General features: G+C 39.2%; 46 protein-coding genes and 1 tRNA gene (1 of these 47 running past the window's edge). 23 read left to right on the forward strand and 24 right to left on the reverse strand.

The window, feature by feature from the left end; genetic code table 11:
- Positions 1-146: 146 nt before the first annotated feature.
- Positions 147-1,034, reverse strand: a complete 888-nt coding sequence (locus C7972_RS15455; RefSeq protein ID WP_110357088.1) for a hypothetical protein — start codon at positions 1,032-1,034, stop codon at positions 147-149.
- A gap of 172 nt (positions 1,035-1,206) precedes the next feature.
- Here C7972_RS15455 and C7972_RS15460 point away from each other — a divergent pair, with 172 nt between their 5' ends.
- Together C7972_RS15460 and C7972_RS15465 are read left to right on the forward strand one after the other, a co-directional pair.
- Positions 1,207-1,671: a GNAT family N-acetyltransferase gene (locus C7972_RS15460; protein ID WP_110357089.1), complete on the forward strand. Its 465-nt coding sequence runs from the start codon at positions 1,207-1,209 to the stop codon at positions 1,669-1,671.
- Between the two features lie 12 nt (positions 1,672-1,683).
- Entirely contained in the window at positions 1,684-2,484 is an 801-nt protein-coding gene (locus C7972_RS15465) for an MBL fold metallo-hydrolase (RefSeq protein ID WP_110357090.1), read from the forward strand.
- A 97-nt stretch (positions 2,485-2,581) separates the two neighbouring features.
- Here the strand turns inward: C7972_RS15465 and ettA are convergent, their stop codons facing one another.
- The 3 genes from ettA to C7972_RS15480 all read right to left on the reverse strand — a co-directional run bounded on the left by ettA (position 2,582) and on the right by C7972_RS15480 (position 5,647).
- Complete coding sequence (ettA, locus tag C7972_RS15470; RefSeq protein WP_110357091.1) at positions 2,582-4,273, reverse strand: energy-dependent translational throttle protein EttA; 1,692 nt, start codon at positions 4,271-4,273, stop codon at positions 2,582-2,584.
- Positions 4,274-4,408: 135 nt separating this feature from the next.
- Entirely contained in the window at positions 4,409-4,591 is a 183-nt protein-coding gene (locus C7972_RS15475; RefSeq protein ID WP_031443882.1) for a CAL67264 family membrane protein, read from the reverse strand.
- A gap of 72 nt (positions 4,592-4,663) precedes the next feature.
- Positions 4,664-5,647: a Gfo/Idh/MocA family protein gene (locus C7972_RS15480; RefSeq protein WP_110357092.1), complete on the reverse strand. Its 984-nt coding sequence runs from the start codon at positions 5,645-5,647 to the stop codon at positions 4,664-4,666.
- A gap of 73 nt (positions 5,648-5,720) precedes the next feature.
- Between C7972_RS15480 and C7972_RS15485 the strand changes: the two genes are divergently transcribed.
- Positions 5,721-7,349 (forward strand): acyl-CoA carboxylase subunit beta, encoded by a 1,629-nt coding sequence (locus C7972_RS15485; RefSeq protein ID WP_110357093.1) that lies wholly within the window; start codon positions 5,721-5,723, stop codon positions 7,347-7,349.
- A 210-nt stretch (positions 7,350-7,559) separates the two neighbouring features.
- On the opposite strand, the gene C7972_RS15490 is transcribed toward C7972_RS15485, so the two are convergent.
- From C7972_RS15490 to C7972_RS15500, 3 genes are read right to left on the reverse strand one after another with little or no spacing between them, the layout of a single operon-like run.
- Positions 7,560-8,636: an AMP-binding protein gene (locus C7972_RS15490; RefSeq protein WP_110357094.1), complete on the reverse strand. Its 1,077-nt coding sequence runs from the start codon at positions 8,634-8,636 to the stop codon at positions 7,560-7,562.
- The gene (locus C7972_RS15495; RefSeq protein WP_110357095.1) at positions 8,620-9,579 is read right to left on the reverse strand and encodes a CPBP family intramembrane glutamic endopeptidase; all 960 of its coding nucleotides are present in this window, start codon (positions 9,577-9,579) and stop codon (positions 8,620-8,622) included. Before C7972_RS15495 ends, C7972_RS15490 begins: the two co-directional genes overlap by 17 nt.
- Positions 9,570-10,622: an o-succinylbenzoate synthase gene (locus C7972_RS15500; RefSeq protein WP_110357096.1), complete on the reverse strand. Its 1,053-nt coding sequence runs from the start codon at positions 10,620-10,622 to the stop codon at positions 9,570-9,572. Before C7972_RS15500 ends, C7972_RS15495 begins: the two co-directional genes overlap by 10 nt.
- Positions 10,623-10,670: 48 nt before the next feature.
- Between C7972_RS15500 and C7972_RS15505 the strand changes: the two genes are divergently transcribed.
- Positions 10,671-11,465, forward strand: coding sequence for an SDR family oxidoreductase (locus C7972_RS15505; RefSeq protein ID WP_110357239.1), 795 nt, complete (start codon positions 10,671-10,673; stop codon positions 11,463-11,465).
- Here the strand turns inward: C7972_RS15505 and C7972_RS15510 are convergent, their stop codons facing one another.
- From C7972_RS15510 to C7972_RS15520, 3 genes are all read right to left on the reverse strand, one after another.
- Positions 11,466-12,146, reverse strand: coding sequence for a metal-dependent hydrolase (locus tag C7972_RS15510; protein ID WP_110357097.1), 681 nt, complete (start codon positions 12,144-12,146; stop codon positions 11,466-11,468). It lies immediately after the preceding gene.
- Positions 12,147-12,170: 24 nt separating this feature from the next.
- Complete coding sequence (locus C7972_RS15515; RefSeq protein ID WP_110357098.1) at positions 12,171-14,096, reverse strand: sensor histidine kinase; 1,926 nt, start codon at positions 14,094-14,096, stop codon at positions 12,171-12,173.
- 759 nt (positions 14,097-14,855) lie between these two features.
- Positions 14,856-15,623, reverse strand: coding sequence for a LexA family transcriptional regulator (locus tag C7972_RS15520; protein ID WP_110357099.1), 768 nt, complete (start codon positions 15,621-15,623; stop codon positions 14,856-14,858).
- Positions 15,624-15,804: 181 nt separating this feature from the next.
- Between C7972_RS15520 and C7972_RS23875 the strand changes: the two genes are divergently transcribed.
- Positions 15,805-15,978 (forward strand): hypothetical protein, encoded by a 174-nt coding sequence (locus tag C7972_RS23875; RefSeq protein ID WP_181422909.1) that lies wholly within the window; start codon positions 15,805-15,807, stop codon positions 15,976-15,978.
- 2 nt (positions 15,979-15,980) lie between these two features.
- Entirely contained in the window at positions 15,981-16,700 is a 720-nt protein-coding gene (locus C7972_RS15530) for a TIGR03915 family putative DNA repair protein (protein WP_110357101.1), read from the forward strand.
- Positions 16,701-16,821: 121 nt separating this feature from the next.
- Here the strand turns inward: C7972_RS15530 and C7972_RS15535 are convergent, their stop codons facing one another.
- Positions 16,822-17,349, reverse strand: a complete 528-nt coding sequence (locus C7972_RS15535; protein WP_110357102.1) for a hypothetical protein — start codon at positions 17,347-17,349, stop codon at positions 16,822-16,824.
- Between the two features lie 121 nt (positions 17,350-17,470).
- Here C7972_RS15535 and uvrA point away from each other — a divergent pair, with 121 nt between their 5' ends.
- The 5 genes from uvrA (at position 17,471) to C7972_RS15560 (ending at position 27,003) form a co-directional block, all read left to right on the forward strand.
- Positions 17,471-20,305: an excinuclease ABC subunit UvrA gene (gene uvrA / locus C7972_RS15540; RefSeq protein WP_110357240.1), complete on the forward strand. Its 2,835-nt coding sequence runs from the start codon at positions 17,471-17,473 to the stop codon at positions 20,303-20,305.
- Positions 20,306-20,398: 93 nt separating this feature from the next.
- Positions 20,399-21,085 (forward strand): TIGR00730 family Rossman fold protein, encoded by a 687-nt coding sequence (locus tag C7972_RS15545; protein WP_110357103.1) that lies wholly within the window; start codon positions 20,399-20,401, stop codon positions 21,083-21,085.
- Positions 21,086-21,096: 11 nt separating this feature from the next.
- A complete protein-coding gene (locus tag C7972_RS15550; RefSeq protein WP_258364879.1) occupies positions 21,097-23,943 on the forward strand; it encodes a metalloprotease in 2,847 nt (948 codons plus the stop codon).
- 162 nt (positions 23,944-24,105) lie between these two features.
- Positions 24,106-26,517, forward strand: coding sequence for a thiamine pyrophosphate-dependent enzyme (locus tag C7972_RS15555; RefSeq protein WP_110357104.1), 2,412 nt, complete (start codon positions 24,106-24,108; stop codon positions 26,515-26,517).
- Positions 26,518-26,640: 123 nt separating this feature from the next.
- Positions 26,641-27,003, forward strand: a complete 363-nt coding sequence (locus C7972_RS15560) for a DoxX family protein (RefSeq protein WP_110357105.1) — start codon at positions 26,641-26,643, stop codon at positions 27,001-27,003.
- A gap of 115 nt (positions 27,004-27,118) precedes the next feature.
- On the opposite strand, the gene holA is transcribed toward C7972_RS15560, so the two are convergent.
- A complete protein-coding gene (gene holA, locus C7972_RS15565) occupies positions 27,119-28,117 on the reverse strand; it encodes a DNA polymerase III subunit delta (protein ID WP_110357106.1) in 999 nt (332 codons plus the stop codon).
- 26 nt (positions 28,118-28,143) lie between these two features.
- Here holA and C7972_RS15570 point away from each other — a divergent pair, with 26 nt between their 5' ends.
- From C7972_RS15570 to C7972_RS15580, 3 genes are all read left to right on the forward strand, one after another.
- Positions 28,144-28,593 carry a type I restriction enzyme HsdR N-terminal domain-containing protein gene (locus tag C7972_RS15570; protein WP_110357107.1) on the forward strand — a complete coding sequence of 150 codons (450 nt, stop codon included), beginning with the start codon at positions 28,144-28,146 and terminating at the stop codon, positions 28,591-28,593.
- 123 nt (positions 28,594-28,716) lie between these two features.
- Positions 28,717-29,748 carry a glycosyltransferase family 2 protein gene (locus C7972_RS15575; RefSeq protein ID WP_375334789.1) on the forward strand — a complete coding sequence of 344 codons (1,032 nt, stop codon included), beginning with the start codon at positions 28,717-28,719 and terminating at the stop codon, positions 29,746-29,748.
- A 96-nt stretch (positions 29,749-29,844) separates the two neighbouring features.
- Complete coding sequence (locus tag C7972_RS15580) at positions 29,845-30,693, forward strand: OmpA family protein (RefSeq protein WP_031443860.1); 849 nt, start codon at positions 29,845-29,847, stop codon at positions 30,691-30,693.
- Positions 30,694-30,777: 84 nt separating this feature from the next.
- Here C7972_RS15580 and C7972_RS15585 read toward each other — a convergent pair whose 3' ends face one another.
- The gene (locus tag C7972_RS15585; RefSeq protein WP_110357108.1) at positions 30,778-31,398 is read right to left on the reverse strand and encodes an L-threonylcarbamoyladenylate synthase; all 621 of its coding nucleotides are present in this window, start codon (positions 31,396-31,398) and stop codon (positions 30,778-30,780) included.
- 47 nt (positions 31,399-31,445) lie between these two features.
- On the opposite strand from C7972_RS15585, the gene C7972_RS15590 reads away from it, so the two are divergent.
- Complete coding sequence (locus C7972_RS15590; protein ID WP_110357109.1) at positions 31,446-32,291, forward strand: alpha/beta hydrolase; 846 nt, start codon at positions 31,446-31,448, stop codon at positions 32,289-32,291.
- A gap of 22 nt (positions 32,292-32,313) precedes the next feature.
- On the opposite strand, the gene C7972_RS15595 is transcribed toward C7972_RS15590, so the two are convergent.
- Entirely contained in the window at positions 32,314-34,641 is a 2,328-nt protein-coding gene (locus tag C7972_RS15595) for an ATP-dependent helicase (RefSeq protein ID WP_110357110.1), read from the reverse strand.
- Positions 34,642-34,921: 280 nt separating this feature from the next.
- Between C7972_RS15595 and C7972_RS15600 the strand changes: the two genes are divergently transcribed.
- The 4 genes from C7972_RS15600 (at position 34,922) to C7972_RS15615 (ending at position 39,474) form a co-directional block, all read left to right on the forward strand.
- Positions 34,922-36,172 (forward strand): amidohydrolase, encoded by a 1,251-nt coding sequence (locus C7972_RS15600; RefSeq protein ID WP_258364881.1) that lies wholly within the window; start codon positions 34,922-34,924, stop codon positions 36,170-36,172.
- 130 nt (positions 36,173-36,302) lie between these two features.
- A complete protein-coding gene (locus tag C7972_RS15605) occupies positions 36,303-37,871 on the forward strand; it encodes an FMN-binding glutamate synthase family protein (RefSeq protein WP_110357112.1) in 1,569 nt (522 codons plus the stop codon).
- Between the two features lie 115 nt (positions 37,872-37,986).
- The gene (locus C7972_RS15610; protein ID WP_110357113.1) at positions 37,987-38,790 is read left to right on the forward strand and encodes an OmpA family protein; all 804 of its coding nucleotides are present in this window, start codon (positions 37,987-37,989) and stop codon (positions 38,788-38,790) included.
- Between the two features lie 165 nt (positions 38,791-38,955).
- Positions 38,956-39,474 carry a hypothetical protein gene (locus C7972_RS15615; protein ID WP_110357114.1) on the forward strand — a complete coding sequence of 173 codons (519 nt, stop codon included), beginning with the start codon at positions 38,956-38,958 and terminating at the stop codon, positions 39,472-39,474.
- On the opposite strand, the gene C7972_RS15620 is transcribed toward C7972_RS15615, so the two are convergent.
- Genes C7972_RS15620 through C7972_RS15635 form a run of 4 tightly spaced genes read right to left on the reverse strand, consistent with a single transcriptional unit; the run spans position 39,475 to position 43,682 of the window.
- Positions 39,475-40,377 (reverse strand): patatin family protein, encoded by a 903-nt coding sequence (locus C7972_RS15620; RefSeq protein WP_110357115.1) that lies wholly within the window; start codon positions 40,375-40,377, stop codon positions 39,475-39,477.
- Complete coding sequence (locus C7972_RS15625; protein ID WP_110357116.1) at positions 40,374-41,285, reverse strand: patatin family protein; 912 nt, start codon at positions 41,283-41,285, stop codon at positions 40,374-40,376. Before C7972_RS15625 ends, C7972_RS15620 begins: the two co-directional genes overlap by 4 nt.
- Positions 41,282-43,369 (reverse strand): M1 family metallopeptidase, encoded by a 2,088-nt coding sequence (locus tag C7972_RS15630; protein WP_110357117.1) that lies wholly within the window; start codon positions 43,367-43,369, stop codon positions 41,282-41,284. Before C7972_RS15630 ends, C7972_RS15625 begins: the two co-directional genes overlap by 4 nt.
- Positions 43,370-43,415: 46 nt before the next feature.
- The gene (locus tag C7972_RS15635; protein WP_110357118.1) at positions 43,416-43,682 is read right to left on the reverse strand and encodes a hypothetical protein; all 267 of its coding nucleotides are present in this window, start codon (positions 43,680-43,682) and stop codon (positions 43,416-43,418) included.
- A gap of 349 nt (positions 43,683-44,031) precedes the next feature.
- Between C7972_RS15635 and recG the strand changes: the two genes are divergently transcribed.
- A complete protein-coding gene (gene recG / locus C7972_RS15640; protein ID WP_110357119.1) occupies positions 44,032-46,131 on the forward strand; it encodes an ATP-dependent DNA helicase RecG in 2,100 nt (699 codons plus the stop codon).
- A 17-nt stretch (positions 46,132-46,148) separates the two neighbouring features.
- On the opposite strand, the gene C7972_RS15645 is transcribed toward recG, so the two are convergent.
- Positions 46,149-46,745 carry a hypothetical protein gene (locus tag C7972_RS15645; RefSeq protein WP_110357120.1) on the reverse strand — a complete coding sequence of 199 codons (597 nt, stop codon included), beginning with the start codon at positions 46,743-46,745 and terminating at the stop codon, positions 46,149-46,151.
- Between the two features lie 161 nt (positions 46,746-46,906).
- Positions 46,907-46,982: transfer RNA gene (locus C7972_RS15650), tRNA-His, on the reverse strand.
- Between the two features lie 237 nt (positions 46,983-47,219).
- Here C7972_RS15650 and C7972_RS15655 point away from each other — a divergent pair.
- A complete protein-coding gene (locus tag C7972_RS15655; RefSeq protein ID WP_110357121.1) occupies positions 47,220-49,304 on the forward strand; it encodes a tetratricopeptide repeat-containing sensor histidine kinase in 2,085 nt (694 codons plus the stop codon).
- On the opposite strand, the gene bshB1 is transcribed toward C7972_RS15655, so the two are convergent.
- The 4 genes from bshB1 to ccsA form a co-directional block, all read right to left on the reverse strand.
- The gene (gene bshB1, locus C7972_RS15660) at positions 49,301-50,023 is read right to left on the reverse strand and encodes a bacillithiol biosynthesis deacetylase BshB1 (protein WP_110357122.1); all 723 of its coding nucleotides are present in this window, start codon (positions 50,021-50,023) and stop codon (positions 49,301-49,303) included. The two genes, C7972_RS15655 and bshB1, sit on opposite strands and share 4 nt — an antisense overlap.
- 104 nt (positions 50,024-50,127) lie before the next feature.
- Positions 50,128-51,300, reverse strand: coding sequence for a PLP-dependent aspartate aminotransferase family protein (locus C7972_RS15665; RefSeq protein ID WP_110357123.1), 1,173 nt, complete (start codon positions 51,298-51,300; stop codon positions 50,128-50,130).
- 53 nt (positions 51,301-51,353) lie between these two features.
- On the reverse strand, positions 51,354-52,763 hold the full coding sequence (locus C7972_RS15670) for an MATE family efflux transporter (RefSeq protein ID WP_110357124.1): 1,410 nt from the start codon (positions 52,761-52,763) through the stop codon (positions 51,354-51,356).
- A gap of 157 nt (positions 52,764-52,920) precedes the next feature.
- On the reverse strand, positions 52,921-56,097 hold the full coding sequence (ccsA, locus tag C7972_RS15675) for a cytochrome c biogenesis protein CcsA (protein ID WP_110357243.1): 3,177 nt from the start codon (positions 56,095-56,097) through the stop codon (positions 52,921-52,923).
- Between the two features lie 485 nt (positions 56,098-56,582).
- On the opposite strand from ccsA, the gene C7972_RS15680 reads away from it, so the two are divergent.
- Positions 56,583-57,347 carry a Rossmann-like and DUF2520 domain-containing protein gene (locus C7972_RS15680; RefSeq protein ID WP_110357125.1) on the forward strand — a complete coding sequence of 255 codons (765 nt, stop codon included), beginning with the start codon at positions 56,583-56,585 and terminating at the stop codon, positions 57,345-57,347.
- Positions 57,331-57,671, forward strand: partial view of an HAD family hydrolase gene (locus C7972_RS15685; protein ID WP_110357126.1) — the 5' portion only. 187 nt of this gene lie beyond the right edge of the window; the window shows 341 of its 528 coding nt (coding positions 1-341); it begins with the start codon at positions 57,331-57,333; its stop codon lies beyond the right edge, outside the window. Before C7972_RS15680 ends, C7972_RS15685 begins: the two co-directional genes overlap by 17 nt.

Consider the following 57,671-nt stretch of genomic DNA (forward strand, 5'->3'; position numbering starts at 1 on the left):
ATTGCGTCTGATTATTGGTCTTCCAAACGACATTGCTTTTCATACCATTAAGATAAGAAAATCAATACTTTTTTTAAAATCATAAACAAAAAAAAAGAGACTGCCTTTTTAGACAGCCTCTTTTAAGTTAAATGGATAGTGTTCCTTTATTTTAATTGAAACTTGGAAGTTCCCAATAATTTTAGACTATTATCATAAACATTTACCATGTAGTTCCCTTTCTGGAAATCACTTGCTGGCTTGTTAATGAAATCACATACGTCCAAAGAGCGGTTCTCATAATAGAATTCCGTGCCTTTGCTGTAAGTAACGCTAGCTCCTGAGTCATTTGTTTTAGAGAAGCTTTCTCCCAAGACATTGCCTTGTGGATCCAAGACCTCAATAAAGAATTGTCTGTCCCCAGCCTGGGCAATTACGTTATCGGCTACAGTGAAACAAACTTTTAATTTATCGGTGGCCTTAGCTCTAGAAGTAGATACCAATTTACCACTGGACCTCTCTTTAACTGCGTCCACAGAGAATTTGGATAGATTTAAGGCAGACCCTTTTGAAACTACATCGGCCAATTGGGTATTTTGTACTACCAAGGAATCGTTGAAAACTGTTTGTTTCTCCAATTCTACATAGGTACTGTCCCTTTGCATGGCCAAGAAAGTATTGGACCTGGTCAAAGAATCAACTTTTCTGATCAATTGTTCCCTTTCTTTGGTCAAAATACCAACTTGTTTTCTGTAACGGTAAAGACTAGCAATATCCGCTTTCATAGTCTTAACGGAATCAATGTATTTTGCAATATTGTCCCTGGCAGAAACCAATTCTTCATTGGTTGCATTGCTTTCCAAGATAGCTTTGTCATACTCGGATTTTAAACTGGTCAAATCTTCAACAACCAATTCTTTTTCTTTTGTAAGTAATGCAGTATTCTTTTGTTTATCCTGATATAAACTTACAGTGTAAATGATTACCCCAAGTAAAATTACACCTAATAAACCTGCAATAACCTTCAATCCATTATTACTTTTTGTTTCAGTCATAATTGTAATTATTAATTATTTAATTCTTTTTTACCTTAAAATTTATTTGTTTGTAACACTCTATATACGATCTGGTTTGGATTTTAGATTTTTTTAGTTAAAATAAATAAATTTTCTCGATAAGAATACTAAATGATTAACTTAACTTTAGGAAAATAGTGATTGTACCAAGATGTCCCTAAGTATTATACCTTTTAAAGCGTGCTTTGCTACAAGGTTTAAGGACCTGAATGTAGCGTGGTTGGAAAAATATTTTTATGTGGAGCCAAAGGACAAAGTTCTTTTGGAAAACTGTGAAGCCAACATAATAGATAAGGGCGGATTTATATTTTTTGCCCAATACAATGATGAAATAGTAGGTTGCTTTGCATTAATAAAATTGAGGGACGGGGTTTTTGAATTGGGTAAAATGGCCGTAGACCCAGAATACCAAGGTTTAAAAATAGGCCAGGCTCTTTTGGCCTTCGCTATTGAATTTTCCAAACAAAATATGTGGAATAAAATAATTTTATATTCCAGTACCAAATTGGAAAACGCCCTATATATTTATAGGAAGTACGGTTTCAAAGAAATTGAAATGGAAGAAAATCTCCCCTATGCCAGGGGTGATATTAAAATGGAATTAATAATAATTTAAATCACTATAACTATGCACTGTTCAAAATACTTTTTAGCAACAGTTTTGTTTGTTGGTCTATTGACTATAGGATGTAAGGAAAAATCCACTTCCAATCAGGAAAAAGCGGAGGCAGTAAACCTAAAAACAGAGCAAAGTACTTCCAACATTGACATTGTGCCAATAGAACATGCCACGGCAGTTTTGGATTGGGATGGAACCATTATATATATAGATCCAGTTGGAGGCAAGGAGGCCTTCGCCAATGTTCGGGAACCCGACCTTATATTGATTACAGATATCCATGGCGATCACTTTAGCATGGAAACATTAAAGGCCCTGCATACCCAAAAGGCTAAAATAATTGTTCCCCAGGCGGTGGCCGACAAAATTCCGGCAGAATTTACACCACAACTGGATATTTTAAATAATGGGGAAACTAAAGAACGTTATGGTATTAACATTGAAGCAATTCCCATGTATAATCTTAGGGAGGAAGCCAAAGACTTTCATGTTAAGGGAAGAGGCAATGGGTATGTGCTAAGTAAAAATAGTGAACGGATCTATTTCTCAGGCGATACCGAGGATATTCCCGAAATGCGTGCTCTTCAAAATATAGATAAGGCCTTTGTCTGCATGAACCTACCCTATACCATGACTGTGGAAAGTGCTGCGGATGCCGTGTTGGAATTTAAACCTAAGCAGGTCTATCCCTATCATTATAGAGGAAAGCCCGATGTTGGGGATGTGGCCAAATTTAAAGCCTTGGTAAATGATAAGAATCCCAATATTGAGGTAGTACAATTGGATTGGTATCCCAAGGAAGATTATTAAGGGTCTTACAATACTAGGTGTCTATATTTGTTAAAAATAATACGCTGTTGTCACAATTTCTTGTGACAACAGCGTATTATTAAATAGGTCAGTTGGATTAGCGTACCAACTTTTTATATTTCAGTCGCTTAGGTATTAAATCTCCTCCAAGACGTTTCTTCTTATTTTCTTCGTATTCAGAGAACGATCCTTCAAAGAAATACACTTGGGAATCACCTTCAAACGATAGGATATGGGTACAAATCCTATCCAAGAACCACCTGTCGTGGGAAATGACCACGGCACAACCGGCAAAATTTTCCAAACCTTCCTCCAAGGCTCTTAGGGTGTTCACATCCAAATCGTTGGTAGGCTCATCCAAGAGAAGTACGTTGCCCTCTTCTTTAAGGGTCATGGCCAAATGTAGTCGGTTACGCTCCCCACCGGAAAGCATTTCCACCTTTTTGTTCTGCTCACTTCCAGAAAAATTGAATCGACTTAAATAGGCCCTGGAATTTACCTGTCTGCCTCCCATCATGATCAATTCCTGCTCATCACTAAAATTTTGCCAAATGGTCTTATTGGGATCTATATTGGAATGACTCTGGTCCACGTAGGCAATTTTTGCCGTTTCCCCCACTACAAACTCCCCTTTGTCAGGTTGTTCTTCCCCCATTATCATGCGGAAAATAGTGGTTTTACCAGCCCCGTTGGGACCAATAATACCTACAATGCCCGCCTGTGGTAATTTAAAATTAAGGTCCTCATAAAGCAATTTATCCCCGTAGGCCTTACTTACACCCTTGGCTTCTATTACATTGGTCCCCAAGCGAGGTCCGTTCGGGATATAGATCTCCAGTTTTTCATCCAATTGTTTTTGGTCCTGGCTCATCAATTTGTCATAGTTCTGTAAACGCGCCTTTTGTTTAGTCTGTCTACCTTTGGCCCCTTGTCTTACCCAATCCAACTCCCTTTCCAGTATTTTCTGTCTTTTGGAAGCTGTTTTACTTTCTTGGGCCATGCGCTTGGATTTTTGGTCCAGCCAGCTAGAGTAGTTTCCTTTCCATGGAATACCTTCCCCCCTATCCAATTCCAAGATCCATCCGGCTACATTATCCAAGAAATACCTATCGTGGGTAACTGCAATAACGGTTCCTTTGTACTCTGCCAAATGGTGCTCCAACCAATGAACAGATTCCGCATCCAAATGGTTTGTAGGCTCATCCAGCAATAGAATTTCCGGTTCTTGCAACAACAATCGGCACAGCGCTACACGTCTTCTTTCACCTCCTGAAAGTATACCAATCTTCTTGTCGGAATCCGGGGTGCGCAAGGCGTCCATGGCCACTTCCAATTTGTTGTCCAGTTCCCATGCATTGGTGGCATCTATCCTATCCTGTAGTTCCGCCTGCTTATCCATGAGTTTTTGCATTTTATCTGCATCCTCATAAACTTCGGGAAGACCAAACATATCATTGATCTTATTGTATTCATCCAGGATGGCCACAGTCTCAGCCACGCCTTCCTTGACCACCTCCAAAACGGTCTTGTTCTCGTCCAATTGTGGTTCCTGTTCCAAATAACCTACCTTATAACCAGGGGAAAAAACTACATCTCCCTGGAAGTTCTTGTCCACTCCTGCAATTATTTTGAGTAGGGTAGATTTACCGGAACCATTAAGACCCAAAATCCCGATCTTGGCTCCGTAAAAGAAACTTAAATAAATATTCTTTAATACTGGGGTATTGGCTGTTTTGTACGTTTTAGTAACCCCAGACATGGAGAAAATGACTTTCTTATCGTCCGACATATTATAAATGTATTATTAAGTATGACTAATTGAATTATAATTGGCACCGGTAACTTGCAATCTTTGGATAGCACTTTTTCCACACGAAGCTAAGATAGCCCCCAAATCTTGAAATACTAAATCCGCGGTGACCGCCTATACCCTACCCTTTAGTGCATTAAATACCCATGCAATTGCGAAGAAACCTATTCCAACCGAGGCAAATCCCCATCCGGCAACATCATCGTATCTAAAAGCACCCAACGCAATAAGCGAAAGACCTACAATAATCATTATAAAGGTTGCCCAAGCAAGCACTGTATTCTTATTCATTCCCATTTTTTAACTGGTTTGGTTTGTAGTGCCTCAAATATCGTAAATTTTACAAGAATTTATCAACTTATAAAAACTTTATTCCTCAAACGGAAATGCAATTCCATTTTGTTTTCTCACTGTATCCATTAAGGTTATCAAATCCAGACTGTTACTATGGCTCCACTGACTACTTTCCAGCTTGCCCTGTTCAAGACAGTCATGTACCTCCTTTATTTCGTAATAATATCCCCTACCGGTAGTCGGGATGCTAAAATCCTCCTTTTCTCCATTTCTTTCAACCGTATATCCCTGTGCTTCGTGCCATCTTGTTGGAATATATATGGTACCCCTCTCTCCCGATATTTCCGCTTTCATTTCGGAGTGGCTTGTGAACCCTGAATATAAAATGGCCTGTGCCTTGGGGTACTTAAAGATCATGGAAGTCTGTATCTCGGTACCATTGTCATGAAAGTTGGAGGATGACAATATTTGGTCCGGTTTACCAAGAAGCAAATAGGCAAGGAAAATGGGGTAAATGCCGATATCCAGTAAGGATCCGCCTGCTAGTTCAGGATTTAATACCCTTCCCTTGAGGTCCCTATCCAAGGCATAAAAGGCAAAATCCGCATGTATATAGGCCAATGGACCTATTTCACCATTGTCTATCAATTGTTTAGCCTTCTTAATGGAAGGGTTAAATCTACTCCATAGGGCTTCCATTAAAAATACCTTGTTTTGTTTGGCTGCCGCTAGCATTTTTTCGACTTCTGCCCTATTGATGCCCATTGGCTTTTCACATAGAACATGTTTACCATGTTCCATAGCCATAATTGATAATTCGCAATGTGAAGTGTGGGGTGTGGCAATATAAACCACATCAACTTCCTTGCATTCCAAAAGCTCCTTGTAGCTCCCGTACGCATTCGGAATTTTATATTCCTCGGCAAACCCCTTGGCCTTGTCCAAATTTCTAGAAGCTGCAGCATAAATTTGAGCGTCGTTCACTAGGGCAAGGTCCTTAACAAAATTTCGGGCAATGTTGCCCAATCCAATAATTCCCCATTTTACTTTTTTAGCCATTTAGAATATTATTTAGTTAAAGTTAATAAATATAACTCCTTATCTTTATTGCGCAAAAGAAAGGCGTTTGAACATGGATATCAACTTCAATAAAAACGAAGATCACAATAAATTGCTACTATCTGCCTTAAAGAACAAACTGGCCAAGGTGAAACTTGGAGGGGGCAAAAGTAAATTGGAAAAACAGCATTCCCAAGGTAAGTTAAGTGCCCGTGAACGCATTGACTACCTATTGGATAAGGATAAGGATGTTATTGAAATTGGAGCCTTTGTAGGCGATGGTATGTACGAGGCACATGGTGGGTGTCCGTCAGGAGGTGTTGTAGTAAAAATAGGCTATGTACAGGGCAAGCAATGCATTGTGGTGGCCAATGACGCTACGGTAAAGGCAGGTGCGTGGTTTCCTATCACTGCAAAAAAGAACTTAAGGGCCCAGGAAATTTCCATTGAAAATCGCTTGCCCATAATTTACCTGGTAGATAGCGCCGGGGTATACCTTCCCATGCAGGACGAAATATTTCCGGACAAGGAACATTTTGGTAGAATTTTTAGGAACAATGCTGTAATGAGCAGTATGGGAATTACCCAAATTTCTGCAGTTATGGGTAGTTGTGTTGCAGGTGGGGCCTATCTTCCTATTATGAGCGATGAAGCTTTGATAGTGGACAAAACCGGTAGTATTTTTTTGGCAGGAAGCTATTTGGTAAAAGCCGCTATTGGAGAGGTCATAGACAATGAAACCTTGGGAGGGGCAACTACACATTGTGAAATTAGCGGAGTTACGGATTATAAGGCCAAGGACGACAAGGACGCTTTGGATACCATAAAGAACATAATGGGTAAGATTGGTGATTACGATAAGGCAGGATACAATAGAATATCACCTATAAAACCCAAGGTAAAAGAAGATGATATTTATGGTTTAATTCCAAAATCGAGGGCCGAGCAATACGATATGTTGGAAATTATAAATCGACTGGTAGATAATTCCGAATTTGAACAATACAAGGAAGGTTATGGAAAAACGATACTTACGGGTTATGCCCGCATAGATGGATGGGCAGTGGGTATCGTTGCCAACCAGCGCAAGGTGGTAAAGACCAAAAATGGGGAAATGCAGTTTGGAGGGGTCATCTACTCCGATTCTGCCGACAAGGCTACCCGTTTTATAGCCAATTGCAACCAAAAGAAAATTCCCTTGGTATTTTTACAGGATGTTACCGGATTTATGGTGGGTAGTAAAAGTGAGCATGGGGGAATTATAAAGGATGGGGCAAAAATGGTGAATGCCGTAAGTAATTCCGTGGTGCCTAAATTTACCATTATTATAGGCAATAGTTACGGAGCGGGAAATTACGCCATGTGCGGAAAGGCGTACGATCCAAGATTGATTGTGGCTTGGCCCAGCGCCGAATTGGCGGTGATGAGTGGTAATTCGGCAGCCAAAGTGCTTCTTCAGATAGAAACCGCCTCCCTAAAAAAGAAGGGCGAGAAAATTACGGAGGCCCAAGAAAACGAACTTTTTAATAGAATAAAAGAGCGATATGACAATCAAATTTCGCCCTATTACGCAGCATCACGTTTATGGACGGACGCGGTGATAGACCCTTTGGATACTAGAAAATGGATATCCATGGGTATTGAGGCGGCAAACCACGCGCCTATTGAAAAGCCTTTTAATATGGGGGTGGTGCAGGTTTAGGATTTGATGATGTGGAAATGTACCAATGAGCAAATGTACTAATGTAACGATGTGTTTATTTGGGGATTTGAAGATTTGGAAATGAAAAAATTTGGGAATGTACCAATGTAACAATGTACCAATTTGTTAATTTGAAGATTTTTGAATTTGAAAATGAAACTCTTGGTTGATTCGGGATTTGGAAATTCTTAAATCCACCCTTCAAATAAACTATTCCAAATGGAGAAGCGCTATGGTTTTGGTTCTATTTACCTTTCCGTTCCCTGTCTCCACAAATTGTGGCACGACAAATATTTCTTTGGGAATTTCAAATTTAGAAATTGATTTTAAGGATTTGATTTTTTGGGACAATTGATTACCATCCATATTACCCTCTACCACCAATATCAATTTTTGACCCAAATCCGGATCAGGGATGCCTGCCACAAAAAAATTGGAACTGATCAATGTGGAAAATTTGGATTCCAGTTGCTCGGGAATCAATTTTACACCGCCCGAATTAATTACGTTGTCATACCTGCCCAACCATTGGAATTCGGTTGACGATATAAGGTTTACCAAATCATTGGTCACTATTATTTCGTCCGAAACCTTAGGTGCTTCAATCACAAGACAGCCCCTGTGGTCCGTGGATAGAGCAACGTCTGGAAGGGATTTGAAATTGAAGTCTTCTAAACCTTTCGCAAACTCCTTTATTGCAATATGGGTGATGGTCTCGGTCATTCCATAGGTTTCGAAAATCTTGGTGTTTACGCAGCTCAACCTCAATTTAAGTTCTGTTGAAATGGGGGCTCCCCCAATAATTATAGTTCCAATTTGGTTTAAGGAGGATAGGGAACCCTGGACCTGCATAGGTACCATGGCACAAAAATCGTAGGGCTTGGAATTCTGGCCCAACGGATGCGATGTAGGTTCAACAAAGTCTATCTCCCATCCGAGAACTATGGCCCGGACCAACATCATTTTGCCTGCAATAAAGTTGGTGGATAAACATTGAAGGGCTTTGGTCCCTACGCCCATTTTAAAGAACGATCCAGTGGCCAGCGCAGAGTTGACCATATGTTCCTTTTTCAGGGCAATTGTTTTGGGGGCACCAGTAGAGCCGGAAGTTTCAACTAGGATGGAATCGGCCTCATCCAGCCAGTCCATAAGAAATTTACCAATGGCCACTTCATACTCCTGACCTTCTTTTACAAGACTGTAGGCCAACTCTTTTAAAGCCTCTAAATCGTAGTGGATTCCGTTGAATTTGAATTTAGGATGGATATGTTTATAGCTTGGACTCACCTTCTTCAGCTAGTTGTACTGTTTCAATACTTTGCACATCACCTGCAAGACGTTCCTTCCAATTGGTCCAGCCATATTTTTTGGAGAATAGATATAATAGAATTGGATAGATTACCAAAACAGGGATAAAAACATCCCAACCCAATTCTGGTTCCGATATATCCCTATAGAGCGATTCGGTTTGAAAGGCAGTCCAATCAGCCGTCACCAAAAGGGCGGTAAATAAATTGTTGGCAGCATGAAAACCGATGGCCAATTCCAAGCCTTCATCCATTAAAGTCAGTATCCCTAAAAAAAATCCGGTACCGATATAATAAACCATTATTCCATAGCCCAATTTTTCAACCTCAGGATTAAAAAAATGCAATAAACCAAAAATCATTGAAGTGGTTACCAATGGCACCCATCTTTTACCCGACATCAATCCAATTCCCTGCATTAGATAACCTCGCATAAAATACTCCTCAAAACTGGTTTGGAGCGGGATCAAGAATATGGAAATGAGGCACAATATAGCAAAGGGCATTAATTTAAAATTAAAAACATAATCCTCTGGCGATAAATAGATGTCCACCCCGGTAATCAATACGGTTATTGTTCCCCAAAGAGCAAAAGCAAAAAACACTCTTTTCCAATCTATACGTTCTCGGCTAGTGGTAAGGGAGATTATGGTTTGTCGATGTACATATTTAACGGTAAGAAATGTGGCCAAAAGACCAAATACAAAAGAAATTAACATTAAGAACAGAAATAAATTGCTACCTACTATTTTGGACATCCCTGCAATATCCGAGGGAAAGGTTGCCCCTCCGATAGCCTTAACGGTTATTACCCCAAGTAGTGGAATGGATCCCAAAAGTTGCCAGCCAATAAAAATGATCAAGATCCCAATAAGGTATCGCCAAGATTCATAATTTCCTTTATATCCCTGCTCTATGTACATATATTCTCTATTAAATTATTTTCCCAACTCCCGGTTTTTTCATAGGATATTGTTCCATTATTTACTTTTAACGGGCATTTAAAATTATTGGTATATAAGCCACCCGTACCCAATCCCTGTGGTAAAGGGTTATCCAAGGTGTAAGTCCACTGGGCAATGGCGTTAAGGCCAATGTTGCTTTCCAGCGCACTCGTAACCCACCATTTTATATTTAACTTCTCCGCAACCCTGATCCATTCCATACTTCCCCTAAACCCTCCAATCAAACTTGGCTTTAGGATTATGTACTGCGGTCTTATAGTTTGTAGAAGTTTCTCCTTTTCCGTTACATTTGCAATTCCGATTAATTCTTCGTCCAAGGCTATGGGGATGGGAGGATTTAAGCACAATTTCTTCATTTTATTGGCGTTGCCTGCCTTTATGGGCTGCTCTATGGAGTGTAGGTTAAACGGGGATAGACATTCCAGTTTATGCATGGCCTCCGAAGGAAGAAAAGCACCATTGGCATCGACCCTTAGTTCAATTTCCTTTTCACTGTATTTATTTCGAATAGATTTTAAAAGTGTTATTTCCTTTTCAAAATCGATGGCCCCAATTTTTAATTTTATGCATTTGAATCCTTCCTCCAACTTTTGTTGGATTTGTTGGTGCATAAAATGTTCATCGCCCATCCAGATCAATCCATTTATGATAATTGGTATGTTGGAGTCCGTAAATTCTGATGGATAAAGTAAAAAAGGGGTTCTGGAATTTAGGGATAAAAAGGCCTGTTCCACTCCAAACTGAATACTTGGATAATCCATCAAAGTTTCCCAAAGCCTATCTTCGCCCAAATTGATGTTATCGCAGGTCCATTTTAGCCTATCCTCATAATCAGGCACATCATCAGCACTTAAACCTCTAAGAATACCACATTCCCCAATTCCAAATTTCTTATCCTTTTCCAAGATAATAAAGAAGGTTTCCTTCTGGGTCATTACACCCCTGGAAGTTCCACTGGGACGTTTAAAATCTAAAATGTATTTTTTGTAGGTCGCTTTCATGAAATATAACATCAAATTTAACTATCTTTTTTTCTAAATATGAAAAAAATGAATACAAAAGTCGGTAAGGTGGTTTGGATAACCGGAGCTTCATCCGGTATAGGGGAAGCACTGACCTATGAATTTAATAGCAAAGGCTATAAACTGATTATTTCTTCCAGAAAATTAATAGATATTCAAAATGTTAAAGCCCGTTGTCCAAAGGGGGATTTTATTTCCCTGCTCACCCTAGATCTAATGGATACCGATAGTATGTCCGGAAAAGTAACCGAAGCCTTGTCTTTCTATGGATCAATAGACATATTGATAAATAACGCGGGTATAAGCCAACGCTCCTTGATCCTGGAAACAGATATGAAAGTATATAAGAAATTAATGGTGGTAAATTATGTGGGTACCATAGCCCTTAGCAAAGCAATCCTACCCTATTTTGTGTCCCATAAAAAAGGCCATTTTGTTACGGTAACCAGCCTAATGGGAAAATTCGGATCGCCTTACCGCTCTGGATACTGTGGTGCCAAACACGCTCTTCATGGTTTTTTTGATGTCTTGCGTATGGAACATGAAAATGACCATATAAAGGTTACCCTGGTTTGCCCCGGATTTGTAAATACCAATGTGGCCATAAATGCCCTCACAGCGGATGGCACGCCCCAGGTTAAAAATGATGTGGCCACTAAAAATGGATTATCACCACAACTTTTTGCCATAAAAATGGTCAAGGCCATAGAAAAGGAAAAATTTGAAGTTTACATAGGCCGTAAAGAAGTAATGGGCATCTATTTGAAAAGATTTTTTCCTAAACTACTCCACAAAATGGTTTTGCGAAATAAGGTAAGGTAATTATACCTTTAAAGATTCACCGATTTCCAGCAAAATTAACTCTTTGCCATGCTTGGAAAATTTTTGAACGGACTCTTTATGATCAATTATAATATACCCGAAAGTATCGTAATGATAACCTAGTATCCTAGGACATTGAACAAAATCGGAAGCTATAAGTGCATCATCGACCCCCATCGTAAAATTATCGCCAATGGGCAATACAGCAAGATCCAATTGGAACGACATTGGAATAAGCTTCATATCCATCGTTAATGCCGTGTCCCCTGCAATATAAATACACTTTCCTTCTGAAGATAAAATAAATCCACCGGGTTGTCCGCCATTAGTCCCGTCCGGAAAGGAAGAGGTATGAATGGCATTGACATATTTAAGAGTGCCGAAATCGAATTTCCAGCTTCCACCGTGATTCATAGGGTGGGACTTTAGACCTTTGTTTTCATAGTAAGTGGCAATCTCAAAATTACTTACCACCGTTGCTTTGTTCTTTTTCCCAATTTCCTCGACATCCAATATATGGTCTTGATGGGCATGGGTGACCAAGATATAATCGGGTTTTAAATCTTCAATGTTGATTTTGCCTTTCACTTTATCATTTCCTGTAATGAAAGGATCTACCAGTAAGCTTTTTCCACCTGTTTCAATCAATAAAGAGGAATGGCCAAGAAAAGTAATTTGCATAGGTTGAACTGTTTTTGTTCAAATTTATTTAAAATTGAACCAAAAACGAACTCCTTCCGATGTTTTATCGATATTTAAAGTGGATTGAAGCTGATTTACCAGACGATTCATTAACCTGATCCCCATGGAAGAATTGGCCCTGTCATCCGTATCCTCCGGCAGTCCAACACCATTATCCGTGTATTCAAAATAGCCCTGCCCCCCATTTTTCCTCAAATGGATATAAATTTTCCCATTTTCGTCATCGTCAGGGAAGGCGTATTTAAATGAGTTGGATACCAATTCATTTAAAATAAGACCAAAGGGGATTGCCCTATCTATATCCAGCTCCACGTCTTCGGCATCGATGGTAATATTGATATTATGTCCTCCTTTTTTATAGACCGATTGTACACTGTTGATCAGACTCTCTATGTACCCCTGCATTTCTATCACGGAGAGATCATCGTTCTGATATAATTTTTGATGGATTAGTGCCATCGCCTTTACCCTACTCTTACCTTCTTCCAATGCCTCTATGGCCGCCTTACTGCGGGTGTTCTTCGTTTGTAGGCTAAGCAGGCTGGAAACCATCTGGAGGTTGTTTTTTACCCTATGGTGAATTTCCTTTAAAAGCGAATCCTTCTCTACCAATGATGCCTCGATTATACGCTTTTGATCGGCAATGAGCCGTTGGTTCTTAATACTTTTCAAATAGGCAAAAACCAGGCCTGCAAATCCTAAAAGTGTAAAAATCAAAGAAATAAAAACAACATGGATCCTATCCTCTTTCGCCTGTAAGTCGCTTCGAAATTGTTCTAAATCCTGTTTCTGCTGCTCCATCATTTTTTTGGAGTACTCTATCTCTTGTCCGGCCACGGCGGCCAATTGCTGCTTTTTCATGGAGGATTCATTTCTATTCAGGGAATCCCTAATGCGTACATTTCTTTTTAAATAGTCGACCGAATTTTTATAATCCCCTATCCGGTCATAATATGCCGCTAGCAGTCTATTCTTTCTAAGGATATTCTCTGTTTTTACTGGATCTTGCCCATTAAGGAGGTATTCCTTCGCCTTCTCGTAGTCTTCATTTTGCAAATGGCAATCTGCCAGTTCCAAGGTGTTTTCAACCATTTCCGAAGAGAATTTTCCCTTATTGTACTCGTTGAACAGATCGATGGAGTTTTCCAAAAAGGGAATGGCAATATCGTATTCCTTTAGTAAGGCATGGCATTTCCCGATATTACCTTCTATAATGGCCTTCAATAAATTACCTTTACTAATTTCCTGCTCTGTTTTTTCCCTGCTGATATCGTTTAGGTAGACATCTATAAATCCCTTTGCCTTTTTATAATAGGTCAAAGCTGTAGGAAAGGACATGTCCAAAAGAAGATAGTTCCCTACATTGCTCTGGTATTGTGCCTGTCCGTAGTAATCGTCCTCCCGTATGGTTTTAAGTTTGTCCTTGATATAGTCGTCCATTGCCTTTCTATGGAGTCCCAGGTTGGAATAAATATCATAGAAAATCACCTTGTCCGTAAGGCCTAAATTCTTTTTTTCATTTCTTATTTCAAATTGCCGATCGTATAGCCCTAATTTCGCGTAGTTATTGTCTATAAGATCCAAAAGGATTTTTTTGGATGGCAAATCCAAATTTTCAATTTTCTTATACAGTTGATTTGCTATGGCCACACTTTTGCTAAAGTCGCCAATATCATAATAAAGCTGGGATTGCATAAGCTCATATTTGGTGATGCTTATTGAATCCTTCAATTTTTGGGCATTGTTGTGATAGACATTTACCGCTGCTTGCCAGTCATAGGCAGAATCTTCGAGATAGCGATTGGGAGTGCCGAAGAAATAATCGAACCTTTCCTGTGCTCCTTTCTTATTTTGGAAGTCCTGAAAATAATCCGGTTTGTTTGAAGAGTCTTGGGCAGGTGAATACCAAAAACACAATGAACAAATCATTAATGAAAAAAATGTTTTATGAAAAGACTTCACCATTGTTCAATTGTTGTCTTAATATTCTAATTACTTCTTGGTTTTTTTAATAATTTAATGGGCCTTTGGTATATTGGATACAATAGTACAAACGCCAAAGCAAGGTTAATGTTGTACCTCGCATCTTCTCAATTACCACTATCATTGATCGTTTGGTGACATCACCAGCCAAATAAAGTGATTTGTTGGCAATTTAACCATTATTTTGTCCTTCAACCTCTAATGCCGGTCATAGGGTTTAAAATAAAAAAGGCAATACAAATTAATTGCACAGCCTTTTTATTTATGTTATGATAAGATTTGGGACTCTTTATCAGTTCAAAAATATGCAGTAGTATTGTGAAATTTAGAATTTTGTTGTGTAACGCCAATATCTTGTTGTGAAACCTATGAATTAAAGATAGTCTTGTAATTCATCGGATTTATTGTGCATGTCATCGAGTAAAAAGACTATGGGCAACCATCACTAGTAAGGAGCCATATTGTTATTGGCACACTAGGTGTCATTGGGTTGCTCGGGTAAGGTGGCCTGCCCGTTAGGGTCGGAAGGGCAACTAAATGTTAATGGTATTTTCTTTATGATGCCACATGGCTTCAACCTGAATATTCTTCACGAAAAATCGCTTATGCTTCCGGCTGGTCTCCATTACCTACTATAGGTATTTTTAATACGGAAAATAGCTGCCCTAAAAATATTGGCCATTTCCAGCCTACAATGGTGCTATATTAATTATTCACTTTTTTGAGTTGATTTTTAAGCTCATCCATAGATTCCTGCAGCTGTCTCAGCAAGCCCTTCTCGGAGGTGGCATCCACTCCAAAGGTTATTTTGCTGCTAACTTGCCAAAGTTCCTGTATGGCTTCCGTATTAACGCTGTAGGGAGGATAGTTTTCATTTAAGGATATTAGGGATATTACGGCCGGATTGGGCGATTTTTCAATTTTTTTAACCAGTACGGCATCCTGTAATACCACCACATAAATTTTGTTGGAACTTATATCTTTTAGACCTTCCACCGCCCTGGCCAATACCCATTCCCCCGGCTTTAGGTTGGGCAGCATACTATCCCCTTCAATTTGGAACCCCCTATAAGTGGCATTTCTGAATTCCGGTAAGGGAATATCAAAGGCAGGTAGCTGTTTGTACCAACTGGTGTCCTGGATATTTTGGGGGTATCCTGCTGCTGCTTTTGCGTTTACCAATACCATATTCTCATTTTCGGCAGAATTTACCGTAACCACCTTTGGAATAACACTGATATTAGTAATCGCTAAATGCTTTTGGGAACTTTCCCCAAATAACCAAAGTGGATTAATTTTAAATTGTTTGAGTAATTCCACCACTACTTTTCCAGATAATTTGGTACGGCCCCTTTCTATGTCAGCAGTGGTATTTGAAATACCGAGCAAGTTGGCAAAATCGGATTGGGTATATCCCAATTCGCGGCGTAAATCTGTAAATCGCTTTGTTACAATTTCCATATCCTCGTTCATAGTACAGGTTTTATATTGATACGGTTCACACGGACATGTCCCCGTGGGGTAAAATGGTCCGTATCTATTTGCTTCAAATATACGCAATTTGGATTATATCCAAAATATTTTATGGACTATTTCCATAATTGGGAAATAATCCATATATTTGGAATAATTACAACTTTTGAATAAAATGACTATGGACGATCTACATCAAAAATTAAGTGTTCTGGCCTGTTCCGGAATGGAGGATAATCATTATACCGCCAATACTTCCGGGAAGAATCGAACTGTGTCCATGGGGCATTTGGAAAAAATCCAAAGAAGGCGTCCAAAAAAAGAATTAAGTGTTCAACTCAGTTTATTTGATTAATTATGGAAAATCCCAAGGTTTTAATTTACGACGGCAGTTTTAATGGTTTTCTAACCACGGTTTACAAAATATTTGAGGAGAAGATCCCAGTGACCGATATCCAGAAAAATAGAGAGCTTCAAAAGGGGCTGTTTTCCGAAGCGATAACAGTTTTTACCCAGATGGACAAGGCAAGACGTGTTTGGAACAGCATACAAAATAAAAGTAATGCCGCCATTAAATCCATTTACTTTGCCTTTTTAAGTGAAACCAAAGGTATTGAACTTCTCCTATACCAATACATCCGCTCCATGTACGCCAACCCCGATGATCATCCCATAGAGGGTATTTCCGATATAATATTAAGAATACAGCAACATTCAAGAATGGTGGCGCGGGAAAAGCACAGGATAGAGGCCATTGCAAATTTTGAAATATCACAAGATCAGGTTTTCTTTTCCATAGTTTCACCAGCATTTGATGTGCTACCGCTCATATCCAAATACTTCAGATCAAAGTTTCAGGGACAGGAGTTTATAATATATGATCAAAAGAGAAAATATGCCATTTTTTACAATCTATATACTGTTGAAATTATTTCCATGGAATTATCAGTTCATGATTATCCCAGGAAGCTAAGTCAAACCCATATAAAACAATTTATAAATAATAAGTTGCACCCACATTCGCCTTATTCCAAAAGAGTTCAGTTGGAAGCTGAAGGAGAAAAGGCAGCGGTGTAATCATTATTTGAGTCATTCGTCCCTTTTTTTCATTATGGAATAGCCAATACTGTTTAAAGTAAAAATCCTGTTTATATACAGTACATTGGAATTAAATTAAAGTTTTAATTTCTAGGTAAGCTTACTTGGTTCTTTCCCCTACAAAATTATCGCTCTGATTTTTAAAAAGTACGTTAAACGTAGTTAAGCTGCCATAAATCCTTGTTATATATTGTTGCAGGTCCACCTTTTCCTGGTCATCCAAATTTTTACTGCTGTTTATTTTTTGCTCCATTACCCTAATTCGGTCCCTGACCATGACTATTTTGTGAAAAAAGGTATCCATTGGAATTTCTTTTTCAGACAAGTTGGAATCGCCGGGCTTTAAAACCAGGCTCCCCCCTTTCCATTTATCGGCAATCGGGGTAATGGAACTGGCATCGCTCCAACGTCTTAATATAGAAATCAACGATTGTTCCACTTCGGAAAAGCTAATGGTATCCACTTCGTCCTCCACTGCCTCCACAACTTCAAAATTCGAATCCAAATCTATGGTTTCCAATCCTTTGTCTATAAAAGTAACCCAATAATGCTTAGACGTTACATTGGTAACTACTCCTTTACCGTATTCACTGTGATTAATCCGGGAACCTATTCCTAAAAGTTGCATTAAAAAATATTTTAAGGTTAAAAATGCTAATTTATAGTTAAGCTTTTAATCTACAAAAAACTAAATAGCCCCTTCTTCATTTTTAGGTATCAAAGTCGTAACTTCGCACATTGCTATGAAAATGATCAATTACGAAGAGAATATTGAGGTTAAGGGCGCTCGAGTGCACAACCTTAAAAATATAGATGTTACCATACCCAGGGAAAAGCTTGTTGTTATAACCGGACTGTCCGGAAGCGGCAAATCCTCCTTGGCCTTTGACACCATATATGCTGAAGGACAGAGACGTTATATTGAAACTTTTTCGGCCTATGCCCGACAGTTTTTGGGGGGATTGGAGCGCCCGGATGTGGACAAGATAGATGGTCTATCACCGGTAATTGCCATTGAGCAAAAGACGACTTCAAAGTCCCCAAGGTCTACTGTAGGTACTATTACCGAAATATATGATTTTCTTAGACTTTTATTTGCCAGGGCCAGTGATGCCTATAGCTACAATACCGGGGAGAAGATGGTTAGCTATGATGATGAACAAATTAGGGATTTGATCATATCCTCTTACAAAGGCAAGAAAATAAATATATTGGCCCCGATCATCAAGTCCAGAAAGGGGCACTACAGGGAACTATTTGAACAGATTGCGAAACAAGGCTTTGTCAAGGTAAGGGTAGATGGGGAAATCAAGGATATCGCAAAGGGTATGAAAGTGGATCGTTATAAGACCCACGATATCGAGATTGTTATAGACCGACTCAAAATAGAGGAGAGTACAGAATTGGATAAGCGTATTTCAGAAACTATTAATACGGCCATGTACAGTGGTGAAAATGTATTGATGATTTTAGAGGAAGGAACCGAAGTACCGCGTTATTTTAGTAGGGATTTAATGTGCCCAACCACTGGAATATCATACCCTTCCCCGGAACCCAATACTTTTTCCTTTAATTCACCAAAAGGTATGTGTCCTGATTGCAATGGACTGGGTCACGTTTATGAAGTTAATGAAAATAAAATTTTTCCTAGTAAAAAATTGTCCATTAAGGCTGGTGGTATTGCCCCTTTGGGGGAATATAAAAATTCATGGGCCTTTAAGCAGATTGAGACTATAGCCCAAAGGTATAATTTTGAACTTACGGAACCGATATCGAAAATACCGTCCGAAGCTATTCAAATATTGCTCTACGGTGGTAAGGAGAGTTTTGAGGTGGACTCAAAAACCTTGGGTGTAAAACGCGTTTACAAAATAGATTACGAAGGGATATCGAATTTTATCAAGAGTCAATTCCATGAGGCCAACTCTACTTCCATTAAACGTTGGGCCAAGGAATATATGGATAAAATTAAGTGTCCCAGCTGTGAAGGCACTAGATTGAAGCAAGAGTCCTTATATTTTAAGATAGACAACAGAAATATTGCCGATCTCTCCAATTTGGACATTTCGGAATTGGCGGATTTCTTTAGCGGACTGGAAAAAAAAATGGAAGGCAACCAATTAAAAATTGCCGAGGAAATTATAAAGGAGATCAAAACAAGGGTTCAATTTCTATTGGATGTTGGCCTGGATTACCTCTCTTTGAACAGAAGTAGTAAATCCCTGTCCGGTGGGGAAGCACAGCGTATTAGATTGGCCACCCAAATTGGGTCGCAATTGGTTGGCGTTCTTTATATCTTGGACGAACCCAGTATTGGATTGCACCAAAGGGATAATGAGCGTTTAATAAAGTCTTTGGAATCGCTCAGAGACCTAGGCAATTCGGTAATTGTGGTTGAGCATGACCGCGATATGATAGAACGGGCAGACCATGTTATAGATATTGGCCCCAAGGCAGGAAAGCACGGTGGGGAAATAATTTCGGAAGGAAGTCCGGAGGCCCTTAAAGACCACCATACCCTAACGGCCGATTATATTACCGGAAAATTAAAAATAGAAGTTCCTAAAAAACGCAGGGAAGGGAATGGAAACAGTCTGGAATTATCCGGTTGTTCCGGAAATAATCTTAAAAACGTTTCGGTGCGTTTTCCTTTGGGAAAAATGATCGGGGTTACCGGTGTTTCCGGCAGTGGTAAATCTACCCTGATCAACGAAACCTTATATCCCATTTTAAATGCGTATTATTTTAATGGGGTAAAAATCCCGATGCCTTACAAAAAAATTAAAGGTTTGGATCATATAGACAAGGTTATAGACATTAACCAGTCTCCCATAGGAAGAACCCCAAGATCCAATCCTGCTACCTATACCGGTGTCTTTAGCGAAATAAGGTCCCTTTTTGCCAAGACCCAAGAAGCCTCCATTAGGGGGTATAAACCTGGTCGTTTTAGTTTTAATGTTACGGGCGGACGTTGTGAAACATGCCAAGGTGGAGGTCTCAGGGTAATTGAAATGAATTTTTTGCCAGATGTATATGTTGAATGCGAGACCTGTTATGGAAAGCGGTTCAACAGGGAAACCTTGGAGATACGGTATAAGGGTAAATCTATAGCCGATGTTCTGGAAATGACCATAAACGAATCTGTTGATTTTTTTGAGAATATCCCCAAGATCTATCGCAAATTAAAGACTATTCAAGATGTAGGGCTGGGATATATATCCCTTGGACAGCAATCTACCACCCTATCCGGTGGTGAAGCGCAGCGTATAAAGTTGGCTACGGAACTATCCAAAAGAGATACTGGAAATACCTTTTATATTCTGGACGAACCAACAACCGGTCTACATTTTGAAGATATTAGGGTATTGATGCACGTACTTAATAAGCTTGTAAACAAGGGAAATACCGTCTTGGTAATTGAACATAATATGGACGTTATAAAAATGGTAGACCATATTATCGATATTGGATACGAAGGTGGTCGCAATGGTGGTATGGTAGTTGCAGAAGGAACTCCAGAGGAGGTGGCCAAGGATAAAAAGAGTTACACCTCAAAATTTCTAAGAAAAGAATTAGGTTTGTGAAATTAACTGTCAACAAAAGATACTATTTTCATGAAAACAGGATTATAAGGTTATGAAAATAATAGTCTAAATTGATTAAGGATAAAATTTAACATGAGAAAAGAGCAGCATCACAAAGGATGGAATGAGATAAAAACCAACGATTCCTGGGCCCTATTCAAGATTATGGGCGAGTTTGTGAACGGATTTGAAAAAATGAGCGCTATAGGCCCATGTGTTTCCGTCTTTGGATCCGCACGTACCAAACCAGGTGACAAATACTATGAACTGGCGGTGAGTGTGGCCAAGAGTATTGCCGAAGCCGGTTATGGAATTATTACCGGAGGCGGTCCGGGAATAATGGAGGCCGGAAACAGGGGGGCACATTTGGCAGGTGGCACCTCCGTTGGCCTGAACATTGATTTACCTTTTGAACAACATGACAATCCCTATATTGACGGGGATAAAAGTTTGGATTTCGACTATTTCTTTGTCCGCAAGGTTATGTTTGTAAAATACTCACAGGGCTTTGTGGTTATGCCCGGTGGTTTTGGTACATTGGACGAACTTTTTGAAGCAATTACACTGATACAGACCAACAAAATAGAAAAATTCCCTATTATTTTGGTAGGCTCGGAGTTTTGGAATGGATTAATGGATTGGATTAAGGATTCTATGCTAAATATTGGAAATATTAGCCCAAATGATCTGGATTTAATTCAAATAGTGGATTCGGAGGAAGAAGTGGTGGATATAATAGATTCCTTTTACAAAGGAAATATATTGAGCCCTAATTTCTAAATGCAAGATTCTTGAGGAAATTGGTATACATTCGGAAACCTATTTTATTGTTGATAATCCTTTGTATCAATGGACTGTCCGTTGCCCAACATTCCAATAAACTTTCAGCCACCTTGGATGTCGAAAGTAAGACTTTCAATATTCAGCAAGAAATTGTCTATCTAAACAATTCCAAGGATACCTTACAGTTTATTTACTTTAATGATTGGGCCAATGCCTATGCCAATAAAAATACGGCCTTGGCCAAGAGATTTTCCGAAGAATTTAAGAAGGGACTACATCTTGCCAAGGAGGTTGAAAGGGGGAATACAAAAATTACTAGTACCGTTGATGATAATTACCAAGGTTTGGATTGGGAGTATGCCCCTGGCAGGGATATTATTAAGATTAATCTAAACCATCCCCTACCCCCTAACACATCTACCAAAATATTTATTACCTATAGGGTGAAATTGCCTTCGGATAAATTCACTACCTACGGCTACGATAACAGGGGAGGCTATTATTTAAAGGATTGGTACCTTACCCCTGCCGTTTATGACGGGGAATGGCATTTATATTCCAACAAGAATTTGGAAGATCTTTATACGGATATGGCCAATACATCCATAGAACTTATTATACCGCATAATTTATTTGCGGTCTCCAATTTTCATGAATTGGGCAAAAAGCAAGAAGGTGATGTGCAACATGTTTATTTTCAAGGAATTAATCAAAAAAGTGGGGAGATCATTATAAGGCCTTCCAATCAATTTGTAAAGCATGTAACCCCGGATATAACTATTTTGACCAATCTCCGGTCTCCGAAATATGACGAAATATCTTCGGGAATCTCCATCAATCGGATATCCAAATATATCTATGAAAATTTGGGCGATTTCCCACATAAACAATTGTTGGTCTCTGAATTGGATTATAATAAGGACCCCTTGTATGGCATCAACCAATTACCGAGCTTTATTCGGCCCTATGAGGAACAGTTTCAATTTGAAATGAAATTTCTCAAAACCGCCCTTAACAGCTTTATTAGGGAAACCATGTTCCTTGATCCAAGAAAGGAAAAATGGGTTACCGATGCTATTCTCAACTATTTGATGATCGGTTTTGTGGAGGAATTCTATCCTGATCAAAAACTGTTGGGCAAATTATCCAGTATTTGGGGGATACGAAATTTTCATCTGGCCAAAATGGATTTTAACGAACAGTATCCCCTGCTCCATATGTTGTCGGCCAGAAGAAACATTGATCAATCCCTTACTACTCCCAACGATTCGCTCGTAAAGTTCAATCAAAAAATAGCCAACAGATACAAGGCAGGATTGGGGTTGGCATATTTGGCCGATTATACGGGTAAGGAGCATGTAGATCGCAGTGTAAAGGAATTCTATATAAATTATAGATTAAAACCATGTACCGCCGCAGATTTTAAATTTATAGTTGTTGAAAACTCGGATAAGGATATCAATTGGTTTTTTGATGAATATGTATCCACCACCCAAAAAATCGACTTTAAAATTAAAAAAGTACAAAAAATGGAGGACTCGCTCGTGGTCATCCTAAAGAACAAGGAAGGCACCAATGTACCCATTTCCCTTTTTGGAATAAAAAATGATACCGTTGTTTCAAATTATTGGTTTACAAATATTAGCGATCAACAGGCCTTTACAATTCCCAAGAACGGGGAAGATCGTTTAGTTTTGAATTATGACCAGACCATTCCGGAATTTAATCAAAGGGATAATTGGAAATCCCTGAACGGATTCTTTTCCAGTAATAAAAAACTGAAATTTCAATTTTTCAAAGATGCCGAGGATCCGTATTACAATCAGGTTTTTTATGTCCCGGTCCTTGGATTCAACAAGTATGACGGACTTTCCCCAGGGATGAGATTACACAACAAAACGTTGTTGGAAAGGCCGTTTGTTTTTGATCTGGCCCCTTCCTATGCTCCCAATGAAAAGACTTTTGTAGGTTACGGCAAGTTTAATTTCCGTCAATACCACGGGAAAAGTGGTCTGTACGTTACCAACTATTCCCTTAGGGGCTCCACCTCACACTTTCGGGAGAATTCCCGTTACAGTACTGTGAGCCCTTCTATTGGTTTTGGCTGGAGGCCCAACAATCTTTTATTGAACCAGAGGGAAGCTTTGATAATTAGGTCCGTTAGTGTTTTTAGGGATATAGATCCAAGTTTACAGTCCTTGGGGTTGGAAACGGATCCGGATTATAATGTGTTCAACGCAAAATACTATAATACCACCAATAATATAATCAATTATCTATCCTGGTCGGTTGATGCGCAGTATTCCAATAAATTCACCAAGCTTGCGTATGAATTGGAATACCGAAAACTTTTCGAGAACAATAGGCAGTTTAATTTACGCTTTTTTGCCGGGAAGTTTCTCAGAAACGAAACGGCGGGAAGTACGGACTTTTTCAGTTTTGCCCTCGATAGGCCAACAGATTACCTGTTTGATTATGAATATTTGGGTAGATCGGAAGGCTCGGGAATCTATAGTCAACAGATTATAGTTGCCGAGGGCGGGTTTAAATCCAAATTGCAAAACCCCTTTGCCAATGATTGGATGGCAACCATAAATACCAGTGTAAATATATGGCGATGGATAGAAGTCTACGGTGATCTTGGTTTTGTGAAAAATAAAGGTTTAAAAGAACGCTTTGTCTACGATTCCGGTATTCGTTTAAACTTGTTGACAGATTATTTTGAACTTTATTTTCCGTTGTACTCCAACAATGGCTGGGAGATTTCACAACCACAATACGATCAAAAAATCAGATTTGTAATAACCTTTAGTCCAAGGACTTTAACCGGATTATTTACGAGAAAATGGTTTTAAAATATTAATATATTCTTAAATATTGCCACTATTTTTACGAAATTATCAATATTTAAAAATACTCTTCGATTTTCTTTAAAGAATTATTAATTATTATCCGCTGCTATTGGTTGCAAAAACCATATTGATTTGATATTTTTGCGAGAAACCATCAATAACGTAATGAATATAGATTCCGAAGCAAGCAACGATATTTCATTTGACGATTTTCAATTACAAATTTTGAAAGACTATGAAATTGCCGTTACTAGTAGGGAATGTAGTCTTTTGGGAAGAAGGGAAGTTCTCACCGGGAAGGCTAAATTTGGAATTTTCGGAGATGGTAAGGAGCTTCCACAATTGGCCATGGCCAGATCTTTTAGGGATGGGGATTTTAGAAGTGGATATTATAGGGATCAAACTTTTATGATGGCCTTGGGGCTGCTTACCCCAAAGGAATTTTTCCATGGGTTATATGCCACTACCGATATAACCAAAGAAACCATGAGTGCAGGAAGACAAATGGGAGGTCACTTCACCACCTATAGTCTAAATGAGGACGGCAGCTGGAGGGACCTCACCAAACAAAAGAACAGTAGTGCCGATATTTCTTGTACTGCAGGGCAAATGCCAAGATTGCTAGGCCTGGCCCAGGCATCCAAAATATATAGGAACGTTAAGGTTAGGCACAGTTCTAAATTTTCAGATAATGGAAATGAAGTGGCTTGGGGAACTATTGGGAATGCCAGTACCAGTGAAGGTGTTTTTTTCGAAACCATAAATGCGGCCGGGGTATTACAAGTGCCAATGGTAATCAGTATTTGGGATGACAATTACGGTATTTCCGTCCATGCCAAACACCAGACCACCAAGGAGGATATATCAAAGATTTTAGTCGGTTTCCAACGGGACAAGGACAATGCGGGTTACGAGATCTTAAAAGTTAAGGGTTGGGATTATACGGCCCTGATCCATGCCTATGAAAACGCCTCGGATATAGCGAGGGACGAACACGTTCCGGTAATTATCCATATAACCGAACTAACACAACCACAGGGACATTCTACCTCGGGTTCACATGAGCGTTATAAGAGTGAGGAACGTTTACAATGGGAAAGGGACAATGATTGCAACAAGCGATATAGGGAATGGATATTGGAAAATGGTATTTCCACTGAAGAAGATTTAAAAACCCTAGAAAAGAATATCAAGAGACAGGTTAGAAGCGCTCGTAAAGAAGCTTGGGAAGAGTTTTTGGCCCCCCATAAGGAACAGAAAAAAATATTGGTGAACTTATTGGAGAATGCAGCCAACTCCAGTGAAAACAAAATTTTTATCACCAAACTAAAGAACGATTTAATAGCTATTGAAGAGCCCATAAAAAAGGATATGGCTTCCAAGGCTAGAAAGGCAATGCGATATTTATTGGGTGAAAACAGTAAGGAAAAAGACCTTTTGGCCGCTTGGACCAGGATTTTTTTAGAGGAATCCCAAACCAAGTTCAGTTCCTATTTGTATAACGAACAAAGCAACAACGCCTTGAGTGTTCCTGAGGTACCCCCTACGTATGATGCGGACCCGGAGGAAGTGGATGGGAGAATAATTCTTAGGGACAATTTTGATTCTCTTTTTGAAAGATACTCCCAAGCATTGATATTTGGGGAAGATAGTGGAACCATAGGGGATGTTAATCAAGGATTGGAAGGATTACAAAAGAAATATGGAGAACTTCGGGTCGCCGATGTTGGCATTAGGGAGGCTAGTATAATTGGGCAAGGTATAGGGATGGCAATGAGAGGTTTACGCCCAATTGCCGAAATTCAATATTTGGATTACATTTTCTATGCACTTTTTACCTTGACCGATGATTTGGCCACTCTACTCTATAGGACGGTTGGTAAGCAAAGGGCACCATTAATAGTTAGGACCCGTGGACACCGATTGGAAGGGATATGGCATTCTGGTTCGCAAATGGGTGGTTTAATACACTTATTGCGGGGCATGTATATTTTAGTGCCGAGAAATATGACCAAGGCGGCAGGTTTTTATAACACACTTATGAAGGGAAATGAGCCGGCCTTGTTGATCGAGAGTTTAAACGGTTATCGATTGAAGGAGCCCAAACCCAATAACCTTGGGGATTTATGTACACCTATCGGAATTGTTGAAGTAGTTAGAACCGGAACGGATATTACTTTACTTTCCTATGGATCTACCCTAAGAATAGTGCTGCAAGCAGCTGAAGAACTTAAAGATGTGGGGATAGATGCCGAAGTTGTGGATGCACAAAGTTTATTGCCGTTCGATTTGCGACAAGACGTACTTAAGAGTGTTAAAAAAACCAGCAGGTTGTTGGTTATAGACGAAGATGTGCCTGGAGGTTGCTCAGCCTATTTAACTCATGAAATTATTGAGAAACAGGGAGCGTATAAGTATTTGGACAGTGCCCCCCAAACCCTTACGGCAAAGCCCCATAGGCCCGCCTACGCCACGGATGGCGACTATTTCTCCAAGCCTAACGCCGAGGATATCTTTGAAAAGGTTTATGACATAATGCACGAATCAAATCCTATGGATTTCCCCGAGTTGCGATAACCGTGGAATCCATATCGATATTTCTAAAAAAATTGATCAGCTATAATTCCTTTTGTTTTTAAAAAACAAATAATTACTTTTAGGCGCAATAACTATTAATTTATTCTAAAAGCTATTCCCCCAATGAGAGACCTAGGCCTACTATTTCTTCGTATTGCTTCCGCTATTTTAATGCTAACCCACGGACTACCTAAATTTCAAAAACTAATTGGTGGTAATTTTGAATTTGGAGATCCCATTGGAATTGGTGCCGCCCCTTCCCTATTTCTTGCGGTTATAGGAGAGTTTGTCTGTCCTATTTTAATTATTGTCGGTTTTAAAACACGTTGGGCAACAGTACCTACAATTATCACCATGTTGGTGGCTGTCTTGATAGTACATAGTGCGGACCCCTATAATGTTAAGGAAAAGGCCATTTTATTTTTGATTGCCTTTATTTCAATACTTTTATTGGGGCCTGGAAAATATAGCCTGGACAAGAAGTAAATCTAATCGATAGATCTATTGTCCAAGACCTTCTGGTTCCCGTAATTTTTATTTCCAAGATTTTTTCCTAACATTTCATGAAGGTAGTTTTAGGGAGATTCAAACATTAAAGGTTTTAGAATACTTTGATCAACAACTCTTTTAGTAAGTCGGCCTGCGAAATGTTGGACCCCACTCCTTTTCCCTTGACATCCAATTCCCTTAGGCCGGAAATAATCTCACTGACACGCCTCATGGGATAATTTCTTGCGGCCGTCTGAATTTCCGAAACAAAAAACGGCCGTATACCCAAGGCAGTGGAGACATTTTTTGGTGAGTGGTCCTTTAAGCCGTGATAAGAAAGTAGCTGTATAAAAAACGAATATAAAAGCGTTATTGTTAGCACAAAGGGATTGTCCTTTGGATTTTGGGCAAAATAATTGACAATTCTCGTGGCCTTTTCAACGTCCCTTTCCCCAATGGCTTTTTTTAGTTCAAAATTGTTGTAATCCTTACTTATTCCAATATTTGATTCTATGGCTTCGGGGTTAATTTCAACTCCTTTTGGTACCACCAAACACAATTTTTCAAGCTCCTTATCTATCTTGCCTAAATCGGTGCCAAGAAACTCGACCAATAAATTGGCCGCCTTGAAAGTAATACCATAACCTCTTGAATGTAGGGACTTTTTAATCCAATCCCCGACCTGATTTTCATATAATTTTTTACCTTCAAATATTACCCCCGATTTCTTTATGGATTTATACAATTTCTTGCGTTTATCCAGCTTGTTGTATTTGTAACATAATACAAGTACTGTGGAGGGTTGGGGTTGGTCGGCATAGGGAACAAGGTTTTCTATGGTACGGGATAAATGTTGTGCCTCTTTCACAATGACCACTTGGCGTTCGGACATCATGGGATATCTCTTGGCGTTGCCCACTATATCCTCTATCGTAATTTCCTTACCGTATAGCACCACCTGATTAAAACCACGTTCTTCCTCTGTCAGGACATTTTTTTCAATATACTCCGATATCTTATCTATATAATATGGTTCTTCGCCCGTTAGAAAATATATGGGTGCTATATTTCCTTTTTTTATATTGCCTACAATTTGTTTTACCTCGTCCATCTAAAAAAAATCATCAACTTTGCACAATGCAACCATTAAACTATCCGTCCTATCCCTTTCGATTCAAAAATAGGGAAAATAAAATCTATATTTTTGATGTCATACGTAAAAAATTTGTGGTGCTCCAACCCGAAGAATGGGTAAGGCAGCATGTAGTGCACAATCTAATTTCCGACAAAAATTACCCCAAGGCCCATATCAACGTTGAAAAGCAATTGCTTATTAATAATTTAAAAAAAAGATACGATGTAGTGGTCTTCAATCCGGACGGGAGTATCGAAATTCTGGTAGAATGTAAATCGCCCGACACTAAAATTGACCAAGTGGTCTTTGACCAAATTGCCCGTTATAACCTTTTGCTCAAAGCCAAATATCTAATGGTCACCAATGGTCTGGATCATTTTTTTTGTAGCATGGATTTCGATAGGGAACAATATAGTTTCCTTACGGATATTCCCGATTATAGACCTAGGTAAGGGACAAGTAACTATCCCACTATAGTTTATGGGCTTCGACCATGGGTTATCAAAATATCCATAGTCATTTATAAAATATTTCTTTACATTGCCATCTTAATCAGAACTTATTAATTTGAATAGATGCCTATTCTTTGGGCATGGTGGAATATGTTGAAAATAGCAGTAGTTATACTTAATTGGAACGGAGAGGCACTTTTGGAAAAGTTTCTTCCTTCCGTAACGGAATTCTCCAAGGAGGCCGATATTTATGTCGCTGACAATGCATCCACAGATGGCTCCATAGCCTTTTTAAAAAATAGATATCCACAGGTAGGTATCATTAGAAATTCGGGCAATGGCGGCTATGCCAAGGGGTATAATGATGCTTTGCCCAATATTGATGCCGATATATATTGCCTTTTGAACTCTGATGTGGAAGTAACCAAGGATTGGCTTATCCCAATAATTGGGGAATTTGAGAACAATCCGATGGCGGCTATTGTGCAACCAAAAATATTGGATTTTAAAAAAAAGGGACATTTTGAGTACGCGGGAGCCGCGGGCGGTTTTATTGATAAGTTTGGTTATCCCTTTTGCCGCGGACGCATCTTTAATGAATTGGAAGCGGACAATGGCCAATATAATGATGTAAAGGAAATATTTTGGGCCACTGGAGCGTGTTTGTTTCTTAAGAAAGAGGTATTCAACGAGCTAAATGGATTTGACGAGGATTATTTTGCCCATCAGGAAGAAGTAGACCTATGTTGGAGGGCTAAAAATAAGGGATATAAGGTTTTTTATGTGGGAGGTTCGGAGGTATATCATTTAGGTGGTTCAACCTTGGGTAGTATGGATCCTAAAAAGACTTTTTTAAACTTCAGAAATTCCCTCTATTCCCTTGTTAAGAACCTACCTTTGCGAAAGGTATTCCCAATAGTACTCACAAGAATGATTTTGGATGGTCTGGCCGGCCTCAATTTTATCCTTCAGGGTAGATTTAAGCATTTTTGGGCTATTTTAATGGCCCATTTTAGTTTTTACAAAAATTTTTGGGCCATTTACAAGAAGCGTGAAAAGTCCTATTTTACAGCTAATTACTATGTTGTAAAATCTATTGTTTGGGCTTATTATATAAATCATGTAAAAATATTTAACAATTTAGTAAAAGATTAACTAAATTGGTCTCGCATAATATTGCGTTTTATATAATTTTGCCAACATTAAAACGAACCTATTAAATTATAAATTATTAATTCTATTATCATAACTATGAGAAAAATCATTTTAGGCTGTTTAGGTATTACCCTTTTATTGTCTTCATGTGTATCGCAGAAGAAATATGCGGATATGGAGGCCAAGGCGAAAGAAGCACAGGATTTATTAAATTCCGCGACAGTTAAATTAAACACCTGTTTAGAAGATAAGGCTGCTGCAACTTCAAAAATGCAGACTTTGGAAGATCAGAATGCCTTCCTTAAAGCCAATAACCAAGATTTGATAAACAATATGGGCAACCTTACTACGCTTACTAGTAAAGGTGCCGATAACTTGGAGAAATCCTTGGAAAGTTTAAAGGAAAAGGATCTGACTATAAGAAAGCTCAACGATGCCATTACAAGAAGGGATTCCGTTAACTTGGCTTTGGTACAAAGTTTAAAAGGTGTTCTTGGAAACTTGGATGATGAGGACATTGAAATCAGTGTAGAAAAAGGAGTGGTATTTGTTTCTATTTCTGACAAACTTTTATTTAGAAGCGGTAGCTTTAACGTAACCCAGAGAGCTAAGGAAATTTTAGGTAAAGTTGCCCAAGTGGTTAACAATAAACCAGATTTCGAATTTATGGTGGAAGGTCATACCGATACCGATCCATACAACAGTGGAGTTTTATATGACAACTGGGATTTGAGTGTAAAGCGCGCAACTTCAGTAGTACGTATTTTGCAAAAAGATTACGGTGTTGATCCTAAGCGTATGACTGCTGCAGGAAGAGGAGAATATATTCCTGTTTCCCCAACAGACAAGGCTAAGAATAGAAGAACACGTATTGTTGTACTTCCAAAAATTGATCAATTCTATAGCATGATCGAAGAGGGAATGAAAGATCCTAAGATCAACTAAGAGCAATAGTTTGAATAACTTAAAAAGCGACCTTATGGGTCGCTTTTTTTTTGTTCTTTACGGTGTGGAAAACCTTCTTTGTTACTAAAATATATCCAAACTGCCTTTGCCTTCCCTTACAATAATGGGCTCATCTTCCGAAAGATCGATCACCGTAGAGGCAACATTGTCCCCGTATCCGCCATCTATTACCACATCTACAAGGTTCTCCCATTTTTCAAAAATAAGTTCCGGATCGGTAGTGTATTCCAACAGCTCATCTTCATCGTGAATGGAGGTTGAAACTATAGGATTTCCCAAGGTTTCGACCAAAGTCCTGGCAATGGAATTGTCGGGTATACGAATACCCACCGTTTTTTTCTTTTTAAATTCTTTGGGCAGGTTGTTATTGCCCGGAAGAATAAAAGTATAAGGTCCGGGTAGGGCCCGCTTGAGAATTTTAAAAGTAGAGGTATTTATTTGTCTTACGTAATCCGAAAGATTACTGAGATCCGCGCATATAAAGGACCAATTGGCCTTGGCCAATTTTACTCCTTTGATCCGTGCTATTTTTTCCAAGGCCTTGGTGTTGGTAATATCACATCCCAAGCCATACACGGTATCGGTTGGATAAATAATCAGTCCCCCTTTTCTAAGTACCTCCACTACCCTCTTTATCTCCTTGGGATTTGGGTTTTCTGGATATATTTTTATTAATTCTGCCATATTATTGGTTAAAAAAAGACGTTATCAATTTAATAAATAATATTATTATGTATAGGTTCGTCTTCATCATACTATTAAATTACCTTTTTTTGGTCACTAGCTCATGTTCAAAAGATTCTGTAGCCCCGGATCTTTCCTCCTTGGAGGCCAAAAGTATGATCAATTTGGAATACGGTTCCAATTTGCATCAAAAGTATGATATTTATCTTCCACAAAACAGGACCAAGGATACTAAAGTACTTATTTTGGTACATGGGGGAGGATGGGCAGCAGGGGATAAATCGGAAATGGATCCCTTTAAGGATCTTATCAGAAATCAATTACCGGAGATTGCTGTGGTAAACATGAATTATAGGTTGGCAGATGTCAACAATCCCCCATACCCCATGCAAATAGATGATATAAATTTGGTGGTAAGCCAGTTACGTAACAGGGCCCAAGAGTTTCAGATATCTTCGGAAATAGGGTTTATTGGTGCTAGTGCCGGCGCCCACCTTTCCTTATTATGGAGCTATTCCCAGGACTTCAAAAAACAGGTTAGGATGGTCTGTAGTATTGTTGGTCCTACCAATCTGTTGGACGAGGCATATCTAAATACTCCAAATCAGGACTTAAGGACAATCTTGGATCAATTTGGGAACAATCCCGAAGTTTTGGAAAAAGTAAGTCCCTTGTATCAGGTTACCTCCACTTCTCCAGCAACCATATTGTTTTATGGAGCTCAGGACCCATTGATCCCCAACTCCCAGGGGATTGCACTAAGGGACCGATTGAAGGTTTTAAAGGTGGAACACGAATTTACCCTTTATCCAACTGGAGGCCATGGTTGGGAAGGACTTGATCTTGTGGACACTTCAATTAAATTAAAGGCATTTATACGAGCACATTTATGAGCTATCATTACAAAGAAAAAAATTAGGAACCGATTACTTCCAACTTGGCAAACCTTAGCAATAGCTTTTTAATATCTCCCTTATCAAATTTAATTTCGGCTTTCCTGTCATTTCCCACCCCCTCAATTTTTAGTACTTTTCCCCTACCAAATCTGGTATGGTTTACTAGGGAGCCTTCTGATAGATTGGGGTCTACCGCATTGGTGTTTCCTACTGGAGTTCCAAGTTCGGGCTTTAGTTTCCGAAGTTTGCGCAACTGATTTTCATTGGGCTTCACACCTCTGGGCGGTGTTCCCTGTAAAGGCTTGTTCTGCCTTAATTTGCTTTTATCAACATCGCCAAAAATATCAACATCTATTAAAGGGGTGTATCTGGATCTCACTACTGGGGTGAGGTTTTCTATATATTTTTCATCTATCTCCTCAATAAATCTACTAGGTTCCGCGTCTACCAATTTGCCCCAGCGATATCTATTCTGGGTATAGGTTAAATAGGCCTGCTTTTCTGCCCTTGTCAGTGCTACATAAAACAAGCGTCTTTCCTCTTCCAGTTCACTTCTGGTATTCATACTCATTGCCGATGGGAAAAGATCTTCCTCCATCCCTACAATATAAACATGTGGGAATTCCAGTCCCTTTGCCAAGTGAATGGTCATTAGAGCCACTCGGTCATCATCTCCGGTATCCTTATCGAGATCTGTGGCCAGCGCCACATCCTCTAAAAACTCGCCTATATCCCCTTTAGCATCTGCCAATTCCTTTTGCCCTTCAACAAAGTCCTTAATACCGTTCAACAATTCCTCTATGTTCTCCATCTTGCCTATGCCTTCGGGAGTACCGTCCTTTTTAAATTCCAATAATACACCGGATTTTTTGGCGACATGTTCCGCAAGGGTAAAGGCATCTGCACTCTCGTTCATGATCTGGAAGCTCTTTATCATGGCGACAAAGTCTACCAATTTTCTTTTGGTACCGGCATTTATCTTTAAATCTATTCTTTCAAGATTGTCCATAACCTCAAAAATTGAGCGATTGTAGTGATTTGCGGCAACGGTAAGTTTATCCAAGGTACTTTGTCCAATGCCACGGGCCGGAAAATTGATAACACGTTTAAGTGCTTCTTCGTCCTTGGGATTGATCACCAATCTTAAATAGGAAAGCACGTCTTTGATCTCCTTTCGTTGATAAAAGGAAAGTCCGCCATAAATCCTATATGGTATATCCCTTTTTCTAAGGGCATCCTCAATGGCTCTTGATTGTGAGTTGGTTCTGTATAAAACGGCAAAATTACCATTGGGCAATTGACTTTGCATTTTATTTTCAAAAATGGAGCCAGCCACAAATCTTCCTTCCTCTGCATCCGTGGGGCTGCGGTGAACCTTTATCAATGGACCTTCATCATTGGAAGTCCATACGACTTTCTCCAATTGATTGGTGTTTTTGGAAATAATGGAGTTGGCGGCGTTCACGATATTTTTAGTGGACCTATAGTTTTGTTCCAAACGGTACATGCCCACATTGTCATAATCCTTTTGAAAATTTAGAATATTGCTAATGTTTGCACCCCTAAAGGAATATATACTCTGTGCATCATCCCCTACTACACAAATATTCTGAAACCTATCGGACAGGGCCTTGACGATCAAATATTGTGAATGGTTGGTATCCTGGTACTCGTCTACCAGAATATATCTAAACCTATCCTGATACTTGGCCAAAACTTCTGGAAATCTTGTCAACAACTCGTTGGTCCGCAACAGAAGATCATCAAAATCCATGGCACCAGCCTTAAAGCACCGATCCACATAATTCTGATATATCTCTCCCATTCTGGGACGCTTGGCCATGGCATCGGCCTCTACCAAATCCGGATTGTTATAATATGCCTTTACCGTTATGAGGCTGTTCTTATAGGAAGATATCCTATTTTGTACCTGCTTATATTTATAAATATCCTTATCCAAGCCCATTTCCTTTATGATAGCGGAAAGGAGACGCTGCGAATCTTGGGTATCATATATGGTGAAATTGGAAGGATACCCCAATTTATCCCCATCGAAGCGCAAGAGCTTCGCGAAAACGGAATGAAAAGTACCCATCCATAAGTTTTTGGCCTCCGAGGTACCAACAATATCGGCAATACGCTTCTTCATTTCCCGAGCGGCTTTATTGGTAAAGGTCAAAGCCAAAATATTAAAGGAATCCACTCCCTGGCTCATCAAATAAGCAATGCGGTAGGTCAATACCCTTGTCTTACCGGAACCGGCCCCTGCAATCACCATTAAGGGCCCGTCCTTATGCAGTACAGGAGCCTTTTGGGCTTCATTTAATTCATTAATATAGTTCTCCAAAACGTATGTAGATATTAAGCTCGTTACAATCGGTGAATTTAACCATAAATAGCCTTATCAAAAAATCAACTTTAATATTTGTGATAATCCAATTGAGTTAATAGTTCTAATTTCAATATATTTAGCCTATAATTCCAATTTTACGAAAAACAGTATTTTTTATGATGTTGCCAGTAGTAAAACTATTAAAAATTTAATTCAGTATTTAATACATTATGGCCTTAGGCATCCAAAATTTTAAATCCCATTTAATTGTATGAAGTTATATTTTATTGTCCCGATGCTTTTTTGTTGTTTAAATTCCTTGGCGCAGAAATACAATTTCGAAAAGGAATATAAGAGTATTGAACCAAAGGTAATTGATTGGAGACGGGATTTTCACCAAAATCCGGAATTGTCCAACAGGGAGTTCAATACTGCTGAGAAAATAGCATCCCATTTGAAATCCTTAGGGATAGAGGTACAAACAGGTATTGCCAAAACTGGGGTTGTAGGAATATTAAAAGGTAAAAAAAATGGAAAAGTTATAGCTTTGAGGGCCGATATTGATGCCTTACCGGTTACAGAAAGAAACGACCTTCCGTTTAAATCTACGGTGACGTCGGAATTTCTTGGGCAAGAGGTCGGAGTTATGCACGCCTGTGGACATGACACCCACACTGCCATTCTCATGGGGGTTGCGGAAATACTGTCCAACAACAGGGACAAAATTAAAGGCACCATTAAATTTATTTTTCAACCTGCCGAAGAGGGTCCTCCTCCCGGAGAGGAAGGCGGGGCGCTGTTAATGGTGAAGGAAGGGGTTCTTAAAAATCCGGATGTGGATGCTATTTTTGGACTGCATATCAACTCCGCTACCCCAGTTGGGGTTATAAGATACAAATCTGAAGGCCTAATGGCGGCCGTACAACGATTCGTTATTCAGGTAGAGGGAAAACAGACCCATGGCTCACAACCTTGGAAGGGTGTAGATCCCATTCTTATCAGTGCTAAGATTATAGACGGTCTACAAACCATTATAAGTAGGGAAGTAAACCTTACCAATGAAGCTGCAGTAATTAGTGTGGGCAAAATTACAAGTGGTGTCCGTTTCAATATAATCCCTGAAAGTGCCGAAATGATCGGCACCATTAGGACCTTGGACTATGACATGCAAAAACAGATTACCCAGAGGATGAAAGAAATGGTACCCGATATTGCCAAGGCGTATGGGGGTTCGGCCAGCATTGAGATAAAAAGTAATACGGACATCACTTTTAACAATCCGGAGCTTGTAGATAAAATGTTGCCTACCCTAAAAAGGGTTGCGGGCCAGGATAATGTGCAAATACAAAAAGCCGTTACCGGTGGTGAGGATTTCTCTTATTTTCAAAATGAGGTCCCTGGATTCTTTTTCTTCTTGGGTGGTATGACTCCAGGAAATACAGCGTCCTTTCCACATCATACCCCCGACTTCAGCATAGATGAAAATGGAATGATCCTTGGAGTAAAGGCACTAACGGAAATGAGTCTGGACTTCCTGAACCAATAAGATTTGTATGGAACCAATAAGTATACCCAATTAATTATAGTGGCACTTGTAGTGGGCACGAAAAGTTTATTTGTCATTACAATGACCCTGAAATAATTCAAAAAAATCATTAAGAAAATTTATTTAAAATATGGATTCAATGTTGGATACCTTTGCTAACCTACCTTGGTGGGCATGGGTAATCGTGTTTTTACTTTTAGTGGCGATCAGGGATATCTTTGTGCAGAAAGGGCACACTATTTCGCATAATTTCCCTATTGTAGGACATTTAAGGTATTGGTTGGAGAGTATTGGACCCGAAATGAGACAATATTTCGTTGCCAATAACAGGGAAGAACTTCCTTTTAATCGTATAGAAAGAGGATGGATATATGCCTCGGCGAAGAAGGAAAATAATTACGAAGGCTTTGGTACGGACCGTGACATTTATGCTCATCAACATATTTTTGTTAAGAACCAAATGATGGCCTATAAGCTACCGGGGAACCATCCTAATATTACCGATCCCTGCTTTTTGCCCTGTGCCAAAATCATTGGAGCTTACAATAAGCGTAAAAAACCATATAGACCGGCTTCTGTAATAAATGTCTCTGCCATGAGTTTTGGATCCTTATCCGCCGCAGCGGTCAATGCTATGAACATTGGTGTACGAAAGGCGGGGGCCTATCAGAATACCGGGGAAGGAGGACTCTCTCCATATCATAAACATGGTGGGGATGTTATATTCCATTTTGGAACCGGTTATTTTGGGGTACGAAGTGAAGATGGAAATTTCTCCATGGATAAAATGAAGCAATTGGTTTTGGATAACCCCTGCATCAAGGCTATTGAAATTAAAATCTCCCAGGGAGCAAAACCAGGTAAGGGCGGTGTACTGCCGGCTGCTAAAATCACCCATGAAATAAGTGAAATTAGAGGCGTTGTCATGGGCAAGGATGTATTGTCACCAGCTACCCATTCCGCTTTTAATTCCGTATCGGAACTAATGCAGTTAATAGAAGATATTGCGGAACAAACAGGCCTTCCTGTTGGTATAAAGGGTGCCATTGGCAAATTGGATCAATGGGAGGAACTGGCCAAGCTTATGAGCCAAACAGGAAAAGGCCCGGATTTTATCACTGTTGATGGTGGTGAAGGTGGTACGGGCGCTGCCCCGCCAAGCTTTGCGGACCATGTATCCCTACCATGGGTATACGGATTTGCCAGTCTGTATAAACTATTTAAAAAATACGATCTTACCGAAAGAATAGTGTTCATTGGTAGTGGGAAATTGGGTTTCCCTGCAAAAGCAGCAATGGCATTTGCCATGGGTGTAGATTGCATAAATGTAGCTAGGGAAGCCATGATGAGTATTGGTTGTATTCAGGCGCAAATTTGTCATACGAATCGATGTCCAACAGGGATAGCTACCCAAAGTAAATGGTTGCAGGGCGGAATAAATGTGCCGTTGAAATCGGACAGATTATCCCAATACTTTAAAACCTTTAGAAAGGAATTTCTGGAAATAACCCATGCCTCCGGCTATGAACACCCCTGTCAGTATACCATGGATGATATTCAGATAAATGTGGATGACAATGAGCTTAACAGGTCTTTCTCCTCAACTTATGGATATAATAAAGTTGTAGTGCCTTTTTCTGGTCTACAAGATCTTTATAATTGTCCTTATTTAGGAGGTAAAGAGTATATGCAAAAATAAGATTGGCCCTTATTTAAATATAATCTTAATTTTGCAAGTAAAATCAAATTGTATATCCTTGAAGGAAATCAACTAATAGGAATTACCCAAACATTCAAATAATTAAATATTATCTATGAAAAGAATTTTTACCATTCTAGTTTTATTAATGTACATATCCGTTTCACAAGCACAAAGCAAAAAGGACCTTATCCTAGAAGTAGATGGCCTTAGATCCAAGCTAAGGGAGACCGAAACTGCTCTGGCAGAATCCAAACGCGAGGAAAGAATTGCATCGGCCAAAGTAGAGTCGTACGAAGCACAAGTGAACGAACTCAAGGAAACCAATGCCAATCTATTAAAAAATCTAAATAGTTTTACGGAAGCCTCCAATAAGAGATCCGATCACATAAATAGTACCTTGGAAAGTCTTGTCCAAAAGGAAGCGCAATTAAGGATCATCAATGATGCAATAAGCAGCCACGATTCCATAACACTAGCCGTTTTTACCCAATTTAAGCAGACATTGGGCAATGACCCCAAGATAACCGTTAGCAATGGTGCCGTAGCGGTGGTAATGGACAACAGTTATATTTTTGGAGAGAACTCCAAGAATTTCAAAGTACAGGAGAAGGCAGAGTCCATTATAGCTAAAATAGGTAATATTTTAAAAGCCAACCCTACAATGGATATTCAGATTGTAAGCAATAGCAACTTGGTGGAATCAAAGGATAATAAATTGAACAACTGGGAAATAGGAACGCAACAAGCTGCTGCTGTAGCCAGGCTCTTGGAAAACAAATATCAAATAGAGCCCAAGCGAATTATTGCTACGGGGAAATCGGAATTGGGACTATACAGTATTGAAACTGCTACTGAAATCATTGTACAACCAAGATTTTATGAATTCTTTAAATTGGTAAAGGAGAGCATGAAATAAGTCATTATAAATACAAACAAATTTAAAAGCGCTACTAGGCGCTTTTTTTTTGACCTCGCCGGAATGGCCGAAATATAGTTTTGACAGGTAAAAATTGAAACCCATCATAATTTTTAAGGGAATAAGCCGTTAATTAATCAACAAACCAAAAAACACCAATACAAAATGAGTGGAGAGGAAATTTTTCAACTATTTGCCTATTTGTTGCCCGCGGTAGTAACCGGAGTAGTAGCTTTTTATTTTTTTAGACTGCATACTAGAAACGAAGAAGGAAGACGACGGTATCTTCTGCACAAGGACACTCAAAAAAACACCCTGCCCATTAGGTTACAAGCCTATGAAAGAATGGCCCTGTTTCTGGAGCGAATTGCGATTCCCAGTTTGGTAGTTAGGGTTGGACCCAAAAACAGCAATAAAAACGATTATGAAAATTTGCTTATCAAAAGTATAGAAAATGAATTTGAGCATAATCTATCCCAGCAAATCTATATGACGGATGAATGTTGGAATATCATTAAAGCGGCAAAGAGTGCCACCATCCAAATGATCAGGAAGGCAGGTATGAGCGAATCCGATTCTGCAGACAAACTCCGTGAAGACATTCTTAATGAAACTATGGAAAAAAATTCTCCTTCGGCAACAGCATTGGCCTATGTGAAGAAGGAAATTGGGGAGTTGTGGTAATCAGGAATTACCCTCACCAAGACTGGAAAACTTTTCCTCGGCGTACTTATACCCTTGTTGCCACCATAGCGACATAAGTTTCTTATTAAAGACCAAGGAATTTTCTGTTAATTTAGTGGGGGTGTAATATAAATTTAGTTGCACTCCATTATGTTTTGCAGCTAGTACCCCTTCAGAAATGTCGTGGTATTCTATTTGGTCCAATACAAAACCATAAATGCTCAACATTAGTGAGAATGGGTTTTTTCCCAAAACCTTGTTGTGCTCCATATTCTCGGACTCCAAGATAATGGCATCAATCTCTGTGGCCCCCCGTCTTATGGCTTCCCTTATGGGAACCACACATCCCAATCCGCCATCGCCGTATTCAAAGCCATCTTTTTTAACCAAGGACATGAAAGGAATGTAGTTGCAGGAAATCCAAATCCAATCACAGAATTCATCATAGGAAAAATCCTTAATGGACTTATACTCGATCCTGCTTTTGGAAAGGTTGGAAACCGTCACGACCACATCTTTGTCACCATTTTTTATCTTCAGGAATTCCCCTTCACTAAAATTTCTTTTAATGGTCCTTCTTAAGGCCTTGCTCTCCCCAAAAGTACGTTTGCTCTTAAGAAATTGGAGAATGGTGGTTAAAAAATTTATGGAGACATATTCCCTATTATCCTTTTTTCTTACTACAAAGGGATTAAGGCTAAAAATGGAATGCTGGCTAACATTGGTATAAATATCGTATAACTTTCCAATCTGGTTTAAGGCCAATTGCGGAATTAGAAGACTACCTGTAGAGGTCCCAACCAAAATATCATATTCCCTTTTTTCTACTTCCATCAGGTATTGGGCCACTCCCCCTGCAAAAGCACCTTTACTCCCTCCCCCACTAATTACAAGTGCTTTCATACAATTCCAGTCTCAATTAGGTTGGTCTCAGCGTTTTTATGTTTGGCAAAATTAAATCCACTTTCCCACCACACTGTCATTTTTTCCTTTTCAAATATCAGCGAGTTGGTTGTGAGTACTGTGGGCGTATAATAGAAGTTGATAATTGCATCATTATGGTTGGCCACAAATTTGCCTATCCTAATGTTCTGTTGTTCTATCCTATCCAGCATAAAGGCAAACATACTGGTAAGCAAGGAAAAGACATTCTTGGAGGGCATTCTATTTAATTGGGTTACCTCTGTTTGCAAAATTATGGCGTCTACCACCTTGGCACCCCTTCTAATAGCTTCTTCAATAGGAACCATACTCCCCAATCCGCCATCGGCATATTCACATCCATTCTTTTTCGCCAAGGACATAAATGGGGTGTAATTACAGGAAACCCATATCCATTCACAAAATTCCTCATAAGTACAATCATTGATGGATTTATACTCTACCTGGTTCAGTGATAAATTGGAGACTGTTACCACGATATCCAATGGACCATGCTTTAAACTCTCAAATTCCTCAATAGAAATTGTATTCTTTATCAATTGAAGTAAATTGTGGCTTTCGCCAAATGTCTTGCTCCCCCTGAAAAAATTTTTCATCACATTAATATGATGGATTCCGATAGTCTCAATGCCATATTTCTTTTTTATCACAAAGGGACAATTGCTAAAAATATTCTGTTGGCTCACGGAAGTATAGACCTGCCTAATTTTTTCAATTTTTTTTAAGGCTAGATGGGAGATCAAGAGACTACCTGTAGATGTGCCCAAAAACAAATCGTAATTATGGTTCAATTCCTGCATCAGGTATTGGGCCACGCCACCGGCGAATGCACCCTTACTACCACCACCAGAAATAACCATTGCTCTCATTCCGAAATCAGTTTGTTGCTAATATAACGCAATTCTTCCTTATTAAATTTTACCTTCAACTTATCGAGCCTATCCCTATAATCCTTTTTTTCCAAAAGTTGATCCAATAATGTACGGGCATATTTTTTAAACTGCCAAGAATGATGCTGGGTTGCATCCACAAGGTCCAGCAAATTGTTGTCCGAAAAACCGATCAATTGTTCCAAAAATTGAAATGCCCCTTGCCGAACTTCGTTGGAGTACACAGGGGACGTATATCCACTTAATTCCATATAATACTCATTGGTGTCGTTGGGCTCATAATCCTTGGTAAGCAAGGCTAAGGTAAGCCATAATAAGCGAACGTTCCTATTGGAAAAGCCTACAATGTCTTTGGTCCTGTTCAAATAATTGGCCCTATCGTTAGGATAATTTATCCATAGCTTGTAAAGCATCGCCTCTTTGGTAATATAGCTTTCATCCTCCAAAAGGGATTCATATTCCGATTTTAGTTCCAGGGGCAACTGCCCTACTGAGACTGCCAGTGCTTGCCGAACCATCACACTTTCACTCCGCAATACCTTCCTTATAAATTCTTGGGATAGGGATTTATAATAGGTCTTGATTATTCTAGCCTTTAATGCATCGGAATCTGTATTTTCCCAATACCGAGTAATAATGGTTTGGTTGTCCGTACGACTAATAGTCATATCTTTTTGAATTTCAAGAAAAGTCTTTACATCCTCCGATTCACTAATAAGGATTTTTTTGGCCTCATTAAAAGGAAAACCCTTATCAACCAACCATCTTTTTCTGAATACGGCCAAGTCATTGTGGGTTTCCCCCTCTATTTCCTCGATAAGGTTATCTATTGTTACATTCTTAAACCCGTACTTTTTTAAATACCGTTGAATTCCTTGCCTAAACCTTTTTTCCCCTATTTGCTCCCTTAGAACATGCAAGGCCCATGCTCCTTTTTCATAAAATGTTAAACTGCCCGCTTTGGGATCAACTAGGGCCTCTCCCATATTTTTATTGGTTAGATCCTTTAATTGGATCGCGGTATCGTACAATTTCCAATAGTAATATTCTTCACCGAAGAGCTCTTTCTCGGCCAATAAGGCATAATAAGTTGCAAAACCTTCATGTAACCAGTGACTACTGCCATCCACTTCGGTAACCAAATTTCCGAACCACTGATGTGCCATTTCATGGGCATTTACATTTACATAGTTCCTGTCCTTAAATGCAGTGGAATCAATAATATAGCTATCCGAAAAAATGGTGGTTCCGGTATTTTCCATACCCGCGTATAAAAAATCCCTGACAGGAACCAGCTTATAATTCTGCCAAGGATATGGCACTCCTATCTCCTTTTCCAAAAAGTTAAATATGTCCGTAGTATGCCTATAGGTAGGTTCCACTTTTGCACTATCACCTGGATAGAAATATAGGTTTATGGGTATCCCGGAATTGGATTCAACTTCTTTCTTATGGTAATCCCCTATGGCAAAAGCCAATAAATAGCTGCTCATCGGATTTTCCATATTAAAACTCCATTTTTTCAATCCGTCAAGTTCTTTGGTTGCAATCAAGGTACCATTGGCTATTACTTCGTATTTCTTATCAAAGCTGATATCCAGATCATATTCCACCTTTTCGGTCATATCATCAAAACTGGGAAGCCAGTGACTGGTATATTTACCTTGGCCTTGCGTCCAAACCTGTTCGTTGCCCGGCAAGTGGTCCTTCCATCCCAAAAAATAGACCGTTTGCCTGGGATGTGCAGAATATATAATGCTTAGACTATAGGTTTTATTAGCTTTAAGACGTTTATGGATTACTATTTTTTTGCCATTATTGGTGGACTTAACTTTTTTATTATTGAGTTTGACCTCTATTATATTTAGATTTTGGGCATCAAGAAAAACAGTATCCGCTTTTTGTAGGACGTTCATTAGGTAGGTTACAGATCCCGATATGTTTTCGTTAATGGGGTCTACTTTTATATCTACTTTTCCTTGTATAAAATCTACTTTCTCCTGATGCTGGGCAGAGATAATAAGGGATATCAGAAAAAGAAGAGCAAAAAAGGAATATTTCATACTGTAAATATAGGTTCTTGTTACGGGTATTTTCAATTAAACTCCTTCAACCATCGATGTTTACAAAATAGGAAAAAATAGTTGTTGAACCCAAAAGTCGATTGCAGTCTTTTGTGTATGGTTTGGATATAAATAGTAACCAAAACCTCTTGGACAATACAATGGGGAGCATCCCCGTTGCCACAATTCTTTTTTTGATATGCCCTACTGCCTTTGGTATAGAAGGGCTATAGATGTTTCTAATTACCAATGCACTATTGGTCAGTAAGCTCGTTATGAACTTCAGATCTGGATGGGTATAGGATCTTGGCATGAATCGAAAATTTTGCCTAAAATATAAAAACTATGGATTCTTTTTTTAAAACAAATTGTTTACACTTCCCAAGAAATAAAAATATAACATCTGGCCGATATAGAACATCGTGTGGAAAAATGTATGGGTATCATTTACAGTAATTGGTATTTGTTTGGATGAAAAAACACGATTGGACCAAGGATGGATTACTTTTGCTATGGTGGGCCTATAATAATAAACCCTTACTTGCAGTTGTTCAACGGAACTGCTATTTTAGTCTGGTCAAAAATAGCATCAAAAAATCCGGTCGTCCCTACTTGTTTATTAACCATTGTTAGTAGGGCTTCCAATAATCAGGTTTATTCCAATGAATTCCAATGTACTACAAACGCCCATTGTCTATCTAAAAGGCGTTGGTCCCAACCGCGCTGAGACTTTACGATCGGAACTTGGAATACAAACTTATCAGGATTTAATCAATCTTTTTCCAAATCGCTATATTGATAAAACACAATACTATAAAATTGGCCAATTACAGCGAACCAGTTCGGATGTTCAAATTATTGGGAAGATAGTCAACATTAAAACGGTTGAACAGAAAAAAGGAAAACGATTGGTGGCCAAATTTATGGATGAAACGGGGGAAATGGAACTCGTTTGGTTCCGGGGCCAAAAATGGATCAGGGAAAACCTCAAGTTAAACATCCCATATGTTATATTCGGAAAGGTAAATTGGTTCAATGGCACCTTCTCCATGCCCCATCCGGAAATGGAATTGTTGGAAGACCATGAGAAGGGTTTGAAAGTCTATATGCAACCCGTTTATCCTTCCACCGAAAAACTGACCAACAAGGGGGTAACCAATAGGGTGACCAATAAGCTTATTCAACAATTATTTTTGGAGACCAAGGGACGGTTTAAGGAAACCCTATCCCCTGGCCTAATCAATGAATTAAGCCTTATTTCCAAAGGGGAGGCACTTTTTAATATTCACTTTCCAAAGAGTCAGGAATTATTGGCCAAGGCACAATTTCGTTTGAAGTTTGAGGAATTATTTTATATACAATTACAACTAATTTCTAAAAACTTATTGCATAAACAGAAAATAAAAGGATTTAATTTTGACAAGGTCGGAACCCTATTCAAAACTTTTTATGAGCGTCATTTGCCATTTGAACTTACCAATGCGCAGAAGAGGGTAATTAAGGAGATTAGGGCAGATTTGGGCAGTAACGCCCAAATGAATAGATTACTTCAGGGAGATGTAGGGTCGGGCAAAACTATTGTGGCCCTTATGACTATGTTACTCGCCATAGATAACGGCTACCAAGCCTGTTTAATGGCCCCTACGGAAATTTTGGCCAACCAGCACTTTATGGGCATAAAGGACCTTTTAGGAGATATTGGCGTGAATATTGCCCTTCTAACCGGGTCGGTTAAAAAATCGGCACGTAGGGTAATTCATGAACAATTGGAAAATGGGGAGCTCCATATTCTAATCGGCACCCATGCCTTGTTGGAGGATAAGGTTGCCTATAAAAATTTAGGTCTGGCAATTGTGGATGAGCAGCATAGATTTGGTGTTGCCCAACGCGCCAAGCTATGGCACAAGAACGATATTCCTCCCCATATTTTGGTAATGACAGCCACTCCTATTCCCAGGACCCTGGCAATGAGTTTATATGGCGATTTGGATATTTCTACCATAGACGAACTACCTCCTGGCCGTAAACCTATAAAAACGGTACATAGGTACGATTCCAACCGCTTAAAAGTATTTCAATTTATAAGGGATGAAATTAAAAAGGGGCGTCAAGTATATGTGGTCTATCCCTTAATTCAGGAATCCGAGGCCTTGGACTATAAAGATCTTATGGATGGTTACGAGAGTATTGCAAGGGATTTTCCAATGCCCGATTTTCAAATTTCCATTGTACATGGCAAAATGAAACCGGCTGACAAGGATTATGAAATGGAACGATTTGTAAAGGGGGAAACACAGATTATGGTCGCCACAACGGTCATAGAGGTAGGTGTTAATGTTCCCAACGCTTCGGTAATGATCATTGAAAGCGCGGAGCGCTTCGGTTTGTCGCAACTACACCAATTACGGGGACGGGTTGGTCGAGGAGCCGACCAAAGTTTTTGTATTTTAATGACAGGACACAAACTATCTTCCGATTCAAAAACTAGATTAGAGACCATGGTCAGTACCAATGACGGATTTCAAATTGCCGAAGTGGATTTAAAGCTACGTGGCCCCGGGGATTTAATGGGAACACAACAAAGTGGTGTGCTAAACCTTAAGATAGCCGATATTATCAAGGACAACGATATTTTAAAAACGGCAAGATACCATGCATTAAAAGTATTAAAGGAAGATATTACCTTACAAAAGTTTCCCATTATACTTCATGCCTATACGGAATTGGTGAAGTATAAAAATATTTGGAATTATATTAGTTGAGATTGTAAAGGAATTGGTCAGTTGGTTTTGTTGCGCTTTTTTGGAGGTTTGCACTCCTTACAGAAATCTGATAATAGTACAAGTTCATTTTTTACAACTTCATGTTCTTTTTCCAATGTTTCTGCCTTGTTGCCAAAATCCGTTTCTAGATAGACCCTTGAACTGATCTTATTTCGTTCCGCAATCATTTTATCAAAATATGGCTGAAAAAAACTAGCATCGGAAAAGGTTTTTTTATTTTCGAATAGTTCCTTTCTTATCTTTCTGGCATATAGTTCCGAAAGATCAAAATCGAACTGCACAAGAGCTATCAACCTTTCCGCCGCCAAACTATCCGGAGCCATTATCACGGCTGCATCCCTCTGAAATGTACAACTCACTTTGGAATTGAAGTTCCTGGTAAACATAAATTCAACATTGGACATTTGAAACGAAAAATCAAGCATAACCCCTGACTGAACAAAAACCTTGTCTATTTCTGCGCTAATTTTGGTTTTTGAACCCTTGAAATCTTCAATTTCAAATTTGTGATAAGGAGCCCAATCAATCTTGTTTTCCTGGGAAAACAGACCATTAACAAGAATAAAAAGAAGTAGTGATAATCTAAATGCCATATTACTGATTACAATTGTCCGCAGACCAAATACTATAAGGACCGATACTGTTTAATAAGGAGGTAAATATAGTAAATCTCCTATTTTTATTAGGTGTTTCCATATAAATGAAATTTTGTACCACAAAAAAACCCTGTCATTTCTGACAGGGTTGTATTTCTGGGTGGAAGACCGGGTTCGAACCGGCGACCTCTGGAACCACAATCCAGCGCTCTAACCAGCTGAGCTACAACCACCATTTGTAAGCGGTGGCAAAGATAAATCTTTAGTTCTATCACACAAAATAATTTTCAGCTTATTTTAGGCCATCTCGTAAAAAGCTCATACAGCGAATTATATGATATTTTAACTGTACAATTATCGACCAAATACTAATAATATTGGACGAAACACACAAAAAACCGCACTTTCACAACATAAATTAGCCTATTTTTTAGAGTAAAGATATTTTTATCAACAGATAAATTAGGATAAATGTCTTTAAGAGTATTACATATTAGGTCCCGGGAAATGAAATTAAAATTAACCGTGTTCTGGATTGTACTTTTCATTACCGGGGTGAGTTCTGCCCAAGAAACCTCGATTGGAGAATTGAGGCAAAAAATAAACACTTTACGAAGTCAGAAGAAACAGGTCAATAAAGACACCCTTTATATTGGATTATTATTGGACCTTGGTGAAAAGCTTAGATTTTTGAACCCCGATAGTCTTTTGTTGCTCTCAAGTGAAGCGCAAAAATTAAGTAGCAACATGGATTATAAAAAAGGTGTTGGAGAGGCTTTGTACCACATAGGGACTTATTATTCGGATATAGGTGAGCACAGCATTGCCATAGATAACTATGAAATGGCATTGGCGAATGCCAAAAAAGAGGACAATGAAGATTTATCTTTGCGAATCGGCAATGAATTGGCCAATGAAAATGTCTATAGTGGCAATTATTCAACGGCCTTGCTAGGTTATTTGGAGAATATTAAATTGGCACAGTCCAGTGGCAACAAAAAAATGGAATCCATCCTCTATGAAAATGTAGCTGATCTATACGGGGCACAAAGGGATTATGACCAGGCCCTTTATTTTTATAACAAGGTTGAAAAAATAAACACAAAAATAGGGAACGATATAAGCTCTGCCCAGACCATGAGCAATGTAGCTTCCATATATGCCGAAACCGGGGACTTCCAAAACGCCCTGTTTAAAATAAACCGGAGTATCAAAATTTTTGAAGAGGGTAAGGAATGGGATTGGTTGGCCTATGCCTATGAAGTGAAGGGTAAAGTATACTTGAAACAAAAGCAATATACCAGAGCCTTATATTGGTACGACAAAGGAGCGGAATTACATGACAATCTTCAGGACGATCGTGGGATTATAGATTTGTACAACGGAATGGCGGAAGCCAATTTTGGGCTTAAAAAAGACAGTATTTCACATAATTACGCCATGATGGCCTATGAAATATCCTCTACTATTAAATCTATGGAGGGTATTAAAAAATGTTCCAATACCCTATACAAATTGTATAAAAATCAGGGCAATTTCGCAGCGGCCCTAAAATATCATGAAATTTTCAGGCAAATGTCGGATACCTTATCCAGGGATGAGAACAAAATGAGTATGACGATGTTGAAAACCGAAATCAGTCATAAGAATCAGCAAGAGGCATTGGTGCTGCAAAATGAAAAAGCCTTGGCAAAGCAGCGCCTCTATATTTATATAGCGATATTATTTGTTATAGTTTTGGCCGCCATAGCATTTTTGGTAGTTAGGGGACAAAAATTCCTAAAAAAGCTGAACAAGGAACTCGAAATCCAAAAACAGGATCTAGAACTGAGAGAGGCCGAATTATGGGAGATCAATAACACCAAAAATAAACTCTTTTCCATTATTGCACATGATCTTCGTGGCCCTATTGGCGCTTTGGAGGGACTATTGAAGTTACTGAACAGCGGTGATATTAAAGAGTCTGAATTCAAGGAGTTTATTCCCAAACTAAAAAACGATGTCAATAGTATTTCCTTTACCTTGAACAACCTTCTTTCCTGGGGGCAATCCCAAATGCGGGAAGCTACCACCGACCCTGCCAATGTGGATTTAAAGGCCCTGGTAGAGAACAATATTAATTTACTAAGCGAATTGGCGTTTACCAAAATGATTACAATGGATAATTTGATAGTCAATAAGACCATAATCTGGTCCGATGAAAATCAAATGGATATTGTGATCAGGAACCTTTTGAGCAATGCCCTAAAATTTACTCCCAACAATGGCCATATTACCATTGGATATATTGATAGGCCAGATCATTTGGAAGTATTTGTAAAGGATAATGGGATTGGTATGGACGAGTATGTACAGGAACAAATCCTTGCAAAAAACACCAATATTACCACCTATGGGACCAATAATGAAAAGGGAACCGGACTAGGCCTTTCCCTTTGCAGTGAAATGGTTATTAAAAATGGTGGTTCCTTATGGGTCAAGAGTGAAATAAATGAAGGGTCTACCTTCTATTTTACCGTACCCAAGGGCAATAAACAATTCCAAAAATCGGCCTAAATTAGGCTGGAGAGGTTTTTAACGGCAACAAACCTTTCAGTGGTAAAACCTTCCCCATAGGATATGCCCACCATTCTACCCAGATCCCTTGACCTATAAACAACACTATCTATAAAGTTTTTGCTACTGATTGGCGTTTCCGGCTCCTTACTTTTGGGATCGTAAAATTGGGAACTATAGGCCATTATGGCATTCACCTTTACGTCTATAAAATCCGATACATCCACCACAAAATCCGGTTCAAGGTTTTTCCATTGAATATAATGGTGCACCAAACTGGGTCTCCACGCTTCCTGCCACTTTTCTTCCCCATCTATTTTAGTGTCTATCTTAATAAGTCCACTTAGAAAGCAGGCATCGCTTACCAGTTTGCTACCTTTTGCATGATCTATATGCCTGTCGTCTATAGCATTGCACAAAACGGTTTCAGGCCTATATTTACGGATCATTTTTATTACTTCCAATTGATGCTGCCTGTCGTTAGTGAAGAAACCATCGGCAAATCCCAGATTTTCACGGACAGCAATTCCTAAAATTGCAGCTGCTGCTGCAGCTTCCTTATCCCGGATTTCGGCAGAGCCACGGGTACCTAATTCCCCACGGGTCAAATCTACTATACCTACTTTTTTGCCACTGGCCACTTCTTTTGCTATAGTTGCCCCTGCCCCCAATTCGGCATCATCTGGATGCGCACCAAATACTAATATGTCTAATTTCATTTAATCTTTGTCTACTTTGTTCTTGAAAGCTTTCAAATTACCCCTCCTAAAATTCCACTTTTATTAAAAATATGTAATCTCCAAATTTTAGGACAAAAGAGAATCTAGATAGCCACTTCCTTTTCCTTTCTTACCTTTTCCAAAGCTTGTTCAATATCTGCAATTAAATCCTCTGTCTCCTCTATTCCCACGGAAAAGCGTATTAAGCCATCGGCAATTCCTTGTCGTTTTCTTTCTTCGGCACTCAATAGGGAATGAGAGGTTAAGGTAGGGGAAAGAACGGTACTTTCCACTCCTGCCAAACTCATAGCCGGTTTTATCAATTTTAAGGATTTTTGAAAGTAGGAAGCATCTAAGTCGGCATTTAACTCAAATGATAGCATACCTCCGAAGCCCTTCATCTGTTTTTCCGCAACGTCGTGGTTCGGATGTGAAGGCAGGCCAGGATAATATACTGCAGATATATCTTTATGTGCATAAAGGTATTCGGCCATGTGTTGGGCATTTGCATTTTGTGCCCTAACCCTAATTCCCATGGTCTTAATACTCCTTTCCAATAACCAAACGGTGTAATCGCTAAGACTACCTCCAAAATTTTTGGCCAAGCCTAATATCCTTTTTATATATGCTTCCGTTGAAGCTACTGCACCTGCACAAATATCCGAATGTCCGCCCATATACTTGGTGGCACTATGGATTACCACATCAATTCCAAAATCAATTGGATTTTGATTCACAGGACTGGCAAAAGTATTGTCGATCATGGAGACAAGGCCATGTTTTTTTGAAATACTTGCAATAGCTTCCAAATCGGTAATGTTCAATAATGGATTGGATGGGGTTTCAATGTAGATGGCTTTGGTGTTTTTTTGAATTTTTGCTTCAAAATCATCTGCACTAAAACCATCTGTAAAAGAATACGATATCCCAAACTTTTCGAATTCTTCCACCACTAAATTATAAGTGCCGCCATAAATTATCTTTTGTATAACAACATGGTCCCCAGCCCTTAAAAACGCAAGTAAAGAAGTGCTGATGGCGGCCATACCGCTACCAAATATCAATGCTGCCTCGGCATGTTCCAAGGCCGCTATCTTCTTGGCCAGGGCCACTTGGTTGGGGGTATTGAAATATCTCGGGTATCGCTTAACATCAATATCTTCAAAGGCATAGGCTGTTCCCATGTACAATGGGGAAACGGCCCCTTTAAATTCCTTGTCCTCCAGTTGCCCAAAATGGGTACAGATAGTATTAAGGCCCTTTATTTGGTTTTTCATTTTAAGAATTTAAATTGATTAAGAATAGTGGGGCATAAAGTTACAAAAATAGCCTATACCTTAATTTTTTTCCATTTCCCCTTTTTAAAAAGTAAGTAGCTTATAAGGGTAAGGAGAACCTCGGCAATCGAAATGGCCAAAAACACCCCAACCGCTCCATAATTAAAGGTGATGGCCAAAACATATGCAAAAGGAAGCTGAAATGCCCAAAATATTAAAAAGTTAATCTTGGTAGGTGTCCCTGTATCCCCAGCTCCATTAAATGCCTGTGTCAGCACCATGCCATAGGCGTAAAATACATATCCTGCCGCGATGATCTGTAAGCATAAGGTACCATATTCCACCACTTCCGGAGTGGTATTAAAGAACAAAATTATTTTTTCAGCAAAGCATAAATATATCAAGGAAATCGTAAACATAAAGATGGCATTGTACTTCCCGGTTTTCCATACGGATTCTTCTGCCCTATCCGGTTGATCGGCACCTAAATTCTGTCCCACCAGGGTAGCCGCAGCATTGCTCATTCCCCAAGAAGGCATTAAAGTAAACATCATTACCCTAATGGCAATGGTATACCCGGCAAGGACCTCACTTCCAAATTCGGACATAATTCTCATTAAAAAGATCCAACTGGACGTTCCAATCAAGAATTGTGCAATACCGCCAGCAGAAACTTTGAGGATGTTTGCCATCACTTTTAAACGGATTACGATATCGGAAATACAAATTTTAATCTTGCTCCATCCATAGAACAGAATTATCAGTTGAAACAGGACAGCGGTACCCCTACCAATGTTGGTAGCAATTGCAGCACCCATAACTCCATATTCAGGAATTGGTCCCCATCCAAAAATAAATATTGGGTCAAGGATTATATTAAGACCATTGGACAACACCAGTATCCACATTGCAACCGAGGCATCCCCAGCTCCCCTGAAAATGGCATTTATAAGAAACAGAAGTAAAATGGTAATATTACCTCCGAGCATCAACTGGGTATATCCTTGGCCTTCTTGGATAAGTTGGGGACTTCCCCCCATTAAACCTAGGATTTCCTTAGAGTACAGAGCCCCGAATATTCCGGTGACAATGGCCACAGTTATCCCCAAAAGGATTGCCTGTACTGCCGATTCCCTGGCTTCTTTTAATTTTTTTTCACCAACCCTTCTGGCCACAATGGCCGTGGCTGCCATGCTGAGGCCGATAGCCACGGCATAAATCAATGTAATCACCGACTCCGTAAGCCCTATTGTAGCTACGGCATTGACACTGACCCTGGAAACATAGGCAATATCCACCAGGGCAAAAATAGATTCCATCAACATTTCCAGTACCATAGGAATGGAAAGCATAAAAATGGCTTTTCTGATGCTCCCTGTAGTAAAATCGAAGTCCTTGCCCGATAAGGCTAAAATAAAATATTTGTATAAATTACTTGCAGTAAGTTTTTTTGTACCTGCCATATGTTTGGAATTATGTTAAAAGAAGAAAATGGACATCATGAATAATTGGAAGTTCACTAAATGAACCCTCAACATTCTTGCTTTGACATCTATAAAAAACATAATTCCTTTACTTCATAGTAAAGCAAAATTGCATTAAAATTAGAACATTACAAAATTACTTGGTATAGAATCTTTTATTTTTCCAATAACTTACGGCACCCAATAACAATACCCCAAATATGGTGTAATAAATAAAAGTGGGGGTTATAACCTGTGCCCCACTGGCATAACTATGTAGCCCTACCAAATAGAAATTTACTCCAAAATAAGTCATCATAATACTGCCAAAGGCCACTACACTTAGAAAATTGAACATCCATTTACCACGAAGACCGGGAATCAATCTTGTATGGATTACAAAGGCATAGATCATTATTGAAATCAGGGCCCAAGTTTCTTTGGGATCCCACCCCCAATATCGACCCCAACTTTCATTGGCCCATTGTCCGCCCAAGAAATTACCAATGGTCAACATAACCAAACCTACCGTTAGTGACAGTTCATTTATAATGGTAAGTTCCTTGATGTTCAGGTCCATTTTCTCCTTGTTCTTGTCGTTTGTCATGATGATCAACAACAAGCTCACCACCCCTAGGATCATACCCACGGTGAGGGGACCATAACTACCAACAATAACCGCCACGTGGATCATTAACCAATAACTGTCCAATACGGGCACGAGATTGGCTATTGAGGGGTCTACCCAACTCTGGTGGGCGATCCACAACAACATAGAAGTTACAAAAGTGGCCGCAGCTACCGTCATATCACTCTTTTTACTGAAGAGTAGTCCCATACCCAAAGTTGCCCAGGAAACGTATAGGATACTCTCATAGGCATCGCTCCAAGGTGCGTGTCCGGAGATGTACCAACGCATACCCAATCCTAGGGTATGCAAAACAAAAAACACATAAATCAGGATTTTGATTCCGGCAATGCTATACCGGAGCGCCTTTCTGTCCTTGATAATCTGGAATACCAGTAAAATAAACATTAACAGACCAACCAGGGCATAATACCTATATAGCTTATTGTAAATATCGGCCTTGTTGTAAAATACCTCCGCATTAATTTTGTTTTCCGAAGGCAATACTTCGCTACCGTGGTTTTCTTGGTTCTTTTTAAAGGCGGCCAACAATTTATCGGCCTCGGAATAGTCGCCCGTTTTTACTGCTTTCTCCAGGCTCATCAGGTAGAAGGGTACGGCATTTTTTATGAAATTGGCATAGAGGGAATCCGATACCTGATATTGACCTCCCCTATATTCCACAGCCGAGATCCATTTGTTATTGTCGTCATTCAACAATGGAAATATCTTGACGATTTCCCCTCCCAATGCTCTGTTTAAAAGTACCAAACGTTCGTCCAAACTCTTGAAATCCTTTTGGAATTGGTTGGGAGTGTTGGTTGCGTAAGCTTCCTTAAGATAAGTACTTAATTTGTACTGTCCTTTTTCATCAAAGAAATCCGTAGCCTTTGCGAACTCTTTACCATGCTCCAATCCAATGATCTTGCGAATACTGTCATTTTGCCCCTTTTTGTCCAAAGCAATAAATTCCGCATAGTACCAAACCCTTGGATTCAGCATCATGGATAGAAAAACCTGGTCGGAATTAAAGTCGGTATATTTGTCCGTTAGGCTTAGTTTTCTCAACAGTTCGGAAGAAAATGTATTTATGGGTTTCATACGCCCTCCGGCATCCTGAATTACCAACTTACCAAACGATGCAGCATGTTCCTTGGATGGGATCATAGCGTGCAACAAGGAATCTACCTGGGCTGCGGTAGGTGTATTTTCATGTGCATGTGAATCTGCCTCCACACTTTCCTGCGCCATCAAATTAAGACAGCTGCCAAGAATAAAAAGCACTGCCAACTTGGATCTTTTATTTTTCAATTTTTCCAAGGAATCGCCCAGACTTTTAAACCTGGTCTTGCCATAGAACATGATCCCCATAAGCCCTGCATACAATAGGAAATATCCGATATAAGTTATCCAAGTACCCCAAAAATCGTGATTTACCGATAGTACGGTACCCTTTTCATCTGGATGGAAACTGGCTTGAAAAAAACGATACCCTTTGTGGTCCAAAATATGGTTCATATATATATCATAATCAAAAGGACGCTCGTCCTCTATGGTAACCTTGCTCATAAATGAAGCATAGCTATTCTCTGTTCCCGGATGTTTTTCGGCAATAAAGTCGTTTAATTTAATTCCAAAAGGCAGGGTATACACCTTGGACCCGTATGAAAGGTTAAAATCCAAGCCTCCAACTTCAAATTCGCCTGAAAAATTGGACACGCCCTTTGCTCCCAGTAGTTTTTTGCGTACCGTTTCCCCATTACTGCTGATATCCACGATCAGGGCATCAAGATCATTTTCTGTTTTTTCGTTCTCAGGAATGGAAATTATATCATAAGCTCCCTTGATAATTGGCTCGGGAATAACGAATTGCATGCCTGCAGTAGTATATAAAGACCTTAACTGCAGTGTTTGAAGGCTATCCTTTAATAATTCTCCCTGTAATTGATCGGCCATTCTCATAAACTGTCCTTCGAAGGGCGATTTTATTTGATAATTACCGTTAGATTCAATAATGTTGATGGCTCCGTCCGTCATTTTGTTCAAGGAAAACAAAACGTTGTGTATACTGCTTACCTCACCACTTTCCAAATAATGTTCATGACGTTGACCGTCGCCCGCTTCCACAATTTTCAGGTATTCCTTCCCATTGGGATCTTCTACCAATCCCTCTTTTGCCCCATCCATAAAGCCCACATAGGATATGGTAAAGGGCTGTCCGTTGAAATCGGAATTCCATGGCAAATTGGATTTGATAGCTTCAGAGGTAACCAAGATATCGTCCTCCAAAATCTTCCGTTTGGGCTCGTTGTCTATTTCGCCATCCACATAAACCGTGAGATAAGTTTTGTCCGAATAAAAAACATTTTCCGTGTTTCCTTCCCTGATGGGCATCATCCCTTCAAAACTTATGTAGCGGGTAACAAAGGCTCCAAGAATAATTAAGATCCAAGAGAGATGTAATAAAAGTACGGCCCATTTTTCCTTCCTTAAAAGATTATAACGGGCAATATTCCCCACAAAATTGATGACAAACAATACCATAATGGCCTCGAACCAAGTAGTGTTGTATATCCAAATTCTAGCGGTTTCCGTACTGTACCAGCTTTCTATAAATGTTCCAAAGGCCATGGCTGTAGCAAAAACAATAAATAAAACCGCCATTAAACGGGTGGAAAAGAACGTTTTTTTAAGGAATTCGATCATTTTGGCAAGAAGGTTTGTTTTAAACATGCAAAAATACATTTTTATAAGAGTTTAATTATTAAATCTTTTGTTAATTGAGTATTTACTTTTTTTAAAACATGTTCAAATATTTGATAGATAAAAACAGATAAGCAGTCCCTTACTACTGTGGTTTTATAAAAGGGCCCATGCTTTTCAATGTATATCTAGGTTCCCTTATGTTTCGGGGTACAAATCTTCCAAGAGCTAAATCAATATGCCTTTGGATACACTTGTAGGGGTTTAGGTTACATAATATTTATATAAATGCGAAGTAGAGACTTGTCATAGATAGGGAAGAATTGATGCCTAATAAGGATGATTTAATTTGGCTGCCACGTATTTCATAGGAACGTACCTTCTATAACACCTGGTGGACCCACCCCTAAGAACTTGTGTGAATACCAACATTCAAAAAACTTAATGACCATAACCCTATAAGTTTGATTTAATATTTACTTTTGAATATGATATCTATTGTTTTATTGGGTACTGGTAATGTTGCAAAGCATTTGTTCCATGCCTTTTTGGGGGTCGATGAAATAAATGTGCTACAGGTAATTGGTCGGAACGAAGATCACCTCCACTCTTTTAAGGATAAGGTGGAAACGGGTACGGATTTCACCAAAATTGCCGATGCCGATATGTATATAATCGCCGTAAGTGATGATGCCATAGCTTTGGTGGCTCCTTTCCTTAAGGATAAAAAAGGTTTGGTGGCCCATACCTCTGGAAGTATAGGGTTAAAATCCCTCGGAAATATAGATAATAGAGGGGTTTTTTATCCACTGCAAACATTTAGTAAGGGCAAGGCAATCGATTTTAAAAAGGTGCCGATCTGTATTGAGGCAGAACACAATGCCAACATGGAACTTTTGAAAAAATTGGCTGGACTCATCTCTATGGAAGTGCACGAGATTACTAGTGACCAAAGGAAATCACTTCATTTGGCAGCCGTTTTTGTGAATAATTTCACCAATTATCTTTTTACTATAGGCCAAGATATTTGTAAGGAACATGATTTGCCATTTTCCATGTTAAACCCTTTGATCAAGGAAACTGTGAATAAATTGGACTATCTCCCTCCCTGCGATTCCCAAACCGGACCGGCCAAAAGAAACGATGTTAAGACGATGGAAACCCATTTAAATCTGCTTAAAAATAAAAATTATCAGGATATTTACAGCTTGTTAAGCAAATTGATAGGAGAAAGATATGGACAAAAGTTATAAGGAACTGCTTCAGGATATAACCACTTTTGTATTTGATGTGGATGGCGTTTTTACAGATGGCAAAATCATTATCACCACTAGCGGCGAAATGTTAAGGACTATGAACGTTCAAGATGGCTATGCCGTAAAGGTAGCCATTCAACAAGGGTATAATATCTGTATCATTTCCGGAGGCACCAACGAAGGTGTTAGATTGCGATTAAAGGGATTGGGAGTTACCGATATCCACATGGGTGCCCATCATAAAATAGACCCTTTTGACGAATATCTGGATATTTACAATATAAATCCACAACATGTTCTCTATATGGGCGATGACATTCC

Source organism: Arenibacter sp. ARW7G5Y1, from assembly GCF_003201775.1.
Taxonomy (GTDB): domain Bacteria; phylum Bacteroidota; class Bacteroidia; order Flavobacteriales; family Flavobacteriaceae; genus Arenibacter.

Coding starts and splice junctions, on each gene's coding strand:
- C7972_RS15455 (WP_110357088.1), bottom strand. CDS start 1,034: ATGACTGAAACAAAAAGTAATAATGGATTGAAGGTTATTGCAGGTTTA.
- C7972_RS15460 (WP_110357089.1), top strand. CDS start 1,207: ATGTCCCTAAGTATTATACCTTTTAAAGCGTGCTTTGCTACAAGGTTT.
- C7972_RS15465 (WP_110357090.1), top strand. CDS start 1,684: ATGCACTGTTCAAAATACTTTTTAGCAACAGTTTTGTTTGTTGGTCTA.
- ettA (WP_110357091.1), bottom strand. CDS start 4,273: ATGTCGGACGATAAGAAAGTCATTTTCTCCATGTCTGGGGTTACTAAA.
- C7972_RS15475 (WP_031443882.1), bottom strand. CDS start 4,591: ATGGGAATGAATAAGAATACAGTGCTTGCTTGGGCAACCTTTATAATG.
- C7972_RS15480 (WP_110357092.1), bottom strand. CDS start 5,647: ATGGCTAAAAAAGTAAAATGGGGAATTATTGGATTGGGCAACATTGCC.
- C7972_RS15485 (WP_110357093.1), top strand. CDS start 5,721: ATGGATATCAACTTCAATAAAAACGAAGATCACAATAAATTGCTACTA.
- C7972_RS15495 (WP_110357095.1), bottom strand. CDS start 9,579: ATGTACATAGAGCAGGGATATAAAGGAAATTATGAATCTTGGCGATAC.
- C7972_RS15500 (WP_110357096.1), bottom strand. CDS start 10,622: ATGAAAGCGACCTACAAAAAATACATTTTAGATTTTAAACGTCCCAGT.
- C7972_RS15505 (WP_110357239.1), top strand. CDS start 10,671: ATGAATACAAAAGTCGGTAAGGTGGTTTGGATAACCGGAGCTTCATCC.
- C7972_RS15510 (WP_110357097.1), bottom strand. CDS start 12,146: ATGCAAATTACTTTTCTTGGCCATTCCTCTTTATTGATTGAAACAGGT.
- C7972_RS15515 (WP_110357098.1), bottom strand. CDS start 14,096: ATGATTTGTTCATTGTGTTTTTGGTATTCACCTGCCCAAGACTCTTCA.
- C7972_RS15520 (WP_110357099.1), bottom strand. CDS start 15,623: ATGAACGAGGATATGGAAATTGTAACAAAGCGATTTACAGATTTACGC.
- C7972_RS23875 (WP_181422909.1), top strand. CDS start 15,805: ATGGACGATCTACATCAAAAATTAAGTGTTCTGGCCTGTTCCGGAATG.
- C7972_RS15530 (WP_110357101.1), top strand. CDS start 15,981: ATGGAAAATCCCAAGGTTTTAATTTACGACGGCAGTTTTAATGGTTTT.
- C7972_RS15535 (WP_110357102.1), bottom strand. CDS start 17,349: ATGCAACTTTTAGGAATAGGTTCCCGGATTAATCACAGTGAATACGGT.
- uvrA (WP_110357240.1), top strand. CDS start 17,471: ATGATCAATTACGAAGAGAATATTGAGGTTAAGGGCGCTCGAGTGCAC.
- C7972_RS15545 (WP_110357103.1), top strand. CDS start 20,399: ATGAGAAAAGAGCAGCATCACAAAGGATGGAATGAGATAAAAACCAAC.
- C7972_RS15555 (WP_110357104.1), top strand. CDS start 24,106: ATGAATATAGATTCCGAAGCAAGCAACGATATTTCATTTGACGATTTT.
- C7972_RS15560 (WP_110357105.1), top strand. CDS start 26,641: ATGAGAGACCTAGGCCTACTATTTCTTCGTATTGCTTCCGCTATTTTA.
- holA (WP_110357106.1), bottom strand. CDS start 28,117: ATGGACGAGGTAAAACAAATTGTAGGCAATATAAAAAAAGGAAATATA.
- C7972_RS15570 (WP_110357107.1), top strand. CDS start 28,144: ATGCAACCATTAAACTATCCGTCCTATCCCTTTCGATTCAAAAATAGG.
- C7972_RS15575 (WP_375334789.1), top strand. CDS start 28,717: ATGCCTATTCTTTGGGCATGGTGGAATATGTTGAAAATAGCAGTAGTT.
- C7972_RS15580 (WP_031443860.1), top strand. CDS start 29,845: ATGAGAAAAATCATTTTAGGCTGTTTAGGTATTACCCTTTTATTGTCT.
- C7972_RS15585 (WP_110357108.1), bottom strand. CDS start 31,398: ATGGCAGAATTAATAAAAATATATCCAGAAAACCCAAATCCCAAGGAG.
- C7972_RS15590 (WP_110357109.1), top strand. CDS start 31,446: ATGTATAGGTTCGTCTTCATCATACTATTAAATTACCTTTTTTTGGTC.
- C7972_RS15600 (WP_258364881.1), top strand. CDS start 34,922: ATGCTTTTTTGTTGTTTAAATTCCTTGGCGCAGAAATACAATTTCGAA.
- C7972_RS15605 (WP_110357112.1), top strand. CDS start 36,303: ATGGATTCAATGTTGGATACCTTTGCTAACCTACCTTGGTGGGCATGG.
- C7972_RS15610 (WP_110357113.1), top strand. CDS start 37,987: ATGAAAAGAATTTTTACCATTCTAGTTTTATTAATGTACATATCCGTT.
- C7972_RS15615 (WP_110357114.1), top strand. CDS start 38,956: ATGAGTGGAGAGGAAATTTTTCAACTATTTGCCTATTTGTTGCCCGCG.
- C7972_RS15620 (WP_110357115.1), bottom strand. CDS start 40,377: ATGAAAGCACTTGTAATTAGTGGGGGAGGGAGTAAAGGTGCTTTTGCA.
- C7972_RS15625 (WP_110357116.1), bottom strand. CDS start 41,285: ATGAGAGCAATGGTTATTTCTGGTGGTGGTAGTAAGGGTGCATTCGCC.
- C7972_RS15630 (WP_110357117.1), bottom strand. CDS start 43,369: ATGAAATATTCCTTTTTTGCTCTTCTTTTTCTGATATCCCTTATTATC.
- C7972_RS15635 (WP_110357118.1), bottom strand. CDS start 43,682: ATGCCAAGATCCTATACCCATCCAGATCTGAAGTTCATAACGAGCTTA.
- recG (WP_110357119.1), top strand. CDS start 44,032: ATGAATTCCAATGTACTACAAACGCCCATTGTCTATCTAAAAGGCGTT.
- C7972_RS15645 (WP_110357120.1), bottom strand. CDS start 46,745: ATGGCATTTAGATTATCACTACTTCTTTTTATTCTTGTTAATGGTCTG.
- C7972_RS15655 (WP_110357121.1), top strand. CDS start 47,220: ATGTCTTTAAGAGTATTACATATTAGGTCCCGGGAAATGAAATTAAAA.
- bshB1 (WP_110357122.1), bottom strand. CDS start 50,023: ATGAAATTAGACATATTAGTATTTGGTGCGCATCCAGATGATGCCGAA.
- C7972_RS15665 (WP_110357123.1), bottom strand. CDS start 51,300: ATGAAAAACCAAATAAAGGGCCTTAATACTATCTGTACCCATTTTGGG.
- C7972_RS15670 (WP_110357124.1), bottom strand. CDS start 52,763: ATGGCAGGTACAAAAAAACTTACTGCAAGTAATTTATACAAATATTTT.
- ccsA (WP_110357243.1), bottom strand. CDS start 56,097: ATGATCGAATTCCTTAAAAAAACGTTCTTTTCCACCCGTTTAATGGCG.
- C7972_RS15680 (WP_110357125.1), top strand. CDS start 56,583: ATGATATCTATTGTTTTATTGGGTACTGGTAATGTTGCAAAGCATTTG.